General features: G+C 64.4%; 52 protein-coding genes and 3 tRNA genes (1 of these 55 only partly in view). 33 read left to right on the top strand and 22 right to left on the bottom strand.

Annotated elements, in window-relative coordinates; genetic code table 11:
• On the bottom strand, positions 1-3,245 hold the 5' portion of the coding sequence (locus tag J8I26_RS14955) for an ATP-binding protein (protein WP_209607904.1). 178 nt of this gene lie to the left of the window's left edge; only the first 3,245 of its 3,423 coding nucleotides appear in the window; its start codon is at positions 3,243-3,245; its stop codon lies off the left edge, out of view.
• Between the two features lie 647 nt (positions 3,246-3,892).
• On the opposite strand from J8I26_RS14955, the gene urtA reads away from it, so the two are divergent.
• The 8 genes from urtA to J8I26_RS14915 all read left to right on the top strand — a co-directional run bounded on the left by urtA (position 3,893) and on the right by J8I26_RS14915 (position 11,778).
• Positions 3,893-5,149 (top strand): urea ABC transporter substrate-binding protein, encoded by a 1,257-nt coding sequence (gene urtA, locus J8I26_RS14950; RefSeq protein ID WP_209607903.1) that lies wholly within the window; start codon positions 3,893-3,895, stop codon positions 5,147-5,149.
• A 247-nt stretch (positions 5,150-5,396) separates the two neighbouring features.
• Entirely contained in the window at positions 5,397-6,314 is a 918-nt protein-coding gene (gene urtB, locus J8I26_RS14945; RefSeq protein WP_209607902.1) for an urea ABC transporter permease subunit UrtB, read from the top strand.
• Positions 6,315-6,357: 43 nt separating this feature from the next.
• A complete protein-coding gene (gene urtC, locus J8I26_RS14940) occupies positions 6,358-7,554 on the top strand; it encodes an urea ABC transporter permease subunit UrtC (protein ID WP_209607901.1) in 1,197 nt (398 codons plus the stop codon).
• A complete protein-coding gene (gene urtD / locus J8I26_RS14935; RefSeq protein WP_209607900.1) occupies positions 7,551-8,318 on the top strand; it encodes an urea ABC transporter ATP-binding protein UrtD in 768 nt (255 codons plus the stop codon). The genes urtC and urtD overlap by 4 nt, the downstream gene beginning before the upstream one ends.
• Before the next feature lie 94 nt (positions 8,319-8,412).
• Positions 8,413-9,102 (top strand): urea ABC transporter ATP-binding subunit UrtE, encoded by a 690-nt coding sequence (gene urtE / locus J8I26_RS14930; protein ID WP_209607899.1) that lies wholly within the window; start codon positions 8,413-8,415, stop codon positions 9,100-9,102.
• A gap of 26 nt (positions 9,103-9,128) precedes the next feature.
• The gene (locus tag J8I26_RS14925) at positions 9,129-10,151 is read left to right on the top strand and encodes an aliphatic amidase (protein WP_209607898.1); all 1,023 of its coding nucleotides are present in this window, start codon (positions 9,129-9,131) and stop codon (positions 10,149-10,151) included.
• Between the two features lie 64 nt (positions 10,152-10,215).
• Complete coding sequence (fmdA, locus tag J8I26_RS14920; RefSeq protein ID WP_209607897.1) at positions 10,216-11,394, top strand: formamidase; 1,179 nt, start codon at positions 10,216-10,218, stop codon at positions 11,392-11,394.
• Between the two features lie 87 nt (positions 11,395-11,481).
• A complete protein-coding gene (locus J8I26_RS14915; RefSeq protein WP_209607896.1) occupies positions 11,482-11,778 on the top strand; it encodes an FmdB family zinc ribbon protein in 297 nt (98 codons plus the stop codon).
• 13 nt (positions 11,779-11,791) lie between these two features.
• Here J8I26_RS14915 and J8I26_RS14910 read toward each other — a convergent pair whose 3' ends face one another.
• On the bottom strand, positions 11,792-12,034 hold the full coding sequence (locus tag J8I26_RS14910; RefSeq protein ID WP_209607895.1) for a hypothetical protein: 243 nt from the start codon (positions 12,032-12,034) through the stop codon (positions 11,792-11,794).
• 4 nt (positions 12,035-12,038) lie between these two features.
• Positions 12,039-12,911, bottom strand: coding sequence for an HDOD domain-containing protein (locus J8I26_RS14905; RefSeq protein WP_209607894.1), 873 nt, complete (start codon positions 12,909-12,911; stop codon positions 12,039-12,041).
• 255 nt (positions 12,912-13,166) lie between these two features.
• Here J8I26_RS14905 and J8I26_RS14900 point away from each other — a divergent pair, with 255 nt between their 5' ends.
• On the top strand, positions 13,167-15,569 hold the full coding sequence (locus J8I26_RS14900; protein ID WP_245200358.1) for a DUF3141 domain-containing protein: 2,403 nt from the start codon (positions 13,167-13,169) through the stop codon (positions 15,567-15,569).
• On the opposite strand, the gene J8I26_RS14895 is transcribed toward J8I26_RS14900, so the two are convergent.
• The 6 genes from J8I26_RS14895 to phnD form a co-directional block, all read right to left on the bottom strand.
• Entirely contained in the window at positions 15,570-16,301 is a 732-nt protein-coding gene (locus tag J8I26_RS14895) for a sulfite exporter TauE/SafE family protein (protein ID WP_209607892.1), read from the bottom strand.
• Between the two features lie 368 nt (positions 16,302-16,669).
• Positions 16,670-17,494, bottom strand: coding sequence for a phosphonoacetaldehyde hydrolase (phnX, locus tag J8I26_RS14890; protein WP_209607891.1), 825 nt, complete (start codon positions 17,492-17,494; stop codon positions 16,670-16,672).
• 29 nt (positions 17,495-17,523) lie between these two features.
• Positions 17,524-18,609, bottom strand: coding sequence for an iron-containing alcohol dehydrogenase PsrA (gene psrA, locus J8I26_RS14885; protein WP_209607890.1), 1,086 nt, complete (start codon positions 18,607-18,609; stop codon positions 17,524-17,526).
• A gap of 31 nt (positions 18,610-18,640) precedes the next feature.
• Complete coding sequence (gene phnE / locus J8I26_RS14880; RefSeq protein ID WP_209607889.1) at positions 18,641-19,489, bottom strand: phosphonate ABC transporter, permease protein PhnE; 849 nt, start codon at positions 19,487-19,489, stop codon at positions 18,641-18,643.
• Positions 19,489-20,289: a phosphonate ABC transporter ATP-binding protein gene (phnC, locus tag J8I26_RS14875; RefSeq protein ID WP_209607888.1), complete on the bottom strand. Its 801-nt coding sequence runs from the start codon at positions 20,287-20,289 to the stop codon at positions 19,489-19,491. Before phnC ends, phnE begins: the two co-directional genes overlap by 1 nt.
• A complete protein-coding gene (gene phnD / locus J8I26_RS14870) occupies positions 20,286-21,152 on the bottom strand; it encodes a phosphonate ABC transporter substrate-binding protein (protein WP_209607887.1) in 867 nt (288 codons plus the stop codon). The genes phnC and phnD overlap by 4 nt, the downstream gene beginning before the upstream one ends.
• A 214-nt stretch (positions 21,153-21,366) precedes the next feature.
• Between phnD and J8I26_RS14865 the strand changes: the two genes are divergently transcribed.
• From J8I26_RS14865 to J8I26_RS14850, 4 genes are all read left to right on the top strand, one after another.
• Positions 21,367-22,227, top strand: a complete 861-nt coding sequence (locus J8I26_RS14865) for a LysR substrate-binding domain-containing protein (protein ID WP_209607886.1) — start codon at positions 21,367-21,369, stop codon at positions 22,225-22,227.
• Between the two features lie 117 nt (positions 22,228-22,344).
• Positions 22,345-22,647, top strand: coding sequence for a Dabb family protein (locus J8I26_RS14860; protein WP_209607885.1), 303 nt, complete (start codon positions 22,345-22,347; stop codon positions 22,645-22,647).
• A gap of 11 nt (positions 22,648-22,658) precedes the next feature.
• On the top strand, positions 22,659-23,102 hold the full coding sequence (locus J8I26_RS14855; protein ID WP_209607884.1) for a PaaI family thioesterase: 444 nt from the start codon (positions 22,659-22,661) through the stop codon (positions 23,100-23,102).
• An 81-nt stretch (positions 23,103-23,183) separates the two neighbouring features.
• The gene (locus tag J8I26_RS14850; RefSeq protein ID WP_209607883.1) at positions 23,184-23,603 is read left to right on the top strand and encodes a GNAT family N-acetyltransferase; all 420 of its coding nucleotides are present in this window, start codon (positions 23,184-23,186) and stop codon (positions 23,601-23,603) included.
• A 54-nt stretch (positions 23,604-23,657) separates the two neighbouring features.
• Here the strand turns inward: J8I26_RS14850 and J8I26_RS14845 are convergent, their stop codons facing one another.
• The gene (locus J8I26_RS14845) at positions 23,658-25,274 is read right to left on the bottom strand and encodes a methyl-accepting chemotaxis protein (RefSeq protein WP_348635324.1); all 1,617 of its coding nucleotides are present in this window, start codon (positions 25,272-25,274) and stop codon (positions 23,658-23,660) included.
• Positions 25,275-25,551: 277 nt separating this feature from the next.
• Between J8I26_RS14845 and J8I26_RS14840 the strand changes: the two genes are divergently transcribed.
• Complete coding sequence (locus J8I26_RS14840; RefSeq protein WP_209607882.1) at positions 25,552-26,877, top strand: dicarboxylate/amino acid:cation symporter; 1,326 nt, start codon at positions 25,552-25,554, stop codon at positions 26,875-26,877.
• 423 nt (positions 26,878-27,300) lie between these two features.
• Here J8I26_RS14840 and J8I26_RS14835 read toward each other — a convergent pair whose 3' ends face one another.
• Genes J8I26_RS14835 through J8I26_RS14825 form a run of 3 tightly spaced genes read right to left on the bottom strand, consistent with a single transcriptional unit; the run spans position 27,301 to position 29,510 of the window.
• Complete coding sequence (locus tag J8I26_RS14835; RefSeq protein ID WP_209607881.1) at positions 27,301-28,119, bottom strand: NRDE family protein; 819 nt, start codon at positions 28,117-28,119, stop codon at positions 27,301-27,303.
• Positions 28,110-28,409 carry a DUF4936 family protein gene (locus J8I26_RS14830; protein ID WP_209607880.1) on the bottom strand — a complete coding sequence of 100 codons (300 nt, stop codon included), beginning with the start codon at positions 28,407-28,409 and terminating at the stop codon, positions 28,110-28,112. Before J8I26_RS14830 ends, J8I26_RS14835 begins: the two co-directional genes overlap by 10 nt.
• A 36-nt stretch (positions 28,410-28,445) precedes the next feature.
• A complete protein-coding gene (locus tag J8I26_RS14825; protein ID WP_209607879.1) occupies positions 28,446-29,510 on the bottom strand; it encodes a folate-binding protein YgfZ in 1,065 nt (354 codons plus the stop codon).
• A gap of 171 nt (positions 29,511-29,681) precedes the next feature.
• Between J8I26_RS14825 and mltG the strand changes: the two genes are divergently transcribed.
• The 3 genes from mltG to J8I26_RS14810 are packed head-to-tail and all read left to right on the top strand — an operon-like array spanning position 29,682 to position 32,365.
• Positions 29,682-30,662: an endolytic transglycosylase MltG gene (gene mltG / locus J8I26_RS14820; protein WP_209607878.1), complete on the top strand. Its 981-nt coding sequence runs from the start codon at positions 29,682-29,684 to the stop codon at positions 30,660-30,662.
• 47 nt (positions 30,663-30,709) lie between these two features.
• Entirely contained in the window at positions 30,710-31,318 is a 609-nt protein-coding gene (tmk, locus tag J8I26_RS14815) for a dTMP kinase (RefSeq protein ID WP_209607877.1), read from the top strand.
• Positions 31,319-31,330: 12 nt separating this feature from the next.
• On the top strand, positions 31,331-32,365 hold the full coding sequence (locus J8I26_RS14810; protein WP_209607876.1) for a DNA polymerase III subunit delta': 1,035 nt from the start codon (positions 31,331-31,333) through the stop codon (positions 32,363-32,365).
• Between the two features lie 82 nt (positions 32,366-32,447).
• Here the strand turns inward: J8I26_RS14810 and J8I26_RS14805 are convergent, their stop codons facing one another.
• Complete coding sequence (locus J8I26_RS14805; RefSeq protein WP_209607875.1) at positions 32,448-34,649, bottom strand: TonB-dependent siderophore receptor; 2,202 nt, start codon at positions 34,647-34,649, stop codon at positions 32,448-32,450.
• Between the two features lie 211 nt (positions 34,650-34,860).
• On the opposite strand from J8I26_RS14805, the gene J8I26_RS14800 reads away from it, so the two are divergent.
• The 6 genes from J8I26_RS14800 to J8I26_RS14775 all read left to right on the top strand — a co-directional run bounded on the left by J8I26_RS14800 (position 34,861) and on the right by J8I26_RS14775 (position 39,802).
• The gene (locus tag J8I26_RS14800; protein WP_209607874.1) at positions 34,861-36,012 is read left to right on the top strand and encodes a PepSY domain-containing protein; all 1,152 of its coding nucleotides are present in this window, start codon (positions 34,861-34,863) and stop codon (positions 36,010-36,012) included.
• A gap of 59 nt (positions 36,013-36,071) precedes the next feature.
• A complete protein-coding gene (locus J8I26_RS14795) occupies positions 36,072-36,290 on the top strand; it encodes a hypothetical protein (protein WP_209607873.1) in 219 nt (72 codons plus the stop codon).
• Between the two features lie 44 nt (positions 36,291-36,334).
• On the top strand, positions 36,335-37,669 hold the full coding sequence (locus tag J8I26_RS14790) for an ATP-binding protein (protein ID WP_209607872.1): 1,335 nt from the start codon (positions 36,335-36,337) through the stop codon (positions 37,667-37,669).
• Positions 37,670-37,732: 63 nt separating this feature from the next.
• On the top strand, positions 37,733-38,281 hold the full coding sequence (locus J8I26_RS14785; protein WP_209607871.1) for a response regulator transcription factor: 549 nt from the start codon (positions 37,733-37,735) through the stop codon (positions 38,279-38,281).
• Positions 38,282-38,345: 64 nt separating this feature from the next.
• On the top strand, positions 38,346-39,125 hold the full coding sequence (locus J8I26_RS14780) for a TatD family hydrolase (protein ID WP_209607870.1): 780 nt from the start codon (positions 38,346-38,348) through the stop codon (positions 39,123-39,125).
• Positions 39,122-39,802: an ankyrin repeat domain-containing protein gene (locus J8I26_RS14775; RefSeq protein ID WP_209607869.1), complete on the top strand. Its 681-nt coding sequence runs from the start codon at positions 39,122-39,124 to the stop codon at positions 39,800-39,802. The genes J8I26_RS14780 and J8I26_RS14775 overlap by 4 nt, the downstream gene beginning before the upstream one ends.
• Before the next feature lie 100 nt (positions 39,803-39,902).
• Here J8I26_RS14775 and J8I26_RS14770 read toward each other — a convergent pair whose 3' ends face one another.
• The 3 genes from J8I26_RS14770 to hpnD form a co-directional block, all read right to left on the bottom strand.
• Positions 39,903-41,045: an alpha-hydroxy acid oxidase gene (locus J8I26_RS14770; protein ID WP_209607868.1), complete on the bottom strand. Its 1,143-nt coding sequence runs from the start codon at positions 41,043-41,045 to the stop codon at positions 39,903-39,905.
• Positions 41,046-41,294: 249 nt separating this feature from the next.
• On the bottom strand, positions 41,295-42,647 hold the full coding sequence (gene hpnE, locus J8I26_RS14765; RefSeq protein ID WP_209607867.1) for a hydroxysqualene dehydroxylase HpnE: 1,353 nt from the start codon (positions 42,645-42,647) through the stop codon (positions 41,295-41,297).
• Positions 42,648-42,666: 19 nt separating this feature from the next.
• Positions 42,667-43,500: a presqualene diphosphate synthase HpnD gene (gene hpnD, locus J8I26_RS14760; protein ID WP_209607866.1), complete on the bottom strand. Its 834-nt coding sequence runs from the start codon at positions 43,498-43,500 to the stop codon at positions 42,667-42,669.
• 323 nt (positions 43,501-43,823) lie between these two features.
• On the opposite strand from hpnD, the gene J8I26_RS14755 reads away from it, so the two are divergent.
• Positions 43,824-44,660: an HDOD domain-containing protein gene (locus J8I26_RS14755; RefSeq protein WP_209607865.1), complete on the top strand. Its 837-nt coding sequence runs from the start codon at positions 43,824-43,826 to the stop codon at positions 44,658-44,660.
• An 81-nt stretch (positions 44,661-44,741) separates the two neighbouring features.
• On the opposite strand, the gene hpnC is transcribed toward J8I26_RS14755, so the two are convergent.
• The 4 genes from hpnC to J8I26_RS14735 all read right to left on the bottom strand — a co-directional run bounded on the left by hpnC (position 44,742) and on the right by J8I26_RS14735 (position 47,586).
• Positions 44,742-45,551 carry a squalene synthase HpnC gene (hpnC, locus tag J8I26_RS14750; protein ID WP_209607864.1) on the bottom strand — a complete coding sequence of 270 codons (810 nt, stop codon included), beginning with the start codon at positions 45,549-45,551 and terminating at the stop codon, positions 44,742-44,744.
• 59 nt (positions 45,552-45,610) lie between these two features.
• Positions 45,611-46,792, bottom strand: a complete 1,182-nt coding sequence (locus J8I26_RS14745) for a GGDEF domain-containing protein (protein WP_209607863.1) — start codon at positions 46,790-46,792, stop codon at positions 45,611-45,613.
• Positions 46,793-47,132: 340 nt separating this feature from the next.
• The gene (locus tag J8I26_RS14740; RefSeq protein ID WP_209607862.1) at positions 47,133-47,417 is read right to left on the bottom strand and encodes a hypothetical protein; all 285 of its coding nucleotides are present in this window, start codon (positions 47,415-47,417) and stop codon (positions 47,133-47,135) included.
• Between the two features lie 82 nt (positions 47,418-47,499).
• A tRNA-Leu gene (locus J8I26_RS14735) sits at positions 47,500-47,586 on the bottom strand.
• Between the two features lie 213 nt (positions 47,587-47,799).
• Here J8I26_RS14735 and J8I26_RS14730 point away from each other — a divergent pair.
• The 9 genes from J8I26_RS14730 to J8I26_RS14690 all read left to right on the top strand — a co-directional run bounded on the left by J8I26_RS14730 (position 47,800) and on the right by J8I26_RS14690 (position 55,797).
• Positions 47,800-47,994 carry a DUF1653 domain-containing protein gene (locus J8I26_RS14730; RefSeq protein WP_209607861.1) on the top strand — a complete coding sequence of 65 codons (195 nt, stop codon included), beginning with the start codon at positions 47,800-47,802 and terminating at the stop codon, positions 47,992-47,994.
• Between the two features lie 72 nt (positions 47,995-48,066).
• On the top strand, positions 48,067-48,522 hold the full coding sequence (locus tag J8I26_RS14725) for a CreA family protein (RefSeq protein WP_209608044.1): 456 nt from the start codon (positions 48,067-48,069) through the stop codon (positions 48,520-48,522).
• Between the two features lie 269 nt (positions 48,523-48,791).
• Positions 48,792-50,141: a trigger factor gene (tig, locus tag J8I26_RS14720; RefSeq protein WP_209607860.1), complete on the top strand. Its 1,350-nt coding sequence runs from the start codon at positions 48,792-48,794 to the stop codon at positions 50,139-50,141.
• A gap of 52 nt (positions 50,142-50,193) precedes the next feature.
• On the top strand, positions 50,194-50,820 hold the full coding sequence (gene clpP, locus J8I26_RS14715) for an ATP-dependent Clp endopeptidase proteolytic subunit ClpP (protein ID WP_079214773.1): 627 nt from the start codon (positions 50,194-50,196) through the stop codon (positions 50,818-50,820).
• A gap of 242 nt (positions 50,821-51,062) precedes the next feature.
• On the top strand, positions 51,063-52,328 hold the full coding sequence (clpX, locus tag J8I26_RS14710; RefSeq protein ID WP_209607859.1) for an ATP-dependent Clp protease ATP-binding subunit ClpX: 1,266 nt from the start codon (positions 51,063-51,065) through the stop codon (positions 52,326-52,328).
• Between the two features lie 288 nt (positions 52,329-52,616).
• On the top strand, positions 52,617-55,025 hold the full coding sequence (lon, locus tag J8I26_RS14705; RefSeq protein WP_209607858.1) for an endopeptidase La: 2,409 nt from the start codon (positions 52,617-52,619) through the stop codon (positions 55,023-55,025).
• 276 nt (positions 55,026-55,301) lie between these two features.
• Positions 55,302-55,574, top strand: a complete 273-nt coding sequence (locus J8I26_RS14700) for an HU family DNA-binding protein (protein WP_209607857.1) — start codon at positions 55,302-55,304, stop codon at positions 55,572-55,574.
• Between the two features lie 46 nt (positions 55,575-55,620).
• A tRNA-Val gene (locus J8I26_RS14695) sits at positions 55,621-55,696 on the top strand.
• A gap of 24 nt (positions 55,697-55,720) precedes the next feature.
• Positions 55,721-55,797, top strand: a tRNA-Asp gene (locus tag J8I26_RS14690).
• A 540-nt stretch (positions 55,798-56,337) separates the two neighbouring features.
• On the opposite strand, the gene J8I26_RS14685 is transcribed toward J8I26_RS14690, so the two are convergent.
• The coding region (locus tag J8I26_RS14685) for a spore coat protein U domain-containing protein (protein WP_209608043.1) at positions 56,338-56,448 on the bottom strand (111 nt) is incomplete at its 5' end.

Raw genomic sequence — 56,448 nt, 5'->3', positions numbered from 1 at the left:
AGCTCCAGCAGGGCGCGCAGCTTGTTCTGGGCGGGCACCAGCAGCATGGTCTGTGCGCCCGCCGCGTTGGCGATGGCGGCGGCCGCCGGCTGCGCCAGCGCCGGCAGCCAGTCGATCTGCAATTGCATCCGGATCTTGGCCAGCAGCTCGTTGTAGGACACCGGCTTGACGATGAAGTCGTTGTAGAGCGGCGGGTCGAGCCGTTCGTGCGCGGCCTCGAAGGCGTCGGCCGAGACGAACACCACCGGCAAGCGCAGCAGCCCGCGGGCGCGGATGGCGCGCGCCACCGACCAGCCGTCCATCAGCGGCATGGCGATGTCGAGCAGCACCAGGTCGGGCAGGGCGCGCGAGAGCGCTTCCATGCAGGCGATGCCGCTGTCGGCTTCCTGCACCTCGAAGCCCAGCGGCTGCAGCATCTCCCGCAGGATGCGGCGCTGCGAGGCCTGGTCGTCGACCACCAGTATCCGTTTGCTGGGGCCGGCGTAGCCCGACATCTGGTCTTCCAGTTTCAGCGTGGGACGCGGCACGTGCACCTCCGGCAGATAGATCTTGAGGTGGAAGCTGCTGCCGCGTCCGACCTCGCTTTGCACCGACAGCTCGCCGCCCATGATGTGGGTCAGCATGCGGCTGATGGCCAGGCCCAGGCCGGTGCCGATGTCGCCGCGCAGGTTGGCGGCGTTGCTGCGCTCGAACGGCAGGAAGATGCGTTCCAGGTCGTCGTCGGCGATGCCGATGCCGGTGTCGATGATGTCGAAATAGGCGATCTCGCGCGCGTAGCGCACCCGCAGGGTGACGCCGCCCTGGTCGGTGAACTTGACGGCGTTGCCCAGCAGGTTGATCAGGATCTGGCGTACCCGCTTCTGGTCGGCATGGACGATGCCGGGCAGGCGGCCGACCTGCTCGAAGCGGAAATGCAAGCCTTTCTGCTCGGCCTGCGGCGCGAACATGGCGGTGATCTGTTCGAGCAGGCCCGGCAGCGCCAGCTCGTCCGACGCCAGGCGCATTTTGCCGGCCTCGATCTTGGCGATGTCGAGCAGGCCGTCGATCAGGCTCAGCAGGTGCTCGCCGCTGCGGCGGATGGTGGCGATGGCGTCCTTGCGCGCCGGCGGGATGGTGGCGTCCACGTGCAGGATCTGCGCGTAGCCGAGGATGCTGTTGAGCGGCGTGCGCAGCTCATGGCTCATGCCGGCCACGAAGCGGCTCTTGGCCAGGTTGGCCGCTTCGGCGGCTTCCTTGGCGCGCTGCAGCTCGGCGTCGGTGCGCTTGTGCGCCTCGATCTCCTGCAGCAGCAGGTTGGTCTGGCGCTCCGACTCTTCCTGCGCCACGGCGCGGCTCTCATTGGTCAGCACCAGCCACCAGGCGCCGACCCCGAGCACCACCAGCAGCATGCAGAACAGCTTGATGAAGACGCCGCGCAGGGAGTCCGCCGTCACCAGAGCGGTGCCGGAGATATCGGCCATCTGCTGGAAATAGAGCATCCACAGCATCACCGCCAGCCCTCCGGCCAGCACGCCGAACACGATCAGGTAGTGGCCGATGCGGGTGTTGAGCTTGAGCGAGAAGCGCGCCGGCATCAGGCGACGCAAGGTCAGGAAGATCTGGTTGGGCAGGCGCGCCGCGGGCGTCTTGCAGCGGTCGTTGCAGCGCGCGTCCAGCGAGCAGCACAGCGAACAGATGGCGCCCTGGTAGGCCGGGCAATGGGCCATGTCGGGCGTCTCGAAGCGGTTGCCGCAGATCACGCAGTCGAGCTGGCCCTGGGCATGGCTGTGGTCGGACAGGGTGTCGCGGCGCGCGATGTAGTAGCGGCTGCCGGTGGCCAGCGCGATCAGCGGCGCGCACACCAGCGCCGTGCCCAGCGCGATGAAGGGCGACATCGCCGCCGCCAGCTTGCCCAGCACGCCCGACATGGCGACGGCCGAGAGCAGCGAGGCGATCGCCATCGCGCCCACGCCGACCGGGTTGACGTCGTACAGGTGGGCGCGCTTGAACTCGATGTGCGCCGGCGAAAGCTTGAGCGGCTTGTTGATCAGCAGGTCGGAGACCACCGCGCCTATCCACGAGATCGCCACCAGGCTGTACAGCGCCAGCACGTGCTCGAGCGCGTTGAACACGCCCAGCTCCATGAGCAGCACCGCGATCAGCACATTGAACACCAGCCATACCACGCGCCCGGGGTGGCTGTGGGTCAGCCGCGCGAAGAAGTTGGACCAGGCCAGCGAGCCGGCGTAGGCATTGGTGACGTTGATCTTGATCTGCGACACCACCACGAACAGCACCACCGCGCCCAGCGCCAGCGCCGGATTGGCGAACACGTACTGGTAGCCGACCAGGTACATCTGGGTCGGCTCCACCGCCTTGCCCATCGGGATCTCGTGCTGGATGGCGAGAAAGGCCAGCAGCGCGCCGCCCAGCATCTTGGCCCCGCCCAGCAGGATCCAGCCGGGCCCGGCCAGCAGCAGCGCGCTCCACCAGCGGCCGCGGTTGGCCTCGGTCTTTTCCGGCAGGAAGCGCAGGAAGTCGACCTGTTCGCCGATCTGCGCGATCAGCGAGAAAGCCACCGTGGCCGCAGCGCCGAACAGCAGGATGTTGAACGAGCTGCCGTCCTCGGCGCGCCCGGCGAAGGTGATCAGGTTGGCCAGCGCGTCGGGTTCCTTGTGCAGCACGCAGATGTAGGGCAGCGCCAGCAGCACCAGCCACAGCGACTGGGTCCACATTTGCAGCCGGTTGATCAAGGTAATGCCGTAGGCCACCATCGGAATGATGATCAGCGAGCACAGCACGTAGCCGTAGACCAGCGGCAGGCCGAAGTAGATCTCGATGGCCTGCGCCATGATCGCCGCTTCCAGCGCGAAGAAGATGAAGGTGAAGCTGGCGTAGATCAGCGAGGTCACGGTGGAGCCGATATAGCCGAAGCCGGCGCCGCGCGTGAGCAGGTCCATGTCGACGCCGTAGCGGGCGGCGTAGTAGCTGATCGGCAGGCCGGTCAGGAAGAACAGCACCACCACGCAGACGATGGCCCAGAAGGTGTTGGTAAAGCCATAACTGAGGGTGATGGCGCCGCTGATCGCCTCCAGCGCCAGGAACGAGGTCGCGCCCAGCGCCGTATTGGCCAGCCGGAATTCCGACCAGCGGCGAAACGAGCGCGGCGTGTAGCGCAGCGCATAGTCTTCCAGCGTCTCGTTGGCGACCCAGGTGTTGTAGTCGCGCCGGACCTTCACGATCCGTTGTATGGCGGGATTGCTCACAGTGTGCTCGCGTTCTTGTGTGCGGCCGGGTGGCCGTGCTACGGGCTGCCGCGTCCGTTCTCCTGCGGCGCGGGATGCTGCAGGGCGGCCTCGCGCTGCGGTGATGGCTTCAGATTCTTCAGAAAGCAATTTTCAAACCAATCGGCGGGCGCGGGCATACGTCAAATGACGTATGCCGCCGCGCCGCATTGCTGCGCGCTTCACCAAAACGCGGCACGGCGCGCGCTTGCGGCCTCCTGCGGGGCGGGAGTGTTGCCGCCGGGACGCACCAATTCCATGCCGGTCATGGGCGAAACCTGTGCACGCGCGCCGCGCCGCAGCGCCCGGCGCGTTACGTCAAACAACGTATTGTTGCGCCGCATCGACGCTCCTATTCTTCGTCCCAGAACGAACGGCAATCAAGCGCTGGCGACGCGCCGGCCGGCAGCAGGAGAGAAATGCTCGCATGCCCGCGCCGCCGCCTCAGTCCGCAATGCCTGGTCTGGCCGGATTCGTTCGACCGGGGGCGCCTGCCGGCTGCGGGCGGTTCAGGTCATGTAATGAGCGCAATGAATGCAGTGAGTGCAGCAAGTGCAAGCAACGCCACCAGCATCGCGATCGCCACGATCGCGTTCCATGAGTCCAACAAAGCACGAAAGGAGTACCGCATGTCGCACCGTTCCTCTTCCAAACCCGCCTCATCCCAACGGCGCAAGATCCTGATGGGGCTGGCCGCCGGTGCGGCAGCCGCGGCGCTGCCGGCCATCGCCTCGGCGCAGCAGTTCCCGACCGCCAAGGTCAACACCACCAAGTTGGCCATTACCGACACCGAAGTCACCGTCGGCCAGTTGCACTCGGCCACCGGTACCATGGCCATCAGCGAGACCGGCTCGATCCAGGCCGAGCGCCTGGCCATCGACCAGATCAACTCCATGGGCGGCATCCTCGGCCGCAAGATCAAGATCATCCAGGAAGACGGCGCCAGCGACTGGCCGACCTTCGCCGAAAAGGCCAAGAAGCTGCTGGAGAACGACCGCGTCGCGGCCGTCTTCGGCTGCTGGACCTCGGCCTCGCGCAAGGCGGTGCTGCCGGTGTTCGAGAAGGACAACGGCCTGTTGTACTACCCGACCTTCTACGAAGGCCTGGAGCAATCCAAGAACGTGTTCTATACCGGGCAGGAGGCGACACAGCAGGTGCTGGCAGGGCTGAACTGGGTGGCCAAGGAAAAGAAGGCCAAGACCTTCTTCCTGGTCGGCTCGGACTACATCTGGCCGCGCACCTCCAACAAGATCGCCCGCAAGCACATCGAGAACGTGCTCAAGGGCTCGGTGGTGGGCGAGGAGTATTACCCGCTGGGCAACACCCAGTTCGGCTCGCTGATCAACAAGATCAAGCTGAAGAAGCCAGACGTGATCTTCGCCGACGTGGTCGGCGGCAGCAACGTGGCCTTCTACAAGCAGCTGAAGGCGGCCGGCGTCACCGCCAAGACCCAGAACCTGCTGACCATCTCGGTGACCGAGGATGAAATGCTGGGCATCGGCGGCGAGAACGTCGAAGGCTTCTTCGCCTCGATGAAGTATTTCCAGAGCCTGGACAACGCCAACAACAAGAAATTCGTCGCCGAGTTCAAGGCCAAGTTCGGCGCCAACTCGGTGATCGGCGACGTCACCCAGGCCGCTTACCTCGGCCCGTGGCTGTGGAAGGCGGCGGTCGAGAAGGCCGGCAGCTTCGACGTCGACAAGGTGGTCGCGGCCTCGCCCGGCATCGAGTTGAAGACCGCGCCGGAAGGCTACGTCAAGGTGCACGAGAACCATCACCTGTGGAGCAAGACCCGCATCGGCGAGGCGCAGAAGGATGGCCAGTTCAAGGTCATCTACGAGTCCGACCTGATCGAGCCCAATCCTTTCCCGAAGGGCTATCAGTAAGCCTGTGCGGCTGCGGCGTCACTCGGTCTTGCCGGTGGCGTTTTCTGTCCCAGCCCTCGCGGCCGGGCAGCGAACGACACTGGATCCCGGCCTGCGCCGGGATGACGGGGTGGGGCTGCAGCCGTCGATCCGAGCAGCAAAGCGGCGGCGTCTGTTGTGACATGCGGACGCTGCCGCCCCTCGGCTTGCCGGTGCGTAAGCCCGGCTTTTTTCGCTCCATCCTTTATCGCCCACGGCGGGAGTCAACATGGTTTCTCTATCCGAATTCGGCGCCATCTTCGCCATGCAGGGCTTCAACGGCCTGTCGGTGTTTTGCGTGCTGCTGCTCATGGCGCTGGGACTGGCCATCATCTTCGGCCAGATGGGCGTGATCAACATGGCGCATGGCGAGTTCCTGACCATCGGCGCCTACATTACCTACCTGCTGTCGCACCTGACCACGACCTACGCGCCGGCGCTGCAGCCGTTCTATTTCTTCGGCGCGGTGGTGCTGTCCTTCGTGGTGGCCTACGGCGTCGGCTACCTGACCGAGCTGCTCCTGATCAGCCGTCTCTACAAGCGCCCGCTGGATACGCTGCTGGCGACCTGGGGCCTGTCGCTGGCGATGCAGCAGACCTTCCGTTCCATCTTCGGCGCCAAGGAAGTCAGCGCCACCTTGCCGAACTGGCTGCTGGGCTCGTTCAAGCCTACCGATGCCATCGACATTCCGATCAACGGCCTGTTCATGATGGGCCTGACGGTGCTGCTGACCGGCGCCATCTTCGTGCTGCTGTTCCGTTCGCGCTGGGGGTTGCAGGTGCGCGCCACGATGCAGAACCGGGTCATGAGCGGGGCGGTGGGCATCAACACCCGCAAGGTCGACCGCACCACCTTTGCCCTCGGTTGCGGCGTGGCCGGCGTGGCCGGCGCGGCCTTCACCACGATCGGCTCGACCGGCCCCACCAGCGGCTCGCTGTACATCGTCGACACCTTCCTGGTGGTGGTGTTCGGCGGCGCCCAGAGCCTGATCGGCACCATCGCCTCGGCCTTCTCGATTGCCCAGACCCAGTCCACCGCGGAGTTCTTCCTGACCGGCTCGATGGCCAAGGTGCTCACGCTGTCGGCGGTGATCCTGATCCTGATGCTGCGTCCGCAGGGCCTGTTCTCCAGCAAGGTGCGCAAGTGAACGCGGCCCTCTCTTCACGACTTCATCTTAGCGAGGCCAGACAATGAATGCGGCATACGAAAAATTATTGGGCGGCAAGTCCGGCTTGATGGGACTGCTGGTGCTGGGCGCGCTGCTGCTGGTGGTGTTCCCGCTGTCGCTGGACATGTTCCGCCTCAACCTGGTCGGCAAGTACCTGTCGTACGCCTTCGTCGCGGTCGGCCTGGTGCTGTGCTGGGGCTACGGCGGCATCCTCAGCCTGGGGCAGGGCGTGTTCTTCGGCCTGGGCGGCTACTGCATGGCGATGTTCCTGAAGTTGGAAGCCTCCGACCCGATCAGCACCAAGATTCAATCCACCCCCGGCATCCCCGACTTCATGGACTGGAACCAGATCACCGCGCTGCCGGCGATGTGGCAGCCGTTCCACAGCTTCAGCTTCACCGTGCTGGCGGTGCTGGCAGTGCCCACGCTGCTGGCCTTCCTGATCGGGCTGGCGATGTTCAAGCGCCGCGTGGGCGACGTCTACTTCTCCATCGTGACCCAGGCCATCGCCGCCATCCTGGCGATCCTGATCATCGGCCAGCAGGGCCTGACCGGCGGCGTCAACGGCATCACCGACCTGAAGACGCTGATGGGCTGGGACATCCGCACCGACAGCGCCAAGCTGATCCTGTTCTTCGTCAACGCCGGGCTGCTGTTCGCCTGCATCCTGCTGGGCCGTTACATCCTGTCCTCCAAGCTGGGCCGCCTGCTGGTGGCGATGCGCGACAAGGAAGAACGGGTGCGCTTCTCGGGCTACGACGTGGCCAGCTTCAAGGTCTTCGTGTTCTGCGCGGCCGCCATGTTCTCGGCCATCGGCGGCGCCATGTTCACGCTGCAGGTGGGCTTCATGTCGCCGTCCTTCGTGGGCATCGTGCCGTCCATCGAGATGGTGATCTATGCCGCGGTGGGCGGGCGCATGTCGCTGCTGGGCGCGGTCTACGGCACGCTGCTGGTGAACTTCGGCAAGACCTATTTTTCCGAGACCTTCCCCGAGCTGTGGCTGTTCCTGATGGGCGGCCTGTTCATCGCGGTGGTCATGTACTTCCCCAACGGCCTGGCCGGCCTGGTGCAGAGCCACGGCAAGCGGCTGATGGCGCGCCTGCGCAGCAAGCCGGCCGCCGCGCCCGACGCCGTCAAACCTAAGGCGCCGGCCAAGGCTGCCGCCGACACCACCCGCGACGGCATCGAGCCCGGCGCCACCCTGGAGGCAAGCAAATGAGCGACGCACCCATCGGATTCGAATCGGACGCCCACCCGGTGCTGGCGATCGAGGATCTCACGGTTTCCTTCGACGGCTTCAAGGCGGTCGACAAACTGAACTTCTACGTGCAGCGCAACGAGGTGCGCGTGGTGATCGGCCCCAACGGCGCCGGCAAGACCACCGTGCTGGACCTGATCTGCGGCAAGACGCGCGCCACCTCTGGCAGCATCCGCTTCAACAACCATGAGCTCACCAAGATGAGCGAGCACGCCATCGTGCGGGTGGGGGTGGGGCGCAAGTTCCAGACGCCGTCGATCTACGAAAACCTCTCGGTGTTCGAGAACCTGGAGATGTCGTTCCCGCGCGGACGCAAGGTGTTCGGCGCGCTGACCTTCAAGCGCTCGCCGGACGTGGTGGCGCGGGTCGAGGCGGTGGCCGCCGAGATCTTCCTGGACGAGTTCCTGCATACCCAGGCCGACCTGCTTTCGCATGGCCAGAAGCAGTGGCTGGAGATCGGCATGCTGCTGATGCAGGAGCCCGAACTGCTGATGTTGGACGAACCGGTGGCCGGCATGAGCGTGTCCGAGCGCGAGAAGACCGCGCAGCTGCTGGGACGTATCAGCCAGGGGCGCTCGGTGGTGGTGATCGAGCACGACATGGACTTCGTCAAGAGCATCGCACACAAGGTGACCGTGCTGCACCAGGGAAAGATCCTGGCCGAAGGCAGCATGGACAAGGTGCAGTCCGACCCCAAGGTGATCGACGTCTACCTCGGCCACTAACGGCCGTGCCTGGAAAAACGCCGCTGGACTGCGTTGCTGCCTTCTTGCCGGCGACGTTTTGCCAGCCACTCTGAGAATATTTGAGGAGAACTTCATGTTCAATGTCTCGCAACTCGCCTCCGGCTACGGCCAGAGCGCGGTCATCCACGACATCAGCCTGTCGGTGGCCAAGGAAGAAATCGTCGCCGTCATGGGCCGCAACGGCATGGGCAAGACCACGTTGTTCAAGACCCTGATGGGCATCCTGCCGCTGCGCGCAGGCAGCATCGCCATCGACGGCGTCGAGCTGGGTGGCATGGAAAGCCACCAGCGCGTGGCCCGCGGCGTGGCCTACGTGCCGCAGGGCCGCATGATCTTCCCCGGCATGACGGTGCTGGAAAACATCCAGACCGGCCTGGGCCCGCAGGCGCGCGGCAAGGTGCCCGACGAGCTGTACGCGCTGTTCCCGGTGCTCTACGACATGCGGACCCGCAAGGGCGGCAATCTCTCCGGCGGGCAGCAGCAACAGCTGGCCATCGCCCGCGCGCTGGCCACCAACCCACGCGTGCTGCTGCTGGACGAGCCGACCGAGGGCATCCAGCCCTCCATCATCAAGGACATCGCGCGCAGCCTGAAGGAGATCCGCAAGATCCGCGAGCTGACCATCATCGTGTCGGAGCAGGTGCTCAGCTTCACGCTGGAGATCGCCGACCGCTTCCTGGTGATCGACAAGGGCCGCTTCGTCTACGAGGACACGCGCGCCAACGTCGATGCGCCGACCATCAGCAAGTATCTGTCCGTGTAATTCCGTTTTCGCAAAGGAGCCGAACCATGAGGCATGGAGACATATCGAGCAGCAAGGATGCCGTCGGCGTGGCGGTAGTCAATTACAAGATGCCGCGCCTGCACAACCGCAGCGAGGTGCTGGACAACGCCAGGAAGATCGCCGCCATGCTGGTGGGGATGAAGCAGGGCCTGCCGGGGCTGGACCTGGTGGTGTTTCCCGAGTATTCCACGCACGGCATCATGTACGACGAGGCGGAGATGTATGAGACCGCCGCCACGGTGCCGGGCGACGAGACCCGCATCTTCTCGGAAGCCTGCCGCATCGCCGGCGTGTGGGGCGTGTTCTCGCTGACCGGCGAACGCCACGAGGAGCATCCGCGCAAGGCGCCGTACAACACGCTGGTGCTGATCAACGACCAGGGCGAGATCGTGCAGAAGTACCGCAAGATCATGCCCTGGACGCCGATCGAGGGCTGGTATCCGGGCGACGCCACTTACGTCTGCGACGGCCCCAAGGGCCTGAAGATCAGCCTGATCATCTGCGACGACGGCAACTATCCCGAGATCTGGCGCGACTGCGCCATGAAGGGCGCCGAGCTGATCGTGCGTTGCCAGGGCTACATGTATCCGGCCAAGGAGCAGCAGGTGCTGGTGGCCAAGGCCATGGCCTGGATGAACAACGTCTACGTCGCCGTAGCCAACGCGGCCGGCTTCGACGGCGTGTATTCCTACTTCGGCCACTCGGCCATCGTCGGCTTCGACGGCCGCACGCTGGGCGAATGCGGCACCGAAGAAATGGGCATCCAGTACGCCGAGCTCTCGGTGAATGCGATCCGCGATGCGCGCCGCAACTGGCAGTCGCAGAACCACCTGTACAAGCTGCTGCACCGCGGCTACACCGGCAAGATCAATTCGGGCGAAGCGCCGGCGGGTGTGGCCGATTGTCCCTTCGATTTCTACAAGACCTGGGTCAACGACCCGCAGGCCGCGCGCGCCGCCGCCGAGGCGATCACGCGCAAGAGCGCCGGCACGCCCGAGTGCCCGGTGCCGGGCATTCCGTCCGAGTGATGCATACGGAAAAAACAGCACACCAGAAGCAGCAACACCACGAACCACATCCCAAGGAGGTCGCATGCAACACTTCAAGATCAAGCCCGGCGTTCCGCTGGCAGAGCAGCCTGAACTCGGTCACAACCGCTGGCACCCGGACCTGCCGTTCCTGTCCTCGGTGAAGCCGGGCGAATCGATACTGATCGAGTCGCTGGACTTCCTGGACGCGCAGATCAAGGACACCGACGACGTCTCCGACGTCAAGAACGTCGACCTGACGCGCGCCCACCCGCTGACCGGCCCGTTCCACGTCGAGGGCGCAGAGCCGGGCGACCTGCTGGTGATCGACCTGCTGGACATCAAGCCGGTGACGCCGGTCGGCTTCTCCGGCGTGTTCGCCAAGGAGAACGGCGGCGGCTTCCTGGCCGATTATTTCCCCGATGCCGACAAGGCGATCTGGGACCTGAAGGGCCTGTACGCCACCTCGCGCCACATTCCCGGCGTGCGCATCGCCGGCCTGACGCACCCGGGCCTGATGGGCTGCCTGCCTTCGCACGACCTGCTGGCCGAATGGAACCGCCGCGAGGCGCCGCTGGCCGCCAAGGGCCTGGCCAAGCCGCCCGATCCGAGCACCGCGGTGCTGCGCGGCCTGACCGGCGCCAAGTTCGACGAGATGGCCAAGGTCGCGGCGCGCACCGTGCCGCCGCGCGAGCATGGCGGCAACACCGACATCAAGGATCTCTCGGCCGGCACCCGGATCTTCTTCCCGGTGTATGTGAAGGGCGCGGGCTTCTCGATGGGCGACCTGCACTTCTCGCAGGGCGACGGCGAGATCGGCTTTTGCGGCGCCATCGAGATGGACGGCGTGAGCCACGTCGGCTTCGACCTGATCAAGGGCGGCATGGCGAAGTACAACATCACCTCGCCGATCTTCATGCCCAGCATCGTCAAGCCGCATTACGAGCAATGGCTGACCTTCGAAGGCATCAGCGTGGAGAACGGCACCAACTACTACCTCGACGCCACGGTGGCCTATCGCCAGGCCTGCCTGAAGGCGATCGACTACCTGACGCACTTCGGCTACACCGGCAGCCAGGCCTACATGCTGCTGACGGCGGCGCCCGTGGAAGGGCGCATCGGCGGCATCGTGGACATTCCCAACTGCGCCTGCACGGTGGCCTTGCCGACCTCGATCTTCGACCAGGACATCACGCCCAAGGGCATGCTGAACGAGCAGTCGTATTGGGGCCGCAAGCGCTGACGGCGCCCGCGCGCGGGAGCGGCAAGATGCGGATCCGGCGGCTGCCGGATCCGCACCTCAACCTTGGCATTCACTCAGGAGCGGCATATGCCCTTGTACGATATTCGTTGCAGCCATTGCGAAGGCATCTTCGAGAAATTCCTCAGCATGCAGGCGCTGCACGGCGCAGTCGCCTGTCCGTACTGCAAGCAGGAGACGCAAGCCGCGCCGATGCTCACCGGCGGGCGTGTCGGCCTGCAGGTGCGCGAGCGCTGGCGTCCGCGCAACGGCGCCGAGCAACTGGCGGGGCAAGGAGCGGCCGGCCCGGGCGCGCACGCCGGGGCGGGGCGCAGCAGCGTGCTGCACAATTGCAAGGGACATAGCTGCAGTATCTGCGCGACCTGACGGTCGATGCAGCTCAGACGGCCCTGGCGAGCAGAACCACCAGGCCGATGGTGCACAGCAGGCCGAACAGGGCCACCAGTTCGAACTCGGGAAAGCCGCGCCGCGCGTCTTCGCGCATATGCATGAAGCGCGGGTAGCGGCCCAGGGTCAGCAGTTTCAGGGCGACGCTGCCGATGGCGTAGAAGACGCTGTAGAACGCCAGCGAGCGCAGCAGGCCCGCAATCAGGCTGCCCACTGCGCCCAATATCGTTTCCATCGTCTTATTCCAGCATCGCGTCCAGCCCGGCGCTCAATTCCTTCAGGGCTGGCATGGCGCGCTCGGCCTTGTCCGGCGCGTGCTTCACCAGCAGCGGCGCCCACGCCGGGTCGACGCCCAGCTTCTTGGCCACTTGCGCCGGGTAGCAGGCGCGCGCGGCCTCGTCATCGAGCTTCAGCACATCCACGCGGGCGATCCAGGCGCCCAGGTGGACCCAGCCGGCGGCGCGGTCCAGCTTGCCCGAGGCCATCGGATCGGGCGTGTCGCGCAGGGCCGAGGCCAGCGCCTCGGGGAAATTCCAGATGCCGGCCAGTTCGGCCGAGACGTCGGCGTAGTGGAAGCCCCAACGTTCCTTTTCCTTCTCGGCGCGCGCGGCGTCCAGCACATTGACCAGCTTGTCCAGCGGTGCGGCTTCGGCCGGGGCAACCGCATGCAGTTGCAGCTGGCCGATGCCGTGCATCATGCCCACCGTGAAGACGGCGTCGCCGTTGTCGATCCCGTGGTCGCCGGCATGCATGGCCAGCCAGCGCGCGGCCACCGCGGTGTAGAGGTTGTGGCGCCAGAACTGCGGCAGGTCCATGCCCTTGGTGTTCTTGAACGCAGCCACCATGCCGTTGCCCAGCACCAGGTTGCGCACCATCACGAAACCCAGCATGCGCAAGGCGTCGTCGACCGTGCCGACGGTGCGCGAGACATGGAAGAAAGCGGAATTGGCCAGTCGCAGCAGCTTGGCCGCGAGGGCTGGATCGGCGGCGATCTGGCGCGCGATGTCGGCGGAGGAGACATCTTCGGAATTGAAGCTGGCGATCAGTTGCTGGACCACCTTGGGGACGGTCGGCAATTTGCCGGGTTGGTCGACCAGGCTTTTGAGCTCCATCAAGATTCCCTCCGTGCAATTGTTTTATGGTCAATACCGGGAAATGCGGTTCCATTGTCGCAGAGATCGAACGATTTGCCGCTCCCTTTCTCCGTATCATGGTGTTGACCAACATCCCTGGGAGGGTACATGGCAAGCCGCAAGAAAGCCGCAGATCACGCTACCGCAACCGCATCGGCCGAATCATCGGCAGCCACGGCAAACCTGAACGCATCGGCCGGCTGGGGCGATGTCAACGCCTACCTGACCGACTCCATGCAGCGTACCTTCCTGTTCCTGGATACGCTGTTGGATCGCGGCAACGCCTACCTCGAACACCTGGAACAGGGCACGCCGCCGCTGCTCAAGTTCGAGCATGAACTGGTGGTGGACGGCCATGACCTGTCGCAGCCCTGCAACTACGCGCTGCTGCGCCTGCAGCCGCCGCCGGGGCTGCCGGTCGATCCGCAGGCGCGGCCGGTGGTGGTGGTCGACCCGCGCGCCGGCCACGGCCCGGGCATCGGCGGCTTCAAGTTCGACTCCGAAGTCGGCATGGCGATGAAGGCCGGCCATACCGTCTACTTCGTGACCTTCCGCCCCGAGCCGGAAGACGGCCAGACGCTGACCTCGGTGATGGACGCCGAAGCCAGCTTCCTGGAGGAAGTGATCCGCCGTCATCCGCAATGCAAGGCCAAGCCGGTGGTGATCGGCAATTGCCAGGCCGGCTGGGCCATGATGACGCTGGATGCGGTGCGGCCCGAACTGTTCGGCCCGCTGATGATGGTGGGAGCGCCGGCCTCCTACTGGGCCGGCAGCTCGCAGCTCAATCCGATGCGCTACAGCGGCGCCACGCTGGGCGGCACCTGGCTGGCCTCGCTGGCGGCCGACCTTGGCGCCGACCGTTTCGACGGCGCTTATCTGGTGGAGAATTTCGAGAAGCTCAATCCCGCCAATACCTTCTGGAGCAAGTACTACAACCTGTGGTCGGCGGTCGATACCGAAGGCCCGCGCTTCCTCGAGTTCGAGCGCTGGTGGGGCGGCTTCTTCCGCATGACCGGCGCCGAGATCGAGTCGATCACCGAGAACCTGTTCGTCGGCAACAAGCTGGCGCGCGGCGAGCTGATGGTGAAGGGCCGCGCCGTGAACCTGCGCGACATCACCTCGCCCATCGTGGTGTTCGCCTCCTGGGGCGACAACATCACGCCGCCGCCGCAGGCGCTGAACTGGATCATCGACACCTGGGGCGACGAGCGCGCGATTGCCGCCGCCGGCCGCACCATCATCTACGTGCTGCATGAGAGCGTGGGGCACCTCGGCATTTTCGTCGGCGGCTCGGTGGCGTTGAAGGAGCACGACCAGCTGGTGAGCTCGCTGGACGTGATCGAAAGCCTGCCGCCCGGCCTCTACGAGATGAAGCTGGTGCGCAAGGACGGCCTGCAGGCGCAGCGCTGGGACGAGCTGGAGCCGGGCGACTACACGGTGCATTACGAGCACCGCACCATGGACGACATCCGCAGGATCAACCCCGAGGGGCGCGAGGAGGAGTCGGTCTTCTCCACCATCAGCCAGTGGTCGGAAATCAATTCGAACCTCTACAAGACCTGGCTGCGGCCCTGGGTGCGCATGGCGTCCACGCCCGCCACCGCCGGCGCGCTGATGAAATTCAACCCGCTGCGCATGCAGCGCCAGCTGTTCTCCGACACCCATCCGGCCGCAGCTTTCATCCGCCAGCAGGCGGCTGAAGCACGCGCCAAGCGGGTGCAATTGGCTGACGACCATCCGCTGAAGCTGTTCGAGCAGAAGATGGCCCAGCGCATCACCGATGAACTCAATGCCTTCCGCGACCAGCGCGACGCGCGCACGGTGAAGATGACGCGCCAGCTGTTCGGCCCCTCCGGGCTGGGCGCCTGGCTGCCGCCGCGCGAGCCGGACGCCGAGGTGGCGCACCGGCGCGCGCTGCAGGACCTGGGCGAGTATCGCGACGCCGTGCTGGAAGAAATCGACCACGGTGGTTTTGCCGAGGCGGTGTGCCGCATCGTGATCGCCGGCATGGTCTCGATCGGCGCCTTCGAGCGTCGCAGCCTGCGCCTGGCGCGTTTGTTGGCGCAGCTGCCCAACATGCATGCCAGCGTGTCGCCGCAGACCAACTGGGTGCAGCTGTTGAAGGAGCAGGCGCGCATCACGGCGGTGGCGCCGGTGGAAGCGCTTAACGCCCTGCAGCAGATGCTGCCCGAGACCGCCACCCGCGAACGCGCGCTGGCGCTGGCGGCGGCGGTGATGATGATCGAGCCGACGCTGGCCAATCCGCGTTCTGAAATTATCGAGTTCCTGATCGGCACGCTGGGCGTTGATCCGGACAAGGTGATCGCGCTGGCGCGCAAGCTGACCACGGCCATCGGCGAACAGCCGGACGAGATCACGTTGCCGGCCAAGAAGAGCGAGGCCGCGCGACCGGCGAGGACGGCGGCGCGCAACAGCACAGCCAAGCCGGCGGCCAAGGCTGCATCGACGAAGGCAGGAACGAAAGCGGTGGCCAGGCCGGCGGCTAAACCGGTGGCGAAGCAGGCCACTAAGCCGGCCGCTAAACCGGTCATTAAAGCAGCCGCCAAAGCGGTCAGCAAACCGGCTGCGAAGAAACCGGCCGCCCACCCGACGCGTGCGAGGAAGACGGCCGCCTGATCACGCCCCGTGCAGCGCCGCCCACAACAGCGACAAGCCCGACGCCACCAGCAGCACATCCAGCAGCCGCTGGTGGTGGCGTTCGCTCATCTGCATGACGAAGGCCTTGCCGACGAAGGTGCCGGCCATCAGTGAGGAACCCACCAGCAAGCCCTGCAGGAATACCGACAGCGGCATCGCGCCCAGTTCGCGGAAGGTCAGCACCTTGCTCACGTACAGCGCCAGCGAGCTGGCCGCCTCGGTGGAGAGGAAGGCGCCCTTGGCCAGTCCGTAGGACGTGAAGGCCGGCACGCTCAGCGGCCCGGTGGAGAGCACGATGCCGGTCAGGTAGCCGATCACCGCGCCGCACAGCGCCAGCTGCCATAGTTTCAATTCGAAGTTGCGCCGCTTGAGCCAGTGCCGTACCGGCACCATGGCGATGAAGAATGCGCCCAAGCCGATGTCGATCCAGTGCGACGGCAGCTGCAGCAAGGTGCGCGCCCCCAGGATCGCCGCCGGCACGCCCGTCACCGAGTAGGCCGCGAATGCGCGCCAGTCCACCATGCGCCACCACGCCATCACCCGCGACAGATTGGCCATCACCGCCGCCACCGCCATGATGGGCACCGCCTGCTTGGGACCGAAGTTGTAGACCAGCACCGGCAGCAGCATGATGGACGAGCCGGTGCCGATGACGCCGCTGATCATGCCGGCCACCAGGCCGACGGCCAGGACGAAGAGATAGGCTGCCACGGGAAGTTGTTGTCGTTGTAGGTGAGGGGATTATAGGGGCTTGGATGCTGGCCCCGGTCTGGAACTTGTAGGGCGCTGATGGGGCGCGATCAACGACGCTGGGTTCCTGCTTTCGCAGGAACGACAGGTAGTGAGATATCTTGAAGCTGTGAAGGTGTTGGCTTCCTTCCCGTGTCGTTCCTGCGAAGGGAGGAACGGCAGATGGTGGGGTGACTTGAACCTGCGAAGGTGTTCGCAGCCTTCGCCTTGTCGTTCCTGCGAAAGCAGGGACCCAGTGTCGTTCAGTACATGTCGAGGCACGAGGAAAGACACTGGATCCCGGCCTGCGCCGGGATGACGGAAAGAGCGTTACTGCAGGAAGGTCGGGTTCAGGGCCGCTCGCCCGCCGCCAGCCGCGCCTCGATCTGCGTCACCACGCCCGGCAGGTCGGCCACCGAGTCGATCACGTAATGCGCCCCCGCCGCGCGCAGGCGTTGCTCGGCGCGCGCCTTGAGGAGGGCGACTTCATCGGGGGCCAGCGCCGCCAACTGCTCACGCGTGCAGCCGACCTCATTGCCGGACAGCGATACACCCACGCTCCACATGCCGGCGCGGATGCCTTCCTCGATGCCGGGCACGGTGTCGTCCACCTTGATGCAGCCGGCCACGTCGCCGATCTTCAGCGCCAGCACGTTGGCCAGCGCCATGAAGGGGCCGGGCCGGCCGCCAGCATCCAGCTCGTCGCCGGCCACTACGTGGTCGGGGGCGATGCCGTCTTGCGCCGCCAGCGGCAGCAGCACGTCCAGCACCTCGCGCGGATAGCCGGAGCAGGAGCCGACCTTCAGGCCGCGCTCGCGCAGCCATGCCAGCATGCGGGCGGCGCCCTCGATGGGGTGCGAATACGCGCCGACCTTGGCGATCTGCATCGGCATGAAGCGCGCGTAGATGGCGTCGACGTCCTGGTCGGTCGGCGCGCGGCCGGTGTAGCGCTGCCACTGGTCGGCGATGGCGGCGTCGTCCAGCAGCGTGCGGATGTGCTGCCACTTGGACAGGCCCATCGGACCGCGCGCCTGTTCCAGCGTGATGGCGATGTCGAAGCTCTTGAAGGCGTCGACGAAGATCTGGGTCGGCGCCAGCGAGCCGAAATCGACCAGGGTGCCGGCCCAGTCGAAGATGACGGCTTGCAGGGCGATGGCGGGGCGGGTGGTGGACATGGGATGCTCCTTGTTCAGTAGTCGGTGGTTCAGTGGGCGGCGGCGATGAAGTTGCGTCCGCGCGGGCCTTGCAGGGCGTGTTGCACCAGCGCGTCCCAGGAATCGGTGATGCCGTAGTGGGCGGGGTCGGTGGACACGCCCAGGTCTTCCAGGAAGGCCGACAGGCGGGCGATGGCGCCGTCTTTATCGGCGGCGCCGAAGATCTGCACCAGCAGCGCGTCGACGCCGGCGTCGCGGCCGAAGGCCAGGCGCATCACATGCGGCAGCGAGAACGAACAGGCGATGCCGTGCGCCACGCCGTGGTGCAGCGTGATGTCATAGGACAGCGAATGCGCCAGCGCGGTCTTGGTGTTGGAGAACGCCAGGCCGGCCTGCAGCGCGGCCACTGCCATGCGCTCGCGCAGGGCGATCTCGCGCGGCTTGCGCAGCAGTTGCGGCAGCGTGGCGACGATCTCGCGCGCGGCCGAGGCGGCCAGGCTGCAGGAGACCGGATTGCGGTTGACGTTCCAGATCGCCTCCAGCGCATGCGACAGCGCGTCCAGGCCGCTGGCCAGCGTGACGCCGGGCGGCAGCGAGAGCATCAGCTTGGCGTCGACCACGGCGGCCTCGGGCCAGGTCCACGGGCGGTGCAGCGAATACTTGTTGCCGGCGGCGGCATCCCAGATGGTGGCCCAGGGCGTGACTTCGCTGCCGGTGCCGGCGGTAGTGGGAACGGCGATCAGCGCCTTGGCGCCGGCCGCATCCAGCGGCGCGCCGTCGCGCAGGTGCGCCAGCAGCTCGCCGAAGCGGCCCGAGGGCGTGGGCGCCAGCATGGCCTTGGCGCAGTCGATCACGCTGCCGCCGCCGAAGGCGATGATGCATTCGACCTCGCGGTGCTGCGACCATACGCGCTCATACATGGCCGAGAGCCAGCTGACGTCCGGATTGGGCTGGACCGCGTTCTCGACGCCGGCCAGTTGCGGGCCCAGCAGTTGCGCCAGGTATTGCTCCAGTCCCAGCGCCTGCGCTTCGGGAAAGGTGATGAGCAGCGCGCGGCGTTCGCCCAGCAAGGCGGGCAATCGTTCCAGGCTGCCGGCGCCGGCATGGACGGCGACCGGATTGTGAAAATTCCACATGAGGCTGTTTCTTGAAAATGAAGGGTTGGGTTCAGTGCGCACGGCCGTCCTGGATCATCTGGCGCAGGCGGCTGGAGACGGCGTCGGCGGCCACCACCATCAGCGTCACCACGACGATGCAGGTGGCGGTGTCCTGGTACTTGAACAGTTTCAGGCTGTTGACCAGCTCGAAGCCCAGCCCGCCGGCGCCGACCATGCCCAGCACGGTGGCCTGACGCAGGTTGACCTCGAAGCGATAGAGCACGGTGGCGATCCAGGCGGTGACCACCTGTGGCAGCACGCCGAAGACGATCACCTGCAGCGGCCGGGCGCCGGTGGCGCGTAGCGCCTCCAGCGGACCGTCGTCGATCTCTTCGATGCTCTCGGCGAAGAACTTGCCGACCATGCCCACGCCGTGCAGCGCCAGCGCCAGTACGCCGGGGAAGGGGCCCAGGCCCACCGCCGAGACGAACACCAGCGCCAGGATCAGCTCGTTGATGCTGCGGGTGACGTTGAGCGCCTGCCGCACCGCCTGGTAGACGACGCGGTTGCGGTTCAGGTTGCGCGCGGCCAGGAAGGACACGGGGATCGCCCCGAGCACGCCCAGCAGCGTGCCCCACAGCGCGATCTGCACGGTCTCCACGGCCGGCGTGACGAGGTTGCCGAGGATGCTCCAGTTGGGCGGGAAAGAGCGCGAGATGAAGTCGCCGATCTGCGGCAGGCCGCCGGCCAGCTCGCTCCACGAGAGTTGCGTGCCTTGCGCGCTCCAGGCCAGCACGAAGGCAGCCAGCGCAACCGCGGCCACGCACAGCAGCCAGGCGCGCAGGTTCAGCGGGCGCGGGCCGGTCCAGACGTAGTCGTGGTAGCTGCCGCCCCGGGGGCTTTGCATCGGTGCATTCATCACAGGGCTCCTTGCGCAGCCAGTTCCGGCGCCAGGACGCGCGCGGTCGCCGGCTCGGCGTTCTGAATCTGGTCCAGGCCGGCGTAGATCATGTTCAGGTGGGAGTCGCGCAGGTCTTCGCCGCGGCCGTCGAACACCAGCTTGCCGCCGGCCAGGCCGACGATGCGGTCGCCGAACTCGCGGGCGTAGTCGACCTGGTGCAGGTTGCACACCACGGTGATGCCCAGCTCGCGGCAGGCCGCGCGCAGGTAGTGCAGCACCAGGCGCGAGGTCTTGGGGTCGAGGCTGGCGACCGGCTCGTCGGCCAGGATCACCTGCGGCCGCTGGGCCAGGGCGCGGGCGATGCCCACGCGCTGGCGCTGGCCGCCGGAGAGCGCGTCGGTGCGCTCATGGGCCTTGTGGTCGAGTTCGACCCGACGCAGGCAGTCCATGGCCAGCGCCACATCCTGGCGCGAGAAGAGCTGCAGGATGGACGCCAGCTGCGACACCTGGCCGAGCCGGCCGGTCAGCACGTTTTTCAGTACCGACAGACGCGGCACCACGTTGTGGTGCTGGAAGATCATGGCCACGTTGCGGCGCAGGCTGCGCATCTGGCGCGCGTCGGTGGCGTCGTATCCGGCCGCCACCAGTTCGCCTGAACCCGGTGTGACCAGGCCGTTGATACAACGCAGCAGGGTCGACTTGCCGGCGCCCGAAGGCCCCAGTACCACCAGGAATTCGCCGGCGGCGACATCGAGGTCGATGCCGCGCAGCACGGCATTGCTGCCGTAGTGCTTGGTGAGCGAACGGATGCGGATCATTTCATCGCCTTGAGGTCGAGGTTGAGGATCTTCGCGGTGTCGCGCACCACGTTGTAGGCGGCGTCGTTGGTGGCGACGAAACCGTTCAGCACGCCCTGGTCGCCCCATTGCACGTCCTTGATGTTGGCGAAGGCGGCGGCGATCTTCTGCTTCAGCGCCGGGTCGAGATCGCGGCGCCACACCATTGGCGACTCGGGGATGTCGGGCGAGGTCCACACCACGTTCAGGTCGGACTGCTGCACCACGCCCTTGGCGACTGCGGCGGCGAGGATGCGGTCGGCCACGGCGGCCGCGTCGACCTTCTTGTTGGCCACGGCCAGGATGCTGGCGTCATGCGAGCCGGAGAAGATCACGCGCGAGAAATACTTGTTGGGATCGATGTTGAGCTTTTGCAGGCCGGCGCTGGGGAACAGGTGGCCGGAAGCCGAGGACGGATCGACGAAGGCCATGGTGCGGCCCTTCAGCTGCTCGACATTTTGCAGGCCGCTGTCCTTGCGGGTGATGATCAGGCTCTTGTAGTAGCTCTTGCCGCTCTTCTTGGTTTCGGCCACCGAGAAGGCCTCGACGTTGGCGACCGAGGTGGCCAGCACGTAGGAAAAGGGGCCGAGGTAGGCCACGTCCAGCTTTTTGGAGCGCAGCGCTTCGATGATGCCGTTGTAGTCGGTGGCGATGAAGGGCTTGACCGGCATGCCCAGCTGCTTTTGCAGGCTGTCGATGACGGCCTTGCTGTTTTCCAGCATGGCTTGCGAATCTTCGGCCGGGATCAGACCCACAGTCAGGGGCTGGGCGGCAGAGGCGGGCAGGCCGGCGGTGAAGGTCGAGAGCGCGCACAGGCTCAGGGCCAGGAGGGAGCGTCGTTTCATGTCTTGTCCTTGGTTCGGTATTCGGTCAATGGCGCGCAAGGCGGCTCGCAGGCAACGGGCCGCGCAAACAATGCAAAACTGGCAGGCAACCAGCGGCTGGTGCAGGGCTGGCAAGGGTTTCGTCCGGACAGGAAGAAGATTAAAGGCGATTTATGACCGCTTTATTATCGATATAATCTTAAAAAATGAAGACAACTATTGACTGGATCTATAGATGACGCCTTCCCAGCTCCGCGCCTTCCTCGCCGTGGCCCGCCACCGCGGCTTTTCCGCCGCCGCCCGCGCCCTGGGCGTGAGCCAGCCGACCCTGACCACCCAGGTACAGTCGTTGGAGCGGGAACACAATGTGGAGCTGTTCTTTCGCCGCGGGCGGCGTCTGGATTTGTCGGAGACGGCGCAACGGCTGCTGCCGATCGCCCAGAACATCGCCGAGCTGGAGCTCGATGCGCTCAATCTGCTGGTCAACTCCGGCACCTTGCACGTAGGCCACCTGCGCATCGGCGCGGTCGGGCCGTTCCATGTGATCGAGATGGTGGACGCCTACCGCGCGCGCTATCCCAAGGTGGAGCTGTCGATCAAGCTGGGCAACTCCAAGCAGTCGCTGGCCGACCTGGAGAATTACGTCACCGACGTGGCGGTGCTGGCGAGTTTCACGGACGACGCCCGCTTTCACGCCGTGCCTTACGCCGACCACGCGGTGGTGCTGTTCGCGCATCGCAGCCATCCGTTCTACAAGCGCGAGACGGTGACGTTGGCCGAGCTGGCCAACCAGCCGATGCTCATGCGCGAGCAGGGATCGACCACCCGCCTGGCGCTGGAGAAGGCCATGACCGACGCTGGCGTGGCGCCGCAGGTGGTGATGGAAATCGGCAGCCGCGAGGCGCTGCGCGAAGCGGTGGCGCGCGGCCTGGGGCTGGGTGCGGTGTCGGAGGCGGAGTTTGTGCCCGATCCGCGTTTTCGCATGGTGCGCATCGAGGGCGACCCGGTCACCACGCACACCTATGCCTATTGCCTGGCCGAACGGCGCGAGGGGCGGCTGGTGGGCTCCTTCATGAAAATCGCCGCGCGCGTTTGAGCGCGGGAAATCGCGCCGGACAAAGGCGGTGAATCCGATCCGCCGGCCGGAAGCCGCAGCGCGGCCTTTGGCTTATCATTACGGTTTTCCAAATTTTCAGGCAATCGGAGACCGGACGTGATCAAGCACATCGTGATGTGGAAGTTGAAGGACCAGGCTGAAGGCAATGACAAGGCCGCCAACATCGCCAAGATGAAGGCGCTCCTGGACAGCTGCGCCAACGTGGTGCCCGGCATCCTGAAGTTCGAAGCGGTGGTGGCCCAGCCCGGTCTGGAAGCGACCTACGACGTGGTGCTGTATTCCGAGTTCGAGTCGCGCGCCGCGCTCGACGCCTACCAGGACCATCCTGATCACGTCGCCATCAAGCCCTTCATCGGCGCGGTGCGCGAAGCGCGCCAGTGCATGGACTACGAGATCTGAACGGAAGCGCGATGAGCCTGGCCCTGACCGACGTCTTCCCGCAAGGGAATCCCTACCTGCAAGAACTGGGCGTGCAAGTGCTGGAGTACGGCGACGACCGCGCCGTGATGGCGCTGCAGCTGAAGCCGGAATTCATGAACAGCTGGCAAGTGGCGCAGGGCGGCATCTCGATGACGCTGATGGACGTGGCCATGGGCCTGGCCGCGCGCTGTGGCACCGACGCCAAGTCGTCGGCCACGGTGGACATGAGCACCAGCTTCCTGCAGCCGGCCGGCCGCGCCGGCGACACCATTGTCGCCCGCGGTCACACCTACCACCGTTCGACCACCATGTGCTTTTGCCAGGCCGAACTGTGGAACGGCGACAAGCTGGTGGCCAAGGCCATGGGCACCTTCAAGTTGGTGCGCCGCCTCGATATTTCCAGAAAGCTCGACCACGAGCAGGCGCCGCGCTGAGCGGCAGCCGGGATCAGCCACCCGCAGTAAAACCCGCACAGTCAACAGAAACAAACCGCAACAAGCAAAGGAATACGCCACATGAAGATCATCGTGGGCAATTGGGATGAACTGCGCGCGCATGCGCAGCCGATTCGTTTTGAGGTGTTCGTCGACGAACAGAATGTGCCGGCCGAGATCGAGCTGGACGAGATGGATGCCGTGTGCCTGCACGCCGTGGCGTATGCCGAAGACGGCTCGCCGCTGGCCACCGGTCGCCTGCTGCCGGACGGCCATATCGGTCGCATGGCAGTGCGCAAGGCCGGCCGCGGACGCGGCGTGGGCGGCGCGGTGCTGCAGGCGCTGATCAAGGCGGCGCGCGCGCGCGGCGACGCCGAAGTGATCCTCAACGCCCAGACGCACGCCGAGCCTTTCTATGCGGCCCATGGTTTCGCCCGCGAAGGCGCGGAGTTCATGGAAGCCGGCATCCCCCACATCACCATGCGCGCCGCCCTGGCGTAAGCATCGGCAAGCGCGGCCGGCCACGGAGTTTTCCTGGCCGGCCGGCGTGTTTTCCTACCTTCGTTTTTTTCCCTGTGCCGGCAGCGCTTGCGCTGTTTGCGGCAGCGGCAAGCTCGTCTCCACGCCGTCGCCCAGGTGGAAGTAGCACAGTTGCGCATCGAGCTCGCGCGCATGCTCGGCGACCAGCTCGGCGGTCGAGGCCAGTTCCTCGGAGGCGGCGGCGTTGCGCTGGGTGGTTTCGTTCAGCTGCAGCACGGCGGCGCCGATTTCCTGCACGCCTTCTTCCTGCATGGTGGAGGAGAGGGTGATCTGGTTGATCTGCTGGGATGCCTTGCGGATGCCCTGTAGCGTACCTTCCACCAGGCGCTGGCTGGTCTCTTCGGCCATGCTGACGCTCTCTTCGGCGATCTCGCTGATCTCGCGCGCGCTGTCCTGGCTGCGTTCGGCCAGCTTGCGGATTTCGGCGGCGACTACCGAGAAGCCGCGGCCGTGCTCGCCGGCGCGCGAGGCTTCGATGGCGGCGTTCAGGGCCAGCAGGTTGGTCTGGTAGGCGATGTCGTCGATCACGCCGACCTGGCGCGCGATGCCGCGCATGGCCAGCACCGTCGATTGCACCGCCACGCCGCTCTTGTCGGCATCGGCTGCGGCGGCCTCGGCGATCAGGTCGGTGCGGCGGGCGTGCTCGCCGGTTTCCTGGATCGCCTGGCTCATGCCGGAGATGGCCGCGTGCACTTCTTCCACGGCGGCCGCCTGTTCGCTGGACGCATGGGCCAGCGCGTGGGCGGTGGCGTTGAGCTGGCGCGAGGAATTGTTCAGGGCATGGGTGGACAGCGTCACGCGTTGCATGATGTCGGTCAGGCGGCCGCGCATGGAGTGCATTGCGTGCAGCAGGCTTTGCTGGTCATTGCGGCGCAGGTTGACTTCGATGCCGAGGTTGCCGTCGGCGATCTGGCGCACGATGTGGGCGGCATAGGCGGGTTCGCCGCCCAGCTCGCGCCGCAGGCCGAGAATGATCCAGAGCGACAGGGCCGCGCCCAGCAGCAGGCTGCCGGCGGCCAGTTGCAGGTTGCGCTGACGCAGGTGCGCATATTCGGCGCCGGCTTCGTCATAGGCGCTGCGGGTGAGCCGCTCCTGTATCTGTCCCAGCGCGGCCAGCTGCGAAGCGAGGTCGGTCAGCATGGGCGTGATCTGCGGCCACATGTCGTTGGCCTGGTTGACCTCGCCCGAGGCGATCAGGGTGGCGACGCGGGCGCGCTGCTCCTGATATTGGCGCAAGCTGTGCTCGAAGCGCAGGGCGGCGGCGTGTTCCGCCTGATCCATGCCGGTGCCCATGTAGGTCTTCCAGCTTTGGTTGCCGACGGCGTCCAGACCGCTCAGCTGGGACAGCAGCTGCGGGATCTGCTGCTGGGGCGACATGCCGTCACGCACCGGACCGTCCGGCACGTTGGCCAGCATCAGGGCGCGGCCCATGACGTCGCGGTTACGGTAGAGTGCATCGCGCACCTTGGCGATCTCGACCAACGCCAGCGTGCGGTCTTCGTAGACGAAGCGCAGTTTTTCGTTGCTGGACGCCATGCCCAGCGCGCCATACCAGGCCACCAGCACGACGCTGGCGCACAGTACCGTCACCAGGATTGCCAGGCGGACGGTGACCGTCAGTTTCCGTTGCACAATATTTTCCTTGTTATCACTTCCCGCGGAGACTACAACTATAAGCGGCTTCGTTGCAGAGCAGAACGGGGAATAAGGGCGCTTGAACCCCTGTCTTTCTCTGCGTAATGTGGTTTCCCACAATACCGGGGCAAATTGGTCTGGTTCATACTTGCGCCCGAACCGGGGAGGGGGAGCCTCCCGGACGAGAAAAGCCTCAGCGGGCGACGATCCGCGCAAGGCCAGCGGTTTGCCCCGACCGGGCAGGCTGGAGATTGATGTTCATGGAGAATGCAAAATGACAACGGCGAAACAGCCAATTTATAAATCCCTGTACTTCCAGGTGCTGGTCGCGATCGTGATCGGTATTACGCTGGGACACTTCTATCCGTCCACCGGCGAGGCCATGAAGCCGCTCGGCGACGGCTTCGTCAAGCTGATCAAGATGATCATCGCGCCGGTGATCTTCTGCACCGTCGTGACCGGCATCGCCGGCATGGAAGACATGAAGAAGGTCGGCAAGACCGGCGGCCTGGCGCTGCTGTACTTTGAAGTGGTCAGCACGGTGGCGCTGATCATCGGCCTGATTCTGGTCAACGTGCTGAAGCCCGGCGTGGGCATGAACATCGACCCGGCCTCGCTGGACACCAAGGCGATCGCATCCTACACCGCTCCCGGCAAGCTGGGTACGGTGACCGACTTCGTGCTGTCGGTGATCCCGAGCAGCATGTTCGATGCCTTCGCCAAGGGCGACGTGCTGCAGGTGCTGCTGGTGGCGGTGCTGTTCGGCTTCGCGCTGCACAAGTTCGGCGGCCGCGGCACCCTGGTGTTCGACTTCATCGAGAAGATCTCGCATGTGCTGTTCTCGGTGGTGGGCACCATCATGAAGGTGGCCCCGATCGGCGCATTCGGCGCGATGTCGTTCACCATCGGTAAATATGGCGTGGGCTCGCTGTTCTCGCTGGCCAAGCTGATGGGCACCTTCTACCTGACCTGCCTGCTGTTCATCTTCGTGGTGCTGGGCATCATCACCCGCCTGCACGGCTTCTCGATCTGGAAGTTCGTGAAGTACATCAAGGAAGAACTGCTGATCGTGCTGGGCACCTCGTCGTCTGAATCGGTGCTGCCGCGCATGCTGGCCAAGATGGAAAACGCCGGCGCCAAGAAGACCGTGGTCGGCCTGGTGATCCCCACCGGCTACTCGTTCAACCTGGACGGCACGGCGATCTACCTGACCATGGCGGCGGTGTTCATCGCCCAGGCGACCAATACGCCGATGACCTTCGTGCAGGAACTGACCCTGCTGGGCGTGCTGCTGCTGACCTCCAAGGGCGCGGCGGGCATCACCGGCTCGGGCTTCATCGTGCTGGCGGCGACGCTGTCGGCGGTGGGCCACCTGCCGGTCGCCGGCCTGGCGCTGATCCTGGGTATCGACCGCTTCATGTCCGAAGCGCGCGCCCTGACCAACACCATCGGCAACGGTGTGGCCACCCTGGTGGTTGCGAAGTGGAGCGGCGAGTTGGACAGCAAGCGCCTGAACGCCGTGCTGAACAATGAGACGGTCGAGGAGGCAAATGCACCTGAAGCCGTGCTGGATCGCTCGGAATCGAAGATGCATCATTAAAGAGCGTATTCGCAGGCGGCCGGCAACGGTTGCCGCGACGCTGACCAGAGAAAAGCGGACTTCGGTCCGCTTTTCTTTTTTGCGGCGCGCAAGTTCGTATCGGGACGTGCCGGAACGCGTCGGGCGGGCGGGAATGCGTTGCGAGTGGATGTGGGCGGCGGGGTGCCGAGTCCGCCGGCGATATCGGTGCAGGCCGGTCGGGAGGCGGGGTCGGGGGCTTTGCCCGATAACGGCGAAAAAAAAGCCCACGACCTTGCGGTGTGGGCTTCAATCCAATTCTTTAAGGAGGAAATTGGAGGAGACAGGTGCTACTTTACTGCTCCGCATCAAATCAGGCCAATTTATCTTTCAAATATCAGATATACGTTTTGTTTATTTCATGTGGGCAATGATGCCCCGGCGCGCCGGGCAGGCCGCATGCTGTCAGCCGGGCTTTTCCTCTTCTTGTGGCTTGGGCTTGCAGGGCAGCTTGCAGTTCGAATCCTTGGTCGATTCCGCCGAATATTGCACCGCCATCGGGTCGGCCACGTGCTCGGTCAGGACCGGCTCGCCCACAATGGGCACGCGCAGCACCGTCGAGCAGCGCGTGCCGTAGTCCGGCGAGCGGATGAAGATGGGCGAGAGCATACGTTCCTTCTCGATGCCCACGCCGGTGTCGGGCAGGCGGCAGTCGTTGGCGCGCGTGGCGTCGGTCAGCATTTCGAAGAAGGTTTCTTCCGGCGCGCCCTGGCACAAGAGGCTGGCGAACTGCGCCTTGGCGCGCGTGAGCTTGGGCCAGGGCGTGTCCAGCAGGGCGTTGGAGAGGCCGTAGACGCCGTAGTCCAGTGGCTTGCCGTTGCGGGCGTCGGCGTCGCCCCGGTTGGAGTACCACAGCATGGTCTCGCGGTCGCCGAGGATGAGGTTGAAGCCGTTGTACTCCTGCGCGCGCGGTTCGATGTAGCGCAGGTAGGCGGCCGGATCGAGGTCGCCGCTGAGGTAGTCGGCGACCAGCTGGCCGCGGGTGGGCGCCTCGGGGCGGCGCTCCGAGGGCGAGCGTACGTTGGTCAGGGCGGCAAAGCGGCCTTCGCGGGTCACGCCCAGCCAGGTGCCGCCGCCCTGCAGGTCGCGGCCGGCGAAAACCTGCGGGTAATCGCTCCACCAGCCGGCGTCGGCGGCCGGACGGGCGTAGAACTCGTCGCGGTTGGCCGCCAGGATCAGCGGCATGCCGGGGATGACTTTCCAGGCGAAGATGATCAGGCACATGTGGCGACATCCTCGAAACGTTCGACATGGCGCGGCCCGTCGATCAGCGCGGCGATGTCGGCATCGTCCAGGGCGCGCTCCAGCGCACGGCCGAACTCCTCTTCATGGCCGGGGGCGATGTGTTCGTAGACTTCCATCCAGGTCTGGCGGCCGTCCTGCTCGCCGGGGCGGCGTTTCAAGCCGCCGACGATGCCGAAGCGGGCTTGCAGCACCGCCTGCAGCGCCTTGATCTTGCCGTGCAGGGCTTGCGTGTGCGCCGGGGAAACGCGGTAGTAAATGTAGAGATCCATGCCTGGCCCTTTACGCTGTACTGGCTGGTGAACCGCTTATTGCGGCTCGGCCAGCGCGTAAGGCAGGTCGTGGAAATGCAGGGCAGGGCCGCCGGCCGCGCCCAGGTGCACCGGGCCGTCGGCCGCGGCCAGCTTCATTTCCACCAGCGCCAGCGAGCGGCCGTCGCCGGCGCGTTCGGCGTTGACCACCATGCCGCAGGGCTGTTCGGGATCGGCCGCCGAGAATACTTCATTGCCGGCCGCGACGGCGTCGCTGTCGACGGTGGCCAGCATGGCGCGGCGCTTGAGCTTGCCCAGGTACTGGCTGCGCGCCACGATTTCCTGGCCGGGATAGCAACCCTTCTTGAAGTTGACGCCGCCGACCAGCTCGAAGTTGATCATCTGCGGGACGAACTGCTCTTGCGTGGGGGCGGTGATGCTCGGCACACCGGCGCGGATCTCGGACAAGCGCCAGGCTTGCGGCGAGGTCGGGGTCAGGTGCTGGGCCAGCTTGGGCCAGGCCGCAATGGCGACCTCGGGCATGGTGATCCACTGGTAGCGGGCGCTGCCGGACGAGTCGGCCAGGCGGATCAGCGTGCCGTTGGCGTTGTCGATCTTGGCGTAGGGCTCGGCCGGCAGCACCGGGAACCACTCGGCCAGCGAGTTCTGCGCCGCCGGACCGGCCAGGCCGATGATGGCGGTGTTGGCGCCCTGGTCGGACAGCTTGGCCTTGGCGCGCAGCACGAACATCTGCAGGCGCTTCTGGATCGCCGGCTGCAGCGCGCGCGGCAGCTGCAGGAACACGTATTCGGGATTGCGCCACATCAGGAAGCTGGCCAGCAGGCGACCCTTGGGCGAGCAGTAGCCGGCCAGGCGCGCGGCCGAGGTGTCCAGCTTTTCGACGTCATTGGTGAGCTGGCTGTGCAGGAAACTGGCGGCGTCCTCGCCGGCGACACCGATCAGGCCCAGGCCGGTGAGCGGGGCCATGAAGCTTTCCAGGCTCTCCGGCGCCGGGGCGGTGGGGCCGAAGCCCAGCAGTTCCACGCCGTCGGCGTCGAATTGCGCGCCGTTCTGTTTCAGGAAGTCGAGCCAGACGGAAGTCGAGGCGGTCAGTTCAGTCATAAATTATTTATCGCATTGTGGGTTGCGGCGCAATTTCATCGCGGAAATGGCGCGCCGAATCGCCGGCGGCCAGGCAAATTAGGCAACTGTCGTGCCAGCGATTATCATTGATGCCTCGATTATAGTGATCTCCGAAAAAACGCGTCGGGGAACGGGGATTTTGCATCCGGTATGAAGAAGTTATTTTTTGCCTTGCTCGTGTTGGCCGCCTTGGTGGCGGGCGCGGGCATCTATTGGTCCAAGCAGCCCATCGTGGCGGCCGGTGGGCAGAACATCGCCTTTACCGTCACGCCCGGCGCCGGGGTGAATGGCGCCGCCCAAGAGATCGCCGCCGCCGGCGTGCCGGTCAATCCGGATCTCTTCGCGCTGTATGCACGGTTATCGGGCGAGGGCGCCCGCATCAAGGCCGGCAGCTATGAGCTCAAACCCGGCTACACCCCGCAGCGCCTGTTGCTGCAGCTGGTGCGGGGCGAGTTCGCTCAGGAGGCGCTGACCGTCATCGAAGGCTGGACCTTCAAGCAGATGCGCCGGGCAATCGCCGAGCAGCCTTCGTTGAAGCATGACACCATCACCTGGACCGACCAGCAGGTGCTGGCCAAGCTGACCACGGAATACACATACCCCGAGGGCCTGTTCTTCCCGGACACTTATCTGTTTGCCAAGGGCGCCAGCGACATGCAGATCTACAAGCAGGCGTTCGCGCTGATGAACAAGAAGCTCAACGAGGCCTGGAGCAAGCGCGACCTGTCGCTGCCGTACCGCACGCCGTATGAAGCCCTGACCATGGCCTCCATCGTCGAGAAGGAAACCGGCCAGAAGTCCGAGCGCGGCATGGTGGCCGGCGTGTTCTCCAACCGCCTGCGCGTGGGTATGCTGCTGCAGACCGACCCGACCGTGATCTACGGCATGGGCGAGCGCTATCAGGGCAAGATCCGCAAGGTCGACCTGTTGACCGACACGCCCTACAACACTTACACCCGCGCCGGCCTGCCGCCCACGCCGATCGCCTTGCCCGGCGCCGCCTCGCTGGCCGCGGCGATGAACCCGGACAAGACCGAGGCCTTATACTTCGTGGCGCGCGGCGATGGCACCAGCCATTTCTCCAGCAGCCTCAACGAGCACAACCAGGCCGTCAACCGCTACCAGCGCTGATCTTTTTACGCGCTGACTCTTTTACCTATTTCTACTGCGATCCCTTCATGGCATCAGGCAAATTCATCACCTTCGAAGGCATCGACGGCGCCGGCAAGTCGACCCATATTCCTTTCGTCACCGAGCTGCTGCGCGCGCGCGGCCTGACTGTCGTCGCCACCCGCGAGCCCGGCGGCACCGAGCTGGGCGAGGGTCTGCGCGAGCTGCTGCTGCACAAGAAAATGCATCTGGAAACCGAGGCGCTGCTGATGTTCGCCTCGCGTCGCGAACACCTGGCCCAGGTCATCGAGCCGGCGCTGGCGCGCGGCGACTGGGTGATCTCCGATCGCTTTACCGACGCCAGCTTCGCCTATCAGGGCGGCGGCCGCCACCTGGCGCTGGAGAAACTGGACGCGCTGGAGCGTTGGGTCCATCCGCACCTGCAGCCCGAGCTGACGCTGCTGTTCGACGTCCCGCTGGAGGTGGCGCGCGCGCGCCTGGACGCCGAGCGCACACCCGACAAGTTCGAGCAGGAGAAGGCCGACTTCTTCGCCGCCACCCGCGGCGAGTACCTGCGCCGTGCGGCCGAATTCCCGGCGCGTTTTCGCATCATCGACTCGACCCGGCCGATTCCCGAGATCCAGCAAGAGCTGCGCGGCATCGTCGCCGCCCTGTAACAGGCCCGCATCATGAGTTCATCCGATTCCTCCCTGCTGCCCTGGCAGCACGACAGTTGGCGCCAGCTGCAGCAGCTGCGCGAGCGCCTGCCGCATGCTTTGTTGTTCTACGGCAGCGCCGGCACCGGCAAGACCGCTTTCGTCGAAGCCTTCGCCAAGTCGCTGCTGTGCGAATCGCCCACGCCCGAGGCGCATGCCTGCGGCGCCTGCGCCTCCTGCAACTGGTTCGAACAATACAATCACCCCGACTATCGCCGCGTACGTCCCGAGGCGCTGGAAGACGAGATCGCGGATGACGAGGGCGGCGAAGAAAAGAAGACCGCCAAGGCCAGCAAGACCCCCTCCAAGGAAATCAAGATCGACCAGGTGCGCGCCCTGGCCGATTTCATGAACGTCTCCACCCACCGTTCCGGCTTGCGCGTGGTGATGCTGTATCCGGCCGAGGCGCTCAACACGGCGGCCGCCAACGCCTTGCTCAAGACGCTGGAAGAGCCACCCCCGGGCACCATGTTCCTGCTGCTGTCCAATCGCCTGGACCGCCTGCTGCCGACCATCCTCTCGCGCTGCCGCAAGTTCGCGCTGCCCGGCCCCTCGCACGAAGCCGGCCTGGCGTGGCTGAGGGCGCAAGGCGTCAAGGATGCCGACGCCTGGCTGGCCGAGCAGGGCGGCGCCCCGCTGGCCGCGCTGGAAGCCGCGCAGGGCGACAGCCGCGACGTGCTCGACGAGCTGCTGCGCCACCTGGCCCAGCCCGGCGTCGACGGCGCCTTGCGCACCGCCGACAAGCTGCAGAAGGTGCCGGTCTCCGACCTGGTGGGATGGGTGCAGCGCTGGCTGTACGACCTGTTCTCGCTGAAATCAGCCGGCGTCATCCGCTACTACCCGCGCCATGCCAAGGAGTTGGGAAAGCTGGCCGAGCGCGCCGATGCCATCGCCATCTCGCGCGCCATCAAAGGCATGGGCGAACGCCGCGCGATCGCCGACCATCCGCTGTCGGCCAAGCTGTTCATCGAGGAGATGCTGATCGACTATGCGGGCTTGTTTGATTGAGCTGCCGGCAGAATAAAAAAACGCCCGGTCCAATTGCATGGACCGGGCATTTTTGTTTGTGGTAGTGGATGCGTCGTGCTTATCAGAACGCGACCGAGACCGAAGTGTTGAACGTGCGCGGATTGCCTTGCACCAAATAGCCGGAGTTGGATGCCCCACCGGCAGACTCCCAGTAGTTGCGGTTCGCCAGGTTCTCGATGGAGGCGCGGAAGGTCACAGCGCGGCCGCCGATGTCGGTGAGGTAGCGTGCGCCGAGGTCATAGCGCACCCACGACGGGACTTCCAGCTGATTGGCTGCATCGACATACTGGGTCGACGTGTAGGTTGCGCGACCGTTCACGGTCAGACCACGCACGCCGGGGATGTCATATTCAAGGCCGGCGTTGGCTTGCATCTTCGGAACGCCGATAGCGTATTTGCCGTTATTGGTCGAGGGAATGGTCTCTTGCTGCTTGGCATTCAGGAAGGTAATGCCAGACAACAGGCGCAGGCTCTTGGTCAATTCGCCCACAGCAGTCAGTTCAATGCCACGATTGCGCTGTTGGCCGCTGGCAGTCACGATCTTCGTCACCGCATCCATGGATTGCAGCGGCTTGTTGGTGGTGAAAAATGCAGCGCCGAGGCCCAGGCCGCCGATTTCATACTTCACGCCGACTTCTTTTTGCTTGGCCTTATAGGCCGGCATGAACACGCCGGGGTTGGCCGCACCGATAAAGCTGCTGACCTGCTCGCCCTGTTGCAGGCCTTCGATGTAGTTGCCGTACAGCGACAGATTCTTGAGGATCTTGAAGACCACGCCGGCCATCGGCGAGGTAGCGCTTTGGTCGACCGTAGTTTGCGCGTGGGTGTTGTAGGCATAGGACTCGGTTCTCATCTGCTGCTGGCGAACGCCGAGGGTCAGAAGGACGCGGTCGTCGTAGAAGCTGAGGGTGTCGGACAGCACGGCGCTTGCCAGCTTGACCTTGGTCGTGGTCTGAGGATCGCCCAGGTTGTTGCCCAAGGTGGTCAGGGCAGGTGCACTGTAGAAGGTCGGATTGTAGATATTCGAGCTCAGGCCATAGAAGGTCGAATATCCATAGGCATTGCGCGAATCCAGGGAGTAAGCGGAGGCCGACGCCACGACCTTGTGTCCCACCGAACCGGTAGAAAACTTGGTGCGAATGCCGACTTCGCCGGTGGCGACGTCATCCTGGCGGGCGTTGTCGAAGCGGTAAGTCGACGCGGCGCCGGTGCTGGCGTCGTTGACGCGGATGCCCGAGAGAGAGTTGTTTTCCGTACCTTGGCGGGCGCCGAATGCAGCCCATGCCGTGGTAACGTCGGACAGATCCCACTCGCCGCGCACGGTGCCGAAGATGTCGCGGGCGTTGGAATAGGCCCACGGCTGCGAGTTGTTGCTGGACGCGTTCGGTGCGGTGGGAACGGCGGTGATGGCGCCGATCGCCACGCTGGAGCGAATGTTGGTCAGATTGTTTTCCTGCACGCCGAGGTCGGCAGACAGACGGAAGTTGTTGCCGCGATAGTCGGCGCCCAGCGAGAAGATATTCGTTTCGTTCTTCTCGCGGGAAACGCCGGTGCCGCCGGCACGTCGTGCGGCGTTGATGCGGATGCCCAAGCGTTCTTCAGGACCCAGGCGGCGCGAGAAATCGATGGCGCCGTACTTCGAGTTGCCGGATCCGTAGCCAAGCGTGACGTTGTTCAAAGGCTCGCTGGAAGCGCGCTTGGGGACGATGTTGATGGTGCCGCCCACGCCGGCGCTGCCCGGTGTCGCACCGTTGAGGAATGCGCTTGCACCGTACATGACTTCGACGCGCTCCATCATTTCGGACGCGACGTATTGGCGTGGCAGGATGCCAAACAGGCCGTTGTACATCAGGTCGTCGGAGTTCGCGATGAAGCCGCGGATCATGTACGACTCCTGGAAGTTGCCGAAGCCGCGGGTGGTGCGCACCACCGGATCGTTCTTCAGCACGTCGCCCACGCCGTGGGCTTGCTGATCCTGGATCAGTTGCTGGGTGTACGCCATCGAACGCACTGGGCTGTCAAGATTGTCGACGTTGCCCAGGACGCCAAGGCGGCTGCCGCGCGCCACCTGGCCGCCGGCGAATTCTTTTGGAAGGCCGTCGGCGGATGCATCTGCCGAAGCATTGACCGTCACGGTCGGCAGCGCTTGCCCGTCTTGCTGGGCGCCAACGGTGGTGCTGGTGGCGGTTTGAGCGAAAGAGGGCAGCGGTGCGATGAAAGCGAGCGCCAGGGCGGCGGCCAGCGGAGTAGGGCGAAGGGACATGGTTTTATGTAAGCGAAAGCAGGAACGTGGCGTCCTGTTAAGTTTCAGTGGATCGGATTGAGCTGATTCGAAAAGTATAATTGAGAATTGTTATTATTCGTAACTTCGCTATTGTAAATCCCGGATTGTGTGATGAACCTGGGTACATGTGTTGCAAAAAATGAAAATTCGGGCTGAAGGAGCCCCTGTCTTTTAACCGGCCTCTGATTTCATGTCCTCCAACGCCTCCTTCAAACGCTGGCACTTCATCCACACCTGGAGCAGCCTGATCTGCACGGTGTTTCTGCTGCTGCTGTGCCTGACCGGCTTGCCGCTGATCTTCAATCATGAGCTGGACGATCTGCTGGGCAACCACATCGCCGCGCCCGAGATGCCTGCCGGGACGCCGGCGGCGCCGCTGGACAAGCTGGCCGACGCGGCGCGCGCGTATCGGCCGGGGGAGGTGATCCAGTACATGATCTGGGAGCGCGGCGAGGACGAAACGGCGACGCTGGTGACGGCGCCGCGGCCGGATACGCATCCCGACAGCACCCAAAGCCTGGTCTCGGACACCCGTACCGGCGGTGTGCTGGGCCAGCCGCCGTCACGCGGACTGGTGTTCATCCTGCTGAAGCTGCATACCGACATGTTCGCCGGCCTGCCGGGCAAGCTGTTCCTGGGGTTCATGGGGCTGCTGTTCGTGGTGTCGATTGTCTCCGGCGTGGTGGTCTACGGCCCGCTGATGCGCAAGCTGGATTTCGGCGCCATCCGCCGGCAGAAGGGCCGCCGGCTGCGCTGGCTGGATATCCATAATCTGCTGGGCACGGCCACGTTGGTGTGGGTGACCGTGGTCGGCGTGACCGGCGTGGTCTGCACGCTGGCCGACGTGCTGCTGACCGCCTGGCGCAACGACCAGCTGGCCGAAATGGTCGCCCCTTACAAGAACCTGCCGCCGCCGACCCACCTGGCCTCGCTGGACGTATCGGTGGCCAATGCAAAGGCGGCCACGCCGGGCATGGTGCCGTCCTTCATCGCCTTCCCCGGGACGAACTTCTCCAGCGGTCACCATTACGCGATCTTCATGCGCGGCGATACGCCGCTGACGTCCAACCTGCTGCGTCCGGTGCTGGTGGATGCAGAGACCGGCCGCCTGACCGAAAGCCGCGAGCTGCCCTGGTACGTGACCGCGGTGCTGGTGGCCAAGCCGCTGCACTTCGGCGACTATGCCGGCATGCCGTTGAAGCTGATGTGGGCGCTGCTGGACGTGGCGACGTTGGTGGTGCTGGGCAGCGGCGTCTACCTGTGGTTTGCGCGCCGCGGGCAATCCCGGCGACGGCTGGAGAAGTTGCATGCGCGACCGGGCCAGCCGGCGGCGGTAAAATGACGGCGCCCGTATCCTCAAGATCCGCCGGATCAGCCTCGGACGACACAGAGAGCGCAAAGATGAACAAGCCATCCCGACCAGCCGAACGACAATCCGAGTTTCTGCACCTGTGGGGCATGCCGATCCTGCTGGGGCTGCTGACGGCGTTCGGCTTGCTGGCCGCATTGCTGGGGCAGGGCGTGTGGCACTGGCTGGCCTGGCTCGCGATCGCCACGCCTATCGTCGTGATGGCTTATCACCTGTGCAAGCGCGAGGCCGGCGTCGGCCGGCGCGGCTGAGGTCGTCGCCCCCGCGCGGCGTCCATTCATCATTGAATTCCTGCATGCAGTCATCCTTTCATTCCACGCCCGCCGCGACCCTGAACGCGGCCGGCAACGAGCTGGGCCGACACCCGCTGCTGTCGCGCCTGTTCTGGCTGCGCTGGGCGACCATCGCCGGCGAATTGCTGGTGCTGGCCGGCGCGCACTTCTGGCTCGAAATCGCCTTGCCGCTCTTCACCTTGCTGGCGCTGATCGGCATGCAGGCGGCGATCAACGTCGCCACCGGCGCGCGGATGCGCTGGACGCGGCCGGCCTCGCAGGTGGAGTTGTTTCTGCAGCTGTTGCTGGACCTGGCGGCGCTGTCGGCCTTGCTGTTCTTCTCGGGCGGGGCGACCAATCCTTTCGTGTCCTTCTATCTGCCGGCGCTGGCGGCAGGCGCGGCAACGCTGGCCTGGCCCTATGCGCTGGCGCTGGCCTTGTGCGCGCTGGCGGCGTATTCGGGGCTGGTCTACTTTTATGAGCCGCTGCACATCCACGACCATGGGCAGGCCATGGCCTACCACCTGGCCGGGATGTGGATCAATTTCTCGATCTCGGCGCTGCTGATCACCTGGTTCGTTACCCGTATCGCCGCCGCCGTGCGCTCGCGCGACGGCCAACTGGCGCAGGCGCGCGAGCACCAGTTGCAAAGCCAGCGCATCGTGGCGCTGGGCACGCAGGCCGCCGGTGCTGCGCATGCGCTTAATACGCCGCTGTCGACTGTAGCGGTGATCGCCGGCGAAATGCGGCGCGACATGGTCGGCAACGCCGCGTTGGCGCTCTATGAGGAAGACCTGCGCGTGGTCGAGGAGCAGATCGCGGTGTGCAAGGCGGCGCTGGAGAGCATGCGCCTGGACGCCGATGCCCAGGCCGACCAGGTGGCGGCGCTCAGCCCTTGGCTGGCGACGCTGATCGATGGATGGCGGCTGCGTCACCCGGCGGTCTCGCTGGCGGCCGACTTGCGGCAAGAAGGCCTGGTCGCCGGCCAATTGCAGGACTTGTCGCAGATACTGCTGACCTTGCTGGACAATGCCGCCCATGCGGTACGCGCGCGCGGCACGCAAGGGGAGGTGCGCATCGCCTTGCTGGCGGGCGAGGGCGCGTCGGCTGCATCGGCCGCCGCGGGCGGGAAAGCGTCGCAAAAGACGGCTATCATCCGTATTGCGGACAACGGCGCCGGCATCGGCCCCGAGCTGCTGCAGCGCCTGGGCCACGGCCCTGTGGCCAGCAGCTCCGGCGGCAAGGGCATCGGCCTGATGCTGGCCTTCGCCGCCGCCAGCCACATGGGCGGCAAGCTGCGCCTGCGCTCCACACCGGGCGAAGGGGCGACGGCAGAGCTGCGCTTTCCGCTGGCTTGAGACGGATGATTTCCTCACGCCAACTTTGATTCCGATACCTGACTGGCTGACACTGACGACCTGATGAGCGCGGCTTTCCTGATCCTCGACGATAACGACGTATTTGCCGGCACCCTGGCGCGTTCACTGGTGCGCCGGGGCTTTCGCGCGACCGTCGCGCATAGCGGCGAAGAGGCGTTGGCGGCTGCGCGCAAGGAAGTCTTCGACTTCGCCACCATTGATCTGCAGCTGGAGCAGGATTCCGGCCTGCAATGGATTTCCCCGCTGCGCGAGGCCTTGCCGCAGGCGCGGTTGCTGGTGCTGACCGGCTACGCCAGCATCGCCACCACGGTGCAGGCGATCAAGTCCGGCGCCGACAATTACCTGGCCAAGCCGGCCAACGTCGACTCCATTCTCTCGGCGCTGGCGCATGCCGGCGAGGGTGACGCCGCCGGCGATGCGCCTGCGCCGGCCGAGGATGCTGCGCCGCTGTCGCTGGACCGGCTGGAATGGGAGCACATCCAGCGCGTGCTGGCCGAGCACCAGGGCAATATCTCCTCTACGGCGCGCGCGCTGAACATGCATCGCCGCACCTTGCAGCGCAAGCTGGCCAAGCGGCCGGTGGCCAAGTAAGCGTCCTTGTAAGCAAAGGCAATCCGGGGCGACACCCGGGCCGCATCGCTTTACAATAGCGCCCATGTTTATCGATTCCCACTGCCACATCAATTTCCCCGACCTCGCTGCGCGCCTGCCCGAGATTTTCGGCAAGATGGCCGAGAACAAGGTCAGCCATGCGCTGTGCGTCTCGGTCGACTTGCCTGATTTTCCGCAGGTGCTGGCCCTGGCCGAGCAATATCCCAATGTCTACGCCTCGGTCGGCGTGCATCCCGACTACGAAGACACGCCCGAGCCGGACGTCGCCCAGCTGGTGAAGCTGGCCGATCATCCGCGCATCATCGCCATCGGCGAAACCGGGCTGGACTACTATCGCCTGCAGGGCGACCTGGAATGGCAGCGCGAACGCTTTCGCACCCACATCCGCGCCTCGCGCGAGACCGGCAAGCCGCTGATCATCCATACCCGTTCGGCGTCGGAAGACACCATCCGCATCATGCGCGAAGAGGGCGCCAGTCCGGAAGCCGGCGGCGCTGCCGGCGTCATGCATTGCTTCACCGAGTCACAGGAAGTGGCCGATGCCGCCATCGAGCTGGGCTTCTACATTTCCTTCTCCGGCATCGTCACCTTCAAGTCCGCCAAGGATCTGCAACAGGTGGCGCGCACCATCCCGCTGGAGCGCATGCTGATCGAGACCGACTCGCCGTATCTCGCGCCGGTGCCGTTCCGCGGCAAGACCAACGAGCCGGGCTATGTGCGTCACGTGGCCGAGTTCATCGCCGACCTGCGCGGCATCCCGGTCGACGAGGTTGCACGCCAGACCACCGCCAATTTCTTCAAGCTGTTCGGAATCGCCCCATGAGTTCTTTGCTGGAAAAGCTGCGCACCCGTTTCCCTCATTTCCGTCGCCTGGGCCGCGCGCTGCTGTACACCTCGCTGCTGCTGCCGGGCGCAGCGCGCGCCGGCGCCTACGAGGAGTACTTCCAGGCGATCCGCATGGACAACGTCTACTACCTCAAGCAGCTGATGCAGCGCGGCATGGGGCCCAACCTGATCGAGCCCAAGCGCGGTTATACCGGCCTGATGCTGGCCATCCGCGAAGACTCGATGAAGGCCTTCGACGTGTTGGTCAACGCGCCGGACGTCAACCTGGAGGCCCAGGCTGTCAACGGCGACACGCCGCTGATGCTGGCCGCCTTCTACGGCAACATCCCGGTGGTAAAACTGTTGCTGTCGCGGGAGGTGGAGGTCAATCGCCAGGGCTGGACGGCGCTGCATTACGCGGCGATCAACGGCAGCTCCGAGATCGTCAGGCTGCTGCTGGAGGCCTCGGCCTACATCGATGCCGAGTCGCCCGACGACAAGATGACCCCGGTCATGCTGGCTGCGATGCGCGGCCGCGTGGCGGCGGTGGCTGTGCTGCGCGACGGCGGCGCCGACCTGACGCTGAAGAACAAGGATGGCCTGACCGCGATGGATCTGGCGCAACGCTATGGCCAGGACGGCGTGATCGACGTGCTCAAGGCGCCGCCCAAGTAATAAGGCGGTGCACGCAGGAAAAAAATCCCGGATCGCCGCGAGGCCTCCGGGATTTTTCATTGCCAGGCCTGTCGCGAGGGGACAGGCGGCCGGCCGGCGATCAGGGCACCAGGATCTGCGGACCGACGTCCTTGATGTCCTTGGTACCGGTCAGGGCCATGCTCACGTCCAGCTCCTTGCGCAGGATTTCCAGCATCTGGCTGACGCCTTCGCCGCCCATGGCACCCAGGCTGTACAGGAAGGCGCGACCGATCATGGTGCCCTTGGCGCCCAGCGCGGTGGCCTTCAGGATATCCTGGCCGGAGCGGATGCCGCCGTCGAACCAGACTTCGATCTGGTCGCCCACAGCCTGCGCGATCTCGGGCAGCGCCTGGATCGACGACATCGCGCCGTCCAGCTGGCGGCCGCCGTGGTTGGACACGACGATCGCATCGGCGCCGGTCTGCGCGGCGATCTTGGCGTCTTCCACGTCCAGGATGCCCTTGAGGATCAGCTTGCCGCCCCATTGTTCCTTGATCCAGGCGACGTCGTCCCAGTTCAGGGTCGGGTCGAACTGGCTGGCGGTCCATTTGGACAGGGTTTGCACGCCGCTGCCGCTGTTGCCGCCGTTGATGTGGCCGGCCAGATTGCCGAAGGTCTTGCGCCCGCCCAGCGCGCGCAGCGCCCAGCCGGGCTTGCTGGCGAGGTCGAGCACCGTATCGAGGGTCAGCTTGGGCGGCACCGACATGCCGTTCTTCAGGTCCTTGTGGCGTTGGCCGAGGATCTGCAGGTCCAGCGTCAGCACCAGCGCCGAGCACTTGGCAGCCTTGGCGCGGTCGATCATCGACTTCACGAAGCCGCGGTCGCGCATCACGTAGAGCTGGAACCAGAACGGCTTCTTGGTGACGCTGGCGACGTCTTCGATGGAGCAGATGCTCATGGTCGACAGCGTGAAGGGGATGCCGAATTTCTCGGCCGCCATGGCGCCCAGCATTTCGCCGTTGGCCCATTGCATGCCGGTCAGGCCGGTCGGGGCGATCGCCACCGGCATGGTGACGTCGTGGCCGATCATGGTGGTGCGGGTGCTGCGCTCGTCGACGTTGATCGCCACGCGCTGGCGCAGCTTGATGGCGGCCAGGTCGTCGCTGTTGGCGCGGTAGGTGCCCTCGGTATAGGAACCGCTGTCGGCGTAGTCGTAGAACGCCTTGGGAACACGTTTCTTGGCCAGCAGGCGGAAGTCTTCGACACAGGTCATGACCGGCATATTGTTATCTCCGTAAATGGAATGCGGCTCGGGGCCGCCGGGTATTTGTCTCGCAGGCAGGGACCGGAAAGGGACTGCTGGGACTGCTCAGGATGGCGTAATGCTAGTGCAAAGCGGCCGTGCGTGGGGTGAATCCCTTTCCGGCTATCCATGAAAATTTTATATCGGGCCGCACGGGCGGGATATCGGCGCCGGCCGCTGGCGCTTATGGCTTTTTGCCAATGATGTGCGTGATGCCTGCCGACCGCGTCAGCTTGCCAGCAGGAGAGCGGCGGCCGTGCCGCTGCGCACCGCGCCTTCCAGCGTGGCCGGATAGTTTGGATAGTCGCCTGCCACGTAGTCGCCGGCCAGCGCCAATCCCGGCGGCAATCCGTCATTGGTCGGGCGTTGCAGCCCCGGCGCGCAGGAGAAGGTGGCGCGCTTCTCGGTGATGAGCTTGCGCCATTGCGGATTCGACAAATCCTGGCGGCCGAAGTCGTTCGCCAGTTGCCGCACGATGCCTTGCTCCAGCGCCGCGTGGCCGTCGGCGATGGCGTGCCCGGCGGCGCTGACCACCACCGCCAGCAGGCCGGCATCGCCGCCCAGCTGCCCGCGATCGAACACGAACTGGCCCCAGGCCTGGCGCGCGGGATCGTCGGCCAGGGCGTAGAACGGCTGCGCCAGGCGTACGCCGGCGTCGTATTGCAGATAACAGGTGGTGATAGCCTCGTGCGTCAGGGCGCGCAGCGGGGCCATGTCGTAGGCGTCGCGCAGGCCGTCCAGACCGTCCAGCAATTGCGCCGCGGCGTCGGGGCCGGTGGCGATGGTGACGCCGGCGAATTCGCCCAGGTTCTCGCCCTGGCGGTCTTCCAGGCGCCAGGCGCCGTCTGCGCCGGGCAACAGGCGCGCAACGGCGGTGCCGGCGTGCGCCAGGCCGCCGTGCTTTTCAAGATAAGCCGCTGCCGCTTCGGGCAGCAGGGCGGACAGGTCGACGCGCGGGATCAGCATGTCGGACGCGGCGCGGCGCGCGCCCAGGCTGTCGCGCAGCACGTTCAGGAACACTTGGGCCGAGGCGCGTTCGGGCGGGGTGTTCAGCGCCGCGATGCACAGCGGATGCCACATCAGGCGGATGATGCGTGGCGTCTGTTCGTAGCGCTCCAGCAGCTCGGCCACGCTGCAATCCTGATGCAACTGCCAGCCCATCCAGCGCGCGGTGGTGGAAAAGCGCGCCAGCGCCATTTTGTCTTCGCGCGGCAGCCCTTTGGCGCGCAGCAGCGCGACGGCCACATGCAGCGGCGCCGGCAGCCGCGGCGCGGCGAAGTCCATGCCGTCGGCGCCGGCCTCCAGCGGGTAGCGCATCTGCAGCGGCAGGCGCAGCAGGGCCGCGGAGGGCGCGACGCCGACTTGCTTCATCAGCTTCAGGCAAGCGGTGTAAGCGCCCAGCAGGATGTGCTGGCCGTTGTCCAGCACGCGTTCGTCGGCGTCGACGCGGCGTGCGCGTCCGCCCAGCGTGCGGGCCGATTCGAACAGGCTGACCCGGTGTCCGGCGGCGCACAGCGTCACCGCCGCCGCGCAGCCGGCCCAGCCGGCGCCGATGACGGCATAGTGGCGCGGGGCGTTCATGCGTGGCGGGTGTGCGGCATCAGCCGAACACGTAGGTTTTCCACGCCAGCCAGAGCTTGCGGATGGGGGTGAGCGAGATGCGCTGGTTCAGCACGTGGTAGCCATCGCGCTCGATTTCTTCCAGCACGGTGCGGTAGATGGCGGCCATCATCAGGCCGGGGCGCTGGGCGCGACGGTCTTCCTTGGGCAGCAGGGCCATGGCTTCATCGTAGGCTTCGCGGGCGCGCTGCACCTGGAACTTCATCAGCGCCTCGAAGCGCTCGCTGTGGCGGCCGTTGAGGATGTCGGCGGCGGTTACGTTGAACTGCTGAAGCTCGTTGACCGGCAGGTAGATACGGCCTTTGCGGCCATCCTCGCCGACGTCGCGGATGATGTTGGTCAGCTGGAACGCCAGGCCCAGTTTTTCAGCGTAGAGCAGCGTGGCGCCCTGGGTGTGGCCGAAGATGCTGGCCGACAGGATGCCGACCACACCGGCCACGTGCCAGCAGTAGCGCTGCAGGCCGGGATAGTCGAGGTAGCGGCTCTGGTCCAGGTCCATCTCCATGCCGTCGATGATGGCCTGCAGGTGCTCGCCCTTGAGCTGGTAGACCGCCACGTGCGGATACAGCGCCTTGGTCACCGGGTGGCTGGGATTGCCTTCCAGCATGGCGGCGATTTCCTTGCGCCACCACATCAGCTTGGTGCGCGCCACCATCGGGTCTTCGATCTCGTCGACGGTGTCGTCGACCTCGCGGCAGAAGGCGTACAGCGCCGTGATCGCGCGCCGGCGCTCCGGCGGCAGGAACAGGAAGCTGTAGTAAAAGCTGGAGCCGCTGGCGGCGGCCTTCTGCTGGCAATATTCGTCTGGAGACATGGGTGGCGGTGGCTGCGTTCGATGCGTGGCCGGCCCGGGGCGAAACCCGGCAAAACCCGGCAAAGGCGCTATGCTAGCCGAGTGCGCACGGCAGGGCAAATGCGCGAGGCCTGGGATGGGCTTGTCTGGTTGCGGCGGCCTGCGTTGTCCATTAAAGTCAAGTCATCGAAGTCCTGTGAAATTAAGATAGAAAATAAAAGAGAAATATAAGAAAAAAACTGAAATAACAAGGCGGAGCCCGCCGATATCGTGACCGGAGGCGTCAAGCCGTCACACGTCACGGCGGGCGGCAGATGCGAACCCACAAGGAGGCAGGAGACGTCATGGACAGACTGGAAATCTTTCGCAACATCGCATCGCAGGCCGGACGGGGAGAGCTGGTTTTTCCCGCCAACGTGAGCGCATCGATCAAGCTGCAGCAGGCATTGGCCGACCCCGATTGCCATCTGGAACAGGCCGCCAAGCTGGTGATGGCCGAGCCGCTGGTGTCGGCGCGCACCGTGGCCATCGCCAATTCGGCCGCCTACAACCGTTCCGGCGGCGAGATCAACAATGTGCGCACCGCCGTGATGCGGCTGGGCTTTCGCACGTTGAACACCATCACCACCTCGGTCATCGTGCGCCAGCTCGGACGCACCATCAGCAATCCGGCCATGCGCATCAAGTCGGCCCAGCTGTGGGAGCACTGCGCCCACGTCGCTGCCACGGCACACGTGTTGACCGCCAAGCTGACCAATGGCGACCCCGAGACCGCCATGTTTGCAGGCATCGTGCATGAAGTGGGTGGTTTTTATCTGCTGTCGCGTACGGATGAGTATCCTGGCCTGCTGGATGGCGGGATCGAGGATTGGGCCGAATACGGTGAGAAGATGATCGGCCGCGCCGTGCTCAAGAAGCTGGGCGTGCCGCAACCAGTGGTGGATGCGATCGAATCGCTGTGGCACGGCGTACGCGTGCTGCCGCCGCAGACCATCGGCGACGTGCTGCTGCTGGCCAAGGAGCTTTCTCCGGTGCCGTCGCCGTTGCAGCGCACCGTGGCCGAGGCCGGCATCGGTGGCGAAAACCTGGTGGACGACTATGTCGGCGATCTCTCGCTGCGCGCACTGTTGGACGATTCCGAAGAGCAGATCCGTTCGCTGACGGCAGCCTTGCTGGTCTGACAATAGCCGGCGCCGGCATCACGCCAGGCAACGTGCAGGACAATACGCCCGCCTGGGGCAACCCGGCGGGCGTATTGTCTTTTACATCGTCAGCGCGCGCCAGGCTAAGGTGAGCCAGTCCGTCTTGCCCAGCTTCGGCCGACGCCGGAAGACATCGCCTTGCACCGCCTCGATACGCTCCAGGATGCGCAGGCCGCCCTGAACCACCAGCCTCAGCTCCCAGCCGATGCGTCCCGGCAGGCGTTTGGCTAGCGGCGCGCCGGACAACATCAGCGCGCGGGCGCGTTCCACCTCGAACTGCATCAGGCGCCGCCACTTCTCGTCGGCACGGCCGGCAGCGATATCGTCGGCGCTGACGCCGAAGCGTTGCAGGTCTTCCTGCGGCAGGTAGATGCGTTCCTTTTGCCAGTCGATGCCGACGTCTTGCCAGAAATTGATCAGTTGCAGCGCGCTGCAGATGGCGTCGGAGTCGCGCAGGTTTTGCGCATCCGGCGTGCGGTACAGATGCAGCATCAGCGTGCCGACCGGATTGGCCGAGCGGCGGCAATAGTCCAGCAAATCGTCATAACGCACGTAGCGGTTGGTGACGACGTCCTGCTTGAAGGCCGACAGCAGGTCGCGAAACGGCTGCAGCGGCAGTTGGTGGGCGCGGATGGTTTGGTGCAGGCGTTCGAAGATAGGCGTTTGCGCCGGGGCGTCGGCTTCGATCAGGTCGAGGCCGTGTTCATAGGCTTCCAGCGCGGCCAAGCGCTGCGGCGCGTCGGCATCGCCCTCGTCGGCGATATCGTCTGCGCTGCGGGCGAATGCGTAGATGGCGGTGACGGCCGGACGCAGGCGGGCCGGCAACAGCAGGGAAGCAACGGGGAAGTTTTCGTAGTGGTCGACGGCCATGCGGGCGCTTTCCGGATCCGGATTTTTTCAGCCCGAATAGTAATGGAAAACGCCGTCGCCTAGGCGTCCGGTTGAATCTGTGTGGCGCCGTCCTCGCCGGCCTTGTAGATCTCGTAGCCGCTCTTGCCGTTGCGCTTGACCTGGTACATGGCGCTGTCGGCGCACTGGATCAGCTTGGAGAGGTCGCGCGCGTGCTCCGGGTAGAGGCTGATGCCGATGCTGGCGCCCAGCAGGTATTCCGATTCGCCCACGCGCACTTGCTGCATCATCTGCGCCAGGATCTTCTTGGCCACCTCGAAGGCCTGGTTCTCGTTCTCCAGCTGGGTGCCGATCACGATGAATTCGTCGCCGCCCACGCGCGCGCAAATGTCGGTGCTGCGCACGATGCCCTTGATGCGCAGTGCGATCGCCTTGAGCACCTCGTCGCCCACGTGATGGCCGGCCTTGTCGTTGATGGGCTTGAAGTTGTCGAGGTCGATGTAGAAGATCGCCACCATGTGATGCGGGCGCGTGGCCAGCAGCAGGGCATGGTCGAACAGGGTATTCATGTAGCGCTTGTTGTTCAGGCCGGTGAGCGGGTCGAGGAAGGCCATGTCCAGCGCCTTGGATTCCGCTTCCAGCAAGCGGCGCTGGAACTGCGACAGCACTGCCGCCAGCAGCGACATATACACCAGTAGCATCAGCACGGTACCCAGCAGGAAGCCGTGCTTGAACCAACCCGGATAGCGCTCGATCAGGAACGGCCCGCAGGTCCAATGCACCGCCATCGCCGCAGCCGCGAGCCACGCCGTGCGCAGCCAGCGCGGGTTTTCATTGAGGCTGGCGCGGCATTGAAGGGCCACGTACAGCATGAAGCCGGCGTTGATCAGCGAATAGCCCATGCTGCGCGCCAACGGCGAGGCCTCGGCGAACCACGCCGCCAGCAGCCACAGTTCGCCCAGGCCGGCGGCCAGCCAGAACCAGGCGGTGTTCGCGTTAAAATTGAAGAAGCGCTTCAGGCCGGTCAGCAGCAGGGGCTTTTCCAGCAGGTTGAGCGCGGCATAGGTGGTGACGATCAGGCGCATGTCGTTGCCCGCCACCAGAAACACCAGCGACAGGCGGGCGAGCAGCGCGAAGGAAATCGATGCGGCCCACCAGCTGGAGCCGGAGTTGGTGCGCGGGATGCGGGAGGTCCACAGGAACAGGAAGAACAAGACCAGGTAAACGCTGAAGCCGAAGGTATGCACAATTTCGTACGACATGACCGATCACCCTGCCTTTGCAAGTTGCTTCATCCGTTCACTGGTGGGACGCCAGGATCCGAGATGAGTCGCTTCAGGACGAAGCGTCAGGTCATGATCCCCCTCATGGCTGACGTGGATGATAAACAAGGCCGCAGGTGCGGTAAACAGCCAGATGAGCTTGCGTGCAGTTTGGCCACAAGCCTTGACTGGCAAGGCTTTGCGGCGAGCGGAAATTATTTCCGTCGGGCTATTTCTGCGTGAGTTTTGGTGTGCCGGAGACGCGGCGAATGAGGCGGGCGGGCAGGGTATTGGCCGCGCACATGAACGTGCGCGGCGAGCGGGGGCGCGTAGGGCGCAATCAGTCGAATTTGTCCTTGAGCAGGGCTTCGACGGTGGCGATACGGGTCTCCACGGTGTCCAGCAAGGCTTTGGGCATGGTGCCGCCGGCGCCCAGTTGCGCCGCCAGCGAGCGGGCGATGCCCATGGCGCCTTCGGTGAACTGCTTGCCGTCCTTGGACAGCACGGCCGCCGCGGTGAACAGCGTCGAGAACAGGATCTGGTCAGCGGTATTGTTTTCGATGAACTTGTTGAGCAGCGCGTTGTGGCTTTGCTTGAGCGCGTCGAATTCTTCCTGGGTGGGCATGGCGGTTCCTGGAAAGTGACCTGAAAACCGCCGTGCCCGGTGCAGGGCAAAGCGGTGTGCGGATTCAGGGAATTGAATTGTCTGGTGCGAGGAGGGGGACTCGAACCCCCACACCATTGCTGGCGTCAGGACCTAAACCTGGTGCGTCTACCAATTTCGCCATCCTCGCTGAAGGTGTCGGACATCGGCGCGATAGCAGTCTGGGAGCAGTGTTGCTGCAGATTTGCCGCTACCGATGCGGGTAGCAATTTCGTAAAGCGCGCTATTGTACTGCAAGCCGATGGCGATGTCCGTTTTTTTGCAGAAAGCTTCGCGGCGAGCCGGGCGTGGGCGGGGAAACGGTATCATGCGGCCTCGGTTCACTTTGGTTTCATCCGTTCACATGACACGCTATCGCCATTACAAAGGCGGCATCTACGAGTTCGTCGGCGATGCCATTCTCGAGTCCGACCTGTCGCCCATGGTGGTCTATCGCGCCGCCGACGGCCGCCTGTGGATACGCCCCAGCGAGGTGTTTCATGAGCTGGTCGACGTCGACGGCAAGCAGGTACCGCGCTTCGAGAAGATCGCGGACTGATCCATTTCTTTCCTTCGCAGGCATTCCATGTCCATCAATCTCAAACAACGCGCACTGTACTTGTGCTGCGCCATGCTGTGCGCCGGCGCTTTCATTGCCGGCAGCGCGGCCGCCGAAGAGCTGGCTGACGTCAGCACCGCCTTTCGCTGGCTGGGCAAGAACGACCGGGTGGTGATCGAGGCCTATGATGATCCGCGCGTAGGTGGCGTGACCTGCTATGTGTCACGCGCGCGCACTGGCGGCGTCAAGGGCAGTGTCGGGCTGGCCGAGGACAAGGCCGAGGCCTCGATCGCCTGCCGCCAGGTGACGGCCACGCTGCAGTTCAACGGCAAGCTGCCGCTGCAGGAGGATGTGTTCACCGAGCGCATGTCGATCCTGTTCAAGCGCCTGCATGTGGTGCGGGTGGTCGATCCCAAGCGCAATACGTTGGTCTACCTGACTTACTCCGACAAGCTGATCGACGGCAGCCCGATGAACGCCGTGACGGCGGTACCGGTGGCGGCGTCGACGCCGATCCCGGTGAAGTAGGGCGTTTTTGCCCCCGGCTTGCCGTGGCGCAATGACCGGCACGGGCGGCGTCGCCGCAGCCCGCGCCAGCCTTGCGTTGCGGGGCGCAGCCGGGCTTGCGCGTTTGTTTGCAGCGCGGCAAGGGCAATTTTGGACTCGCGGCGGTTTTTGCGTATAAAATAGCGAGCTTTAGCGCGGTCGGGCTGGCCGTTTTTCGTCTGGAATTTATTGGTGCAGACGGGAGATGAGGGCCTCGGCTTACAGAATTCTTAATTATTTGGACGATTTAAATGGCAACTGCAGTCGAAACCCTGAGCAAACTCGAACGTCGTATGACCCTGTCTTTCCCGCTGGCCGATGTTCAGGCTGAAGTGGAAAAGCGCCTGAAGGTGCGTGCCCGTACCGCCAAGGCGCCGGGTTTCCGTCCGGGTAAAGTGCCGATGAAGATGGTTGCCGCCCAGTTCGGCTACCAAGTTGAAACCGAAGTCCTGAACGACAAGGTTGGCCGCGCCTTCAATGACGCCGCTGTGGAAAACAACCTGCGCGTGGCCGGTTTCCCGTCGATCGAACCGAAGACCAGCGAAGAAGCCGGCGAAGGCCAGCTGGCGTTCAACGCCACCTTCGAAGTCTATCCGGAAGTGGCTGTCGGCGACCTGACCGGCGCTGAAGTCGAGAAGACCGTGGCATCGGTGTCCGACGCTGAAATCGACAAGACCATCGATATCCTGCGCAAGCAGCGCGTGCACTACCACGTCAAGGGTGAGCAAGGCGCGCACGGCGACGGCGGTGCTGATCAGTCCGCACAAAACGGCGACCGCGTGACCGTGGACTTCGTCGGCAAGATTGACGGCGTGGAATTCCAGGGCGGCAAGGCCGACAACTTCCCGTTCGTGCTGGGCGAAGGCCGCATGCTGCCGGAATTCGAAGCAGCCACCATCGGCCTGAAGGTCGGCGAGTCGAAGTCGTTCCCGCTGGCATTCCCCGAGGACTACCACGGCAAGGATGTAGCCGGCAAGACCGCCGAATTCACCATCACCCTGAAGAAGGTCGAATGGGCGCACATGCCTGAAGTCGACGCAGTCTTCGCCCAATCGCTGGGCATCGAAGACGGCGACCTGACCAAGATGCGCGAAGACATCAAGAAGAACCTGGAGCGCGAAGTCACTGCCCGCACCAAGGCCCAGACCAAGGACAGCGTGATGAACGCCCTGATCAAGGCCAGCGACCTGGAAGTGCCGAAGGCCCTGATCGAGCAGGACGTCGAGCGCCTGGCCGAAATGGCCAAGCAGGACATGGCGCAACGCGGCATGGATCCGAAGGTCATGCAACTGCCGCGCGAACTGTTCACCGCACAGGCTGAACGTCGCGTTCGCCTGGGCCTGATCCTGGCTGAAGTGGTCAAGACCAACAAGCTGGAAGCCACCGAAGATCAAGTGAAGGCGCAGATCGAAGACTTCGCCCAAAGCTACGAAGATCCGCAGCAAGTCCTGAAGTACTACTTCTCCGACCGTCGCCGCCTGGCCGAAGTCGAAGCTCTTGTTTTGGAAGAAAACGTCGTCAACTACGTTCTCGGCAAAGCCAAGGTTTCGGAAAAGCCGGTTTCGTTCGACGAACTGATGGGCAATCAGACGCAAGCGTAATCGGGTTTTCTCGCGTAGTATCGGAAAACATTTTTACGCTAAGGATGCACACATGACAGGTCTGATCAGAGGTTCTGCACTGGACACGCAAATGCTCGGCATGGTGCCGATGGTGATTGAACAGAGCGGCCGCGGCGAGCGCGCGTATGACATTTACTCGCGCCTGCTGAAGGAACGCATCATTTTCCTGGTCGGACCGGTCAATGATGCAACCGCCAACGTGATCGTCGCCCAGTTGTTGTTCCTGGAAAGCGAAAATCCTGACAAGGACATCTCGCTGTACATCAACTCGCCGGGCGGTTCGGTGTCGGCCGGCATGGCGATCTTCGACACGATGCAGTTCATCAAGCCGCAAGTGTCGACGCTGTGCACGGGCCTGGCCGCCTCCATGGGCGCTTTCCTGCTGGCCGCCGGCGCCAAGGGCAAGCGTTTCTCGCTGCCGAACTCTCGCATCATGATTCACCAGCCTCTGGGCGGCGCCCAGGGCCAGGCGTCCGATATCGAGATCCAGGCGCGTGAAATCCTGTACCTGCGCGAACGCCTGAACGGCATCCTGGCCGAACGTACCGGCCAGGACGTCGAAAAGATCGCGCGCGACACCGATCGCGACAACTTCATGTCGGCCGACGCCGCCGTGGAATATGGCTTGATCGACAAGGTGCTGACCGAGCGCGGTTGAGCTTGCATTGCGGTAAAAGTCGCAAAAATGCCCGGGCAAATTGCTGTTCGGGCATTTTTTTTGGCGAATTTCGCAAAGAGAGGCTTTTCGGGCTCTGTTTTCTTGATAAATCGGGGTGTCGATGACATATAACTGTCAGGAAGCGAACCGGAATCAAGCGATGGCGTCGAAAAATGACCAAGCCGTGACGAATTCGCATTTCGCGGGTATGATCAAGTCGTAACTTCTATCCTTGTAGCTCTATGTCTGAGAAAAAATCCTCCAGCGGCGAAAAGTTGCTTTATTGCTCCTTCTGCGGCAAAAGCCAGCACGAAGTCAAAAAGCTGATCGCCGGCCCTTCGGTCTTCATCTGCGACGAATGCATCGACCTGTGCAACGACATCATCCGTGATGAAGCCGCCAGCGTGGAAGCAGTGCCGGGCGCCAAGTCGGATCTGCCGACCCCGCAGGAAATCTGCGACCTGCTGGATCAGTACGTGATCGGGCAGTCCACCGCCAAGCGCATCCTGTCGGTGGCGGTGTACAACCACTACAAGCGCCTGAAGCATCTGGGCAAGAAGGATGACGTCGAGCTGGCCAAGAGCAACATCCTGCTGGTCGGTCCTACCGGCTCGGGCAAGACGCTGCTGGCGCAGACCTTGGCGCGCATGCTGAATGTGCCGTTCGTGATCGCCGATGCGACCACGCTGACCGAAGCCGGCTACGTCGGCGAAGACGTCGAGAACATCATTCAGAAGCTGCTGCAGAACTGCAATTACGAAGTCGAGAAGGCCCAGAAGGGCATCGTCTACATCGACGAGATCGACAAGATTTCCCGCAAGTCGGACAACCCGTCGATTACCCGCGACGTGTCCGGCGAAGGCGTGCAGCAGGCGCTGCTGAAGCTGATCGAAGGCACCATGGCATCGGTGCCCCCGCAAGGCGGCCGCAAGCACCCGAATCAGGACTTCGTCCAGATCGACACGACCAACATCATGTTCATCTGCGGCGGCGCGTTCGACGGCCTGGCCAAGATCATTTCCGACCGCTCCGAGAAGAGCGGCATCGGCTTCTCGGCCAGCGTGAAGAGCCAGTCGCAGAAGAGCAATTCCGAGGTGCTGCTTGGCGCCGAGCCGGAAGACCTGGTCAAGTTCGGCCTGATTCCCGAACTGGTCGGCCGTCTGCCGGTGATCGCCACGCTCAACGAGCTGGATGAAGAAGCCCTGATCCAGATCCTGATCGAGCCGAAGAACGCCCTGATCAAGCAGTACGCAAAGCTGTTGCAGATGGAAGGCGCGGAGCTGGAAATCCGTCCGGCTGCCATGCATGCCATCGCCAAGAAGGCGCTGGCGCGCAAGACTGGCGCGCGCGGCTTGCGCTCGATTCTGGAACACGCCTTGCTTGATGTGATGTACGAATTGCCCAGCCAGCAGAACGTGGCCAAAGTCGTGGTCGACGAGAACACCATCACCAACGGCGCCAAGCCGCTGATGATCTACCACGACCAGCCGAAGGTGGCCGGCGCCTGATTGCGCGCGGGTTTACCGAAGGAGCAGTGGTGCGGTGCATGGAAGTGCGCCGCATCGTGCAGAAAAGGCCGCACCACAGTCCGGTAATCGCGAAAGCGGTAAAATGAGCCGGCGGAATTTACTCTGGCTTCCATCGTAAAGCCACCCGGAGGAGACTTCGTGTGTGGCTTTTTTATTTTGTTGTGATTGTGACATCGGTCTTCCGGCCGTGATTTTTTAGCTCTGCCGGACTTGTGTTTTGATCACTCGTGCCAACATCATTCACAGTATTCATTGATAAGGCCCGCCATGACGACTCCAATACTCACAGAACAATCGCAATTGCCGCTGTTGCCGTTACGGGATGTGGTTGTCTTCCCGCACATGGTGATTCCGCTCTTCGTCGGCCGCCCAAAGTCGATCAAGGCGCTGGAAGCGGCCATGGAGCAAGGCAAGAGCATCATGCTCGCGGCCCAGAAAGCGGCCGCTAAGGATGAGCCTTCGGCTGACGACATCTATGAAATCGGTTGCGTCGCCAACATCCTGCAAATGCTGAAGCTGCCCGACGGCACCGTCAAGGTGCTGGTCGAAGGCGCGCAGCGCGCACGCATTCATCACATCAGCGAACTGGAGACCCATTTCGTCGCCGACCTGACACCGGTGGAATCCGAGCAGGGCGACGAGGCGGAAGTCGAAGCCATGCGCCGCACCATCGTGCAGCAGTTCGACCAGTACGTGAAACTGAACAAGAAGATCCCGCCCGAGATCCTGACCTCGCTGGCCGGCATCGATGACGCTGGTCGCCTGGCCGACACCATCGCCGCGCATCTGCCGCTGAAGCTGGAACAGAAGCAGGTCATCCTGGAGATCTTCAACGTCGCCAAGCGCTACGAGCACCTGCTCGGCCAGCTGGAAGGCGAACTCGACATCCTGCAGGTGGAAAAGCGCATCCGCGGCCGCGTCAAGCGCCAGATGGAAAAGTCGCAGCGCGAGTATTACCTGAACGAGCAGGTCAAGGCGATCCAGAAGGAGCTCGGCGAAGGCGAAGACGGCGCCGACCTGGAAGAGCTGGAAAAGAAGATCCTCGGGGCGAAGATGCCCAAGGAAGCGCTGGAAAAGGCGCAGGGCGAGCTGAAGAAGCTCAAGCTGATGTCGCCCATGTCGGCCGAGGCCACGGTCGTGCGCAACTACATCGATACGCTGGTCGGCTTGCCTTGGAAGAAGAAGTCCAAGGTCAACAACGACCTGCCCAACGCCGAAAAGGTGTTGGAAGGCGATCACTATGGCCTGGAGAAAGTCAAGGAACGCATCCTCGAATATCTCGCCGTGCAGCAGCGCGTGGACAAGCTGAAGGCGCCGATCCTGTGCTTCGTGGGTCCTCCGGGCGTGGGCAAGACTTCGCTGGGTCAGTCGATCGCCCGTGCCACGAACCGCAAGTTCGTGCGTATGGCGCTGGGCGGCGTGCGTGACGAAGCCGAGATCCGCGGCCATCGTCGTACCTACATCGGCTCCATGCCGGGCAAGATCCTGCAAAGCCTGGCCAAGGTCGGCGTGCGCAATCCGCTGTTCCTGCTCGACGAAATCGACAAGCTGGGCATGGACTTCCGTGGCGACCCGTCGTCGGCCTTGCTGGAAGTGCTGGATCCTGAGCAGAACCACACGTTCTCGGACCACTACATCGAAGTCGACTTCGACCTGTCGGATGTGATGTTCGTGGCAACGTCGAACTCGTTCAACATCCCGCCGGCGCTGCTGGACCGGATGGAAGTGATCCGCCTGTCGGGTTACACCGAGGACGAGAAGACCAGCATTGCGCAGCGTTACCTGCTGCCCAAGCAGATCAAGAACAACGGCCTGAAGGAAGGTGAAATCAACGTCGCCGAATCGGCGATCCGCGACATCATCCGCTACTACACACGTGAAGCCGGTGTGCGTTCGCTGGAGCGCGAAGTCTCGAAGATCTGCCGCAAGGTGGTCAAGCTGCTGCTGCTGAAGAAGCAGGAGAAGAAGGTCACCGTCACCTCGCGCAACCTCGACAAGTTCCTGGGCGTGCGTCGTTTCGACTTCGGCATCGCCGAGAAGGAAAATCAGATCGGCCAGGTGGTCGGCCTGGCGTGGACCGAAGTGGGCGGCGACCTGCTGACCATCGAAGCGGTCAACATGCCCGGCAAGGGCCAGATCATCCGCACCGGTACACTGGGCGACGTGATGAAGGAGTCGATCGAGGCGGCCCGCACTGTGGTGCGCAGCCGTGCCCGCAAGTTGGGCATCAAGAATGAGGTGTTCGAGAAGAGCGACATCCACATTCACGTGCCGGAAGGCGCGACGCCCAAGGATGGTCCGTCCGCCGGTATCGCGATGACCACGGCGTTGGTGTCGATCTTCAGCGGCATCCCGGTGCGTTCGGACGTTGCGATGACCGGTGAAATCACCTTGCGCGGCGAAGTGCTGCCCATCGGCGGTCTGAAGGAAAAACTGCTGGCGGCGCATCGCGGCGGTATCAAGACCGTGTTGATCCCCGAGCAGAACGTGAAGGACCTGGCCGACATTCCGGACAACGTCAAGAACAAGCTGGAGATCATCCCGGTGCGTTGGATCGACAAGGTGCTGGAAGTCGCGCTGGAGCGTCAACCGGCTCCGTTGCCGGAAGATGAAGCCATTGTCGACTCGGCGGTCGCACCAAAGGACGGCGCGACCGATCCGGTGGTGAAGCACTAAGCCTGCCTCGTTTCATTTCGCTGCAAATTGAAAGCGCCTCTTCGGAGGCGCTTTTTTCTTGCCGGTGCGGTGCGCTGGGTTGATTTCCGTCAGGAAAATGCCGGTCGCCTCTGAAAATCACTGCAAATGGCGGAAAGCCGCTTGACACCTGGTTTTGCGGCTTGTTTAATAGCCGCTGCGGAAATTTTCCGTAAGGCAAGCGACGGTGAAGGGGGCTCTGTCGTTGAGTCGCAAACGCTGTCACTCAAAACCAAACTTAATGGACAAGGGGCATAAGTGAATAAAGGCGAACTGATTGAACACATTGCCGGCCAGGCAGATATCTCCAAGGCCGCAGCCGGTCGCGCGGTGGACGCATTCATCGGCGCGGTGAAGACCACGCTGAAGAAGAACGGCACCGTGACCCTGGTGGGTTTCGGCACCTTCGCAGTCGGCAAGCGTGCGGCCCGTACCGGCCGTAATCCGCAGACCGGCGCCGCCATCAAGATCAAGGCAGCGAAAGTTCCTAAATTTAAAGCTGGTAAAGCGCTGAAAGATGCTATAAAATAATTGTCTTTCGTCGCTGCTGACACAGCGACAGACTGTTAAGGTAGCCGGGCGCTTAGCTCAGTTGGTAGAGCGGAGCCCTTACAAGGCTTAGGTCGGGAGTTCGAGCCTCTCAGCGCCCACCAGCACCAGCAGTTAAAACCAGTTTAGGAGTGGTAGTTCAGTTGGTTAGAATACCGGCCTGTCACGCCGGGGGTCGCGGGTTCGAGCCCCGTCCACTCCGCCAGATAAAAGCCCTGTTCGCAAGAACAGGGCTTTTTCTTTTTGCGCAGCAAAAATGCGGAGTGGAGGGAGCCGCCTGCGCGGCTCCCGGCGGGGCGAGAAGGGAATCGCTTGCAAGCGATTCCGCGGCCTGCGCTCGTGCAGGCGAGCCCCGTCCACTCCGCCAGACAAAAAGCCCCGTTCGCAAGAACGGGGCTTTTTCTTTTTGCGCAGCAAAAACGCGGAGCGGAGGGAGCCGCCTGCGCGGCTCCCGGCGGGGCGAGAAGGGAATCGCTTGCAGGCGATTCCGCGGCCTGCGCTTGAGTAGGAGAGCCCCGTCCACTCCGCCAGACAAAAGCCCCGTTCGCAAGAACGGGGCTTTTTCTTTTTGCGCATCCGGGATAGCACACGAAAAAAAGCGGCGTACTTCCCCACGAAGTACGCCGCATCCCCCTCAGGATAAAACCCCCGATACAGCTTTGCGTCTTGCATCCCGGACCCCTCCGGGATTTCCTGCAGGCGATCGTACTATCCGGTCGCCATCACTTCAATTCAGTCAATTCAATCAGTAGGTCAGCGTGACGGTAACGGTATCCGAATAAGCGCCGGCCAGCGGAGTCTGCGAGGCCGGGATCTGGCCGTAGACCGTCAGGGTCTGGGTCAGGCCGCTGCCGGT

It is taken from the genome of Herbaspirillum sp. LeCh32-8 (assembly GCF_017814915.1).
Classification (GTDB): Bacteria; Pseudomonadota; Gammaproteobacteria; order Burkholderiales; family Burkholderiaceae_D; genus Herbaspirillum.
Note: the sequence above shows the minus strand (reverse complement) of the source record. Positions and strands in the feature narration are given on the sequence as shown.

Coding starts and splice junctions, on each gene's coding strand:
- J8I26_RS14900 (WP_245200358.1), top strand. CDS start 13,167: ATGCAGCGTACCTTCCTGTTCCTGGATACGCTGTTGGATCGCGGCAAC.
- hpnC (WP_209607864.1), bottom strand. CDS start 45,551: ATGGCCGTCGACCACTACGAAAACTTCCCCGTTGCTTCCCTGCTGTTG.
- J8I26_RS14725 (WP_209608044.1), top strand. CDS start 48,067: ATGCTGTGCGCCGGCGCTTTCATTGCCGGCAGCGCGGCCGCCGAAGAG.
- J8I26_RS14810 (WP_209607876.1), top strand. CDS start 31,331: ATGAGTTCATCCGATTCCTCCCTGCTGCCCTGGCAGCACGACAGTTGG.
- J8I26_RS14800 (WP_209607874.1), top strand. CDS start 34,861: ATGTCCTCCAACGCCTCCTTCAAACGCTGGCACTTCATCCACACCTGG.
- J8I26_RS14830 (WP_209607880.1), bottom strand. CDS start 28,409: ATGGATCTCTACATTTACTACCGCGTTTCCCCGGCGCACACGCAAGCC.
- psrA (WP_209607890.1), bottom strand. CDS start 18,609: ATGTGGAATTTTCACAATCCGGTCGCCGTCCATGCCGGCGCCGGCAGC.
- urtB (WP_209607902.1), top strand. CDS start 5,397: ATGGTTTCTCTATCCGAATTCGGCGCCATCTTCGCCATGCAGGGCTTC.
- J8I26_RS14740 (WP_209607862.1), bottom strand. CDS start 47,417: ATGCCCACCCAGGAAGAATTCGACGCGCTCAAGCAAAGCCACAACGCG.
- J8I26_RS14915 (WP_209607896.1), top strand. CDS start 11,482: ATGCCCTTGTACGATATTCGTTGCAGCCATTGCGAAGGCATCTTCGAG.
- phnD (WP_209607887.1), bottom strand. CDS start 21,152: ATGAAACGACGCTCCCTCCTGGCCCTGAGCCTGTGCGCGCTCTCGACC.
- J8I26_RS14855 (WP_209607884.1), top strand. CDS start 22,659: ATGAGCCTGGCCCTGACCGACGTCTTCCCGCAAGGGAATCCCTACCTG.
- J8I26_RS14730 (WP_209607861.1), top strand. CDS start 47,800: ATGACACGCTATCGCCATTACAAAGGCGGCATCTACGAGTTCGTCGGC.
- J8I26_RS14865 (WP_209607886.1), top strand. CDS start 21,367: ATGACGCCTTCCCAGCTCCGCGCCTTCCTCGCCGTGGCCCGCCACCGC.
- J8I26_RS14790 (WP_209607872.1), top strand. CDS start 36,335: ATGCAGTCATCCTTTCATTCCACGCCCGCCGCGACCCTGAACGCGGCC.
- J8I26_RS14780 (WP_209607870.1), top strand. CDS start 38,346: ATGTTTATCGATTCCCACTGCCACATCAATTTCCCCGACCTCGCTGCG.
- tig (WP_209607860.1), top strand. CDS start 48,792: ATGGCAACTGCAGTCGAAACCCTGAGCAAACTCGAACGTCGTATGACC.
- J8I26_RS14775 (WP_209607869.1), top strand. CDS start 39,122: ATGAGTTCTTTGCTGGAAAAGCTGCGCACCCGTTTCCCTCATTTCCGT.
- J8I26_RS14840 (WP_209607882.1), top strand. CDS start 25,552: ATGACAACGGCGAAACAGCCAATTTATAAATCCCTGTACTTCCAGGTG.
- phnC (WP_209607888.1), bottom strand. CDS start 20,289: ATGATCCGCATCCGTTCGCTCACCAAGCACTACGGCAGCAATGCCGTG.
- hpnD (WP_209607866.1), bottom strand. CDS start 43,500: ATGTCTCCAGACGAATATTGCCAGCAGAAGGCCGCCGCCAGCGGCTCC.
- J8I26_RS14835 (WP_209607881.1), bottom strand. CDS start 28,119: ATGTGCCTGATCATCTTCGCCTGGAAAGTCATCCCCGGCATGCCGCTG.
- urtD (WP_209607900.1), top strand. CDS start 7,551: ATGAGCGACGCACCCATCGGATTCGAATCGGACGCCCACCCGGTGCTG.
- J8I26_RS14825 (WP_209607879.1), bottom strand. CDS start 29,510: ATGACTGAACTGACCGCCTCGACTTCCGTCTGGCTCGACTTCCTGAAA.
- J8I26_RS14910 (WP_209607895.1), bottom strand. CDS start 12,034: ATGGAAACGATATTGGGCGCAGTGGGCAGCCTGATTGCGGGCCTGCTG.
- J8I26_RS14850 (WP_209607883.1), top strand. CDS start 23,184: ATGAAGATCATCGTGGGCAATTGGGATGAACTGCGCGCGCATGCGCAG.
- lon (WP_209607858.1), top strand. CDS start 52,617: ATGACGACTCCAATACTCACAGAACAATCGCAATTGCCGCTGTTGCCG.
- J8I26_RS14745 (WP_209607863.1), bottom strand. CDS start 46,792: ATGTCGTACGAAATTGTGCATACCTTCGGCTTCAGCGTTTACCTGGTC.
- clpX (WP_209607859.1), top strand. CDS start 51,063: ATGTCTGAGAAAAAATCCTCCAGCGGCGAAAAGTTGCTTTATTGCTCC.
- fmdA (WP_209607897.1), top strand. CDS start 10,216: ATGCAACACTTCAAGATCAAGCCCGGCGTTCCGCTGGCAGAGCAGCCT.
- J8I26_RS14770 (WP_209607868.1), bottom strand. CDS start 41,045: ATGCCGGTCATGACCTGTGTCGAAGACTTCCGCCTGCTGGCCAAGAAA.
- phnE (WP_209607889.1), bottom strand. CDS start 19,489: ATGAATGCACCGATGCAAAGCCCCCGGGGCGGCAGCTACCACGACTAC.
- J8I26_RS14795 (WP_209607873.1), top strand. CDS start 36,072: ATGAACAAGCCATCCCGACCAGCCGAACGACAATCCGAGTTTCTGCAC.
- mltG (WP_209607878.1), top strand. CDS start 29,682: ATGAAGAAGTTATTTTTTGCCTTGCTCGTGTTGGCCGCCTTGGTGGCG.
- urtE (WP_209607899.1), top strand. CDS start 8,413: ATGTTCAATGTCTCGCAACTCGCCTCCGGCTACGGCCAGAGCGCGGTC.
- phnX (WP_209607891.1), bottom strand. CDS start 17,494: ATGTCCACCACCCGCCCCGCCATCGCCCTGCAAGCCGTCATCTTCGAC.
- clpP (WP_079214773.1), top strand. CDS start 50,194: ATGACAGGTCTGATCAGAGGTTCTGCACTGGACACGCAAATGCTCGGC.
- J8I26_RS14925 (WP_209607898.1), top strand. CDS start 9,129: ATGAGGCATGGAGACATATCGAGCAGCAAGGATGCCGTCGGCGTGGCG.
- J8I26_RS14905 (WP_209607894.1), bottom strand. CDS start 12,911: ATGGAGCTCAAAAGCCTGGTCGACCAACCCGGCAAATTGCCGACCGTC.
- urtA (WP_209607903.1), top strand. CDS start 3,893: ATGTCGCACCGTTCCTCTTCCAAACCCGCCTCATCCCAACGGCGCAAG.
- hpnE (WP_209607867.1), bottom strand. CDS start 42,647: ATGAACGCCCCGCGCCACTATGCCGTCATCGGCGCCGGCTGGGCCGGC.
- urtC (WP_209607901.1), top strand. CDS start 6,358: ATGAATGCGGCATACGAAAAATTATTGGGCGGCAAGTCCGGCTTGATG.
- tmk (WP_209607877.1), top strand. CDS start 30,710: ATGGCATCAGGCAAATTCATCACCTTCGAAGGCATCGACGGCGCCGGC.
- J8I26_RS14785 (WP_209607871.1), top strand. CDS start 37,733: ATGAGCGCGGCTTTCCTGATCCTCGACGATAACGACGTATTTGCCGGC.
- J8I26_RS14805 (WP_209607875.1), bottom strand. CDS start 34,649: ATGTCCCTTCGCCCTACTCCGCTGGCCGCCGCCCTGGCGCTCGCTTTC.
- J8I26_RS14755 (WP_209607865.1), top strand. CDS start 43,824: ATGGACAGACTGGAAATCTTTCGCAACATCGCATCGCAGGCCGGACGG.